This window comes from Aeromonas aquatica (genome assembly GCF_000764655.1).
GTDB lineage: Bacteria > Pseudomonadota > Gammaproteobacteria > Enterobacterales > Aeromonadaceae > Aeromonas > Aeromonas aquatica.
In genome coordinates this window covers 1-57,671 of the sequence record NZ_JRGL01000159.1, presented here as the reverse complement: position 1 = coordinate 57,671, position 57,671 = coordinate 1, and the positions used below count along the sequence as shown (strand labels likewise).

The 57,671-nt window shown below is 63.0% G+C and carries 47 protein-coding genes and 2 pseudogenes (1 of these 49 running past the window's edge); 23 read left to right on the top strand and 26 right to left on the bottom strand.

Going from position 1 to position 57,671, the window contains the following annotated elements; genetic code table 11:
* On the top strand, positions 1-665 hold the 3' portion of the coding sequence (gene proW / locus LG30_RS0119865) for a glycine betaine/L-proline ABC transporter permease ProW (RefSeq protein WP_033132426.1). Its footprint begins 505 nt before the window's first position; 665 of the gene's 1,170 nt are visible here — the last part of the coding sequence; the start codon falls outside the window, past its left edge; its stop codon occupies positions 663-665.
* Positions 662-1,663: a glycine betaine/L-proline ABC transporter substrate-binding protein ProX gene (gene proX, locus LG30_RS0119860; protein ID WP_033132425.1), complete on the top strand. Its 1,002-nt coding sequence runs from the start codon at positions 662-664 to the stop codon at positions 1,661-1,663. The genes proW and proX overlap by 4 nt, the downstream gene beginning before the upstream one ends.
* 139 nt (positions 1,664-1,802) lie before the next feature.
* Here the strand turns inward: proX and LG30_RS0119855 are convergent, their stop codons facing one another.
* Genes LG30_RS0119855 through LG30_RS0119845 form a run of 3 tightly spaced genes read right to left on the bottom strand, consistent with a single transcriptional unit; the run spans position 1,803 to position 6,113 of the window.
* Positions 1,803-2,609, bottom strand: coding sequence for a phosphoadenylyl-sulfate reductase (locus LG30_RS0119855; RefSeq protein WP_033132424.1), 807 nt, complete (start codon positions 2,607-2,609; stop codon positions 1,803-1,805).
* Positions 2,599-4,323 carry an assimilatory sulfite reductase (NADPH) hemoprotein subunit gene (gene cysI, locus LG30_RS0119850; protein ID WP_033132423.1) on the bottom strand — a complete coding sequence of 575 codons (1,725 nt, stop codon included), beginning with the start codon at positions 4,321-4,323 and terminating at the stop codon, positions 2,599-2,601. The genes LG30_RS0119855 and cysI overlap by 11 nt, the downstream gene beginning before the upstream one ends.
* Positions 4,323-6,113, bottom strand: a complete 1,791-nt coding sequence (locus tag LG30_RS0119845; protein WP_033132422.1) for an assimilatory sulfite reductase (NADPH) flavoprotein subunit — start codon at positions 6,111-6,113, stop codon at positions 4,323-4,325. The genes cysI and LG30_RS0119845 overlap by 1 nt, the downstream gene beginning before the upstream one ends.
* Before the next feature lie 185 nt (positions 6,114-6,298).
* On the opposite strand from LG30_RS0119845, the gene LG30_RS0119840 reads away from it, so the two are divergent.
* Positions 6,299-7,105: a PhzF family phenazine biosynthesis protein gene (locus LG30_RS0119840; RefSeq protein ID WP_033132421.1), complete on the top strand. Its 807-nt coding sequence runs from the start codon at positions 6,299-6,301 to the stop codon at positions 7,103-7,105.
* Positions 7,106-7,219: 114 nt separating this feature from the next.
* Here LG30_RS0119840 and lysS read toward each other — a convergent pair whose 3' ends face one another.
* Both lysS and prfB read right to left on the bottom strand, forming a co-directional pair.
* Entirely contained in the window at positions 7,220-8,758 is a 1,539-nt protein-coding gene (lysS, locus tag LG30_RS0119835; protein WP_033132420.1) for a lysine--tRNA ligase, read from the bottom strand.
* A 20-nt stretch (positions 8,759-8,778) separates the two neighbouring features.
* Positions 8,779-9,877 (bottom strand): peptide chain release factor 2 gene (gene prfB / locus LG30_RS0119830; protein WP_152599390.1). Its coding sequence is split into 2 segments (ribosomal slippage): positions 8,779-9,801 and positions 9,803-9,877, totalling 1,098 coding nucleotides; the frame shifts between segments, so codons are not numbered across the junction.
* A 250-nt stretch (positions 9,878-10,127) separates the two neighbouring features.
* Between prfB and LG30_RS0119825 the strand changes: the two genes are divergently transcribed.
* Positions 10,128-11,999, top strand: a complete 1,872-nt coding sequence (locus LG30_RS0119825; RefSeq protein ID WP_033132419.1) for a methyl-accepting chemotaxis protein — start codon at positions 10,128-10,130, stop codon at positions 11,997-11,999.
* 214 nt (positions 12,000-12,213) lie between these two features.
* On the opposite strand, the gene gltS is transcribed toward LG30_RS0119825, so the two are convergent.
* A complete protein-coding gene (gene gltS, locus LG30_RS0119820; protein ID WP_033132418.1) occupies positions 12,214-13,413 on the bottom strand; it encodes a sodium/glutamate symporter in 1,200 nt (399 codons plus the stop codon).
* Positions 13,414-13,980: 567 nt separating this feature from the next.
* Between gltS and ansA the strand changes: the two genes are divergently transcribed.
* Positions 13,981-14,988: an asparaginase gene (ansA, locus tag LG30_RS0119815; protein WP_033132417.1), complete on the top strand. Its 1,008-nt coding sequence runs from the start codon at positions 13,981-13,983 to the stop codon at positions 14,986-14,988.
* Between the two features lie 251 nt (positions 14,989-15,239).
* On the opposite strand, the gene LG30_RS0119810 is transcribed toward ansA, so the two are convergent.
* Together LG30_RS0119810 and LG30_RS0119805 are read right to left on the bottom strand one after the other, a co-directional pair.
* A complete protein-coding gene (locus tag LG30_RS0119810) occupies positions 15,240-15,518 on the bottom strand; it encodes a YeaC family protein (RefSeq protein WP_033132416.1) in 279 nt (92 codons plus the stop codon).
* Between the two features lie 36 nt (positions 15,519-15,554).
* The gene (locus LG30_RS0119805) at positions 15,555-16,988 is read right to left on the bottom strand and encodes a glyceraldehyde-3-phosphate dehydrogenase (RefSeq protein ID WP_033132415.1); all 1,434 of its coding nucleotides are present in this window, start codon (positions 16,986-16,988) and stop codon (positions 15,555-15,557) included.
* Between the two features lie 272 nt (positions 16,989-17,260).
* Between LG30_RS0119805 and LG30_RS0119800 the strand changes: the two genes are divergently transcribed.
* Entirely contained in the window at positions 17,261-17,815 is a 555-nt protein-coding gene (locus LG30_RS0119800; RefSeq protein WP_033132414.1) for an NUDIX domain-containing protein, read from the top strand.
* 62 nt (positions 17,816-17,877) lie between these two features.
* On the opposite strand, the gene sppA is transcribed toward LG30_RS0119800, so the two are convergent.
* A complete protein-coding gene (gene sppA / locus LG30_RS0119795; RefSeq protein ID WP_033132413.1) occupies positions 17,878-19,722 on the bottom strand; it encodes a signal peptide peptidase SppA in 1,845 nt (614 codons plus the stop codon).
* A 328-nt stretch (positions 19,723-20,050) separates the two neighbouring features.
* Between sppA and LG30_RS0119790 the strand changes: the two genes are divergently transcribed.
* Together LG30_RS0119790 and LG30_RS0119785 are read left to right on the top strand one after the other, a co-directional pair.
* Positions 20,051-22,078, top strand: coding sequence for an oxidoreductase (locus LG30_RS0119790; protein ID WP_033132412.1), 2,028 nt, complete (start codon positions 20,051-20,053; stop codon positions 22,076-22,078).
* A gap of 152 nt (positions 22,079-22,230) precedes the next feature.
* A complete protein-coding gene (locus tag LG30_RS0119785) occupies positions 22,231-22,779 on the top strand; it encodes an NAD(P)H nitroreductase (RefSeq protein ID WP_033132411.1) in 549 nt (182 codons plus the stop codon).
* A 413-nt stretch (positions 22,780-23,192) separates the two neighbouring features.
* Here LG30_RS0119785 and LG30_RS0119780 read toward each other — a convergent pair whose 3' ends face one another.
* The 3 genes from LG30_RS0119780 to LG30_RS0119770 form a co-directional block, all read right to left on the bottom strand.
* Positions 23,193-23,756, bottom strand: coding sequence for a sugar O-acetyltransferase (locus LG30_RS0119780; RefSeq protein ID WP_033132410.1), 564 nt, complete (start codon positions 23,754-23,756; stop codon positions 23,193-23,195).
* A gap of 282 nt (positions 23,757-24,038) precedes the next feature.
* Complete coding sequence (gene prmA / locus LG30_RS0119775) at positions 24,039-24,917, bottom strand: 50S ribosomal protein L11 methyltransferase (RefSeq protein ID WP_033132409.1); 879 nt, start codon at positions 24,915-24,917, stop codon at positions 24,039-24,041.
* 500 nt (positions 24,918-25,417) lie between these two features.
* On the bottom strand, positions 25,418-26,434 hold the full coding sequence (locus tag LG30_RS0119770; protein WP_033132408.1) for a zinc-binding alcohol dehydrogenase family protein: 1,017 nt from the start codon (positions 26,432-26,434) through the stop codon (positions 25,418-25,420).
* A 100-nt stretch (positions 26,435-26,534) separates the two neighbouring features.
* Here LG30_RS0119770 and LG30_RS0119765 point away from each other — a divergent pair, with 100 nt between their 5' ends.
* Complete coding sequence (locus LG30_RS0119765) at positions 26,535-27,407, top strand: LysR family transcriptional regulator (RefSeq protein ID WP_033132407.1); 873 nt, start codon at positions 26,535-26,537, stop codon at positions 27,405-27,407.
* A 4-nt stretch (positions 27,408-27,411) separates the two neighbouring features.
* Here the strand turns inward: LG30_RS0119765 and LG30_RS0119760 are convergent, their stop codons facing one another.
* The 11 genes and pseudogenes from LG30_RS0119760 to torC form a co-directional block, all read right to left on the bottom strand.
* Complete coding sequence (locus tag LG30_RS0119760) at positions 27,412-28,830, bottom strand: PTS transporter subunit EIIC (RefSeq protein WP_033132406.1); 1,419 nt, start codon at positions 28,828-28,830, stop codon at positions 27,412-27,414.
* A gap of 88 nt (positions 28,831-28,918) precedes the next feature.
* A complete protein-coding gene (panF, locus tag LG30_RS0119755; protein WP_033132405.1) occupies positions 28,919-30,385 on the bottom strand; it encodes a sodium/pantothenate symporter in 1,467 nt (488 codons plus the stop codon).
* 94 nt (positions 30,386-30,479) lie between these two features.
* Positions 30,480-30,707, bottom strand: a pseudogene (locus tag LG30_RS0119750) (DUF997 family protein); the annotation flags it as partial.
* A gap of 116 nt (positions 30,708-30,823) precedes the next feature.
* Positions 30,824-32,164, bottom strand: coding sequence for an acetyl-CoA carboxylase biotin carboxylase subunit (gene accC, locus LG30_RS0119745; protein WP_033132404.1), 1,341 nt, complete (start codon positions 32,162-32,164; stop codon positions 30,824-30,826).
* Positions 32,165-32,179: 15 nt separating this feature from the next.
* Positions 32,180-32,644 (bottom strand): acetyl-CoA carboxylase biotin carboxyl carrier protein, encoded by a 465-nt coding sequence (gene accB / locus LG30_RS0119740; RefSeq protein WP_033132403.1) that lies wholly within the window; start codon positions 32,642-32,644, stop codon positions 32,180-32,182.
* A gap of 36 nt (positions 32,645-32,680) precedes the next feature.
* Positions 32,681-33,130, bottom strand: coding sequence for a type II 3-dehydroquinate dehydratase (gene aroQ, locus LG30_RS0119735; RefSeq protein WP_033132428.1), 450 nt, complete (start codon positions 33,128-33,130; stop codon positions 32,681-32,683).
* A gap of 263 nt (positions 33,131-33,393) precedes the next feature.
* Positions 33,394-35,340 carry an acetate--CoA ligase gene (gene acs, locus LG30_RS0119730; RefSeq protein WP_033132402.1) on the bottom strand — a complete coding sequence of 649 codons (1,947 nt, stop codon included), beginning with the start codon at positions 35,338-35,340 and terminating at the stop codon, positions 33,394-33,396.
* A gap of 263 nt (positions 35,341-35,603) precedes the next feature.
* Positions 35,604-35,972: a hypothetical protein gene (locus LG30_RS0119725; protein WP_033132401.1), complete on the bottom strand. Its 369-nt coding sequence runs from the start codon at positions 35,970-35,972 to the stop codon at positions 35,604-35,606.
* Between the two features lie 224 nt (positions 35,973-36,196).
* Positions 36,197-36,865, bottom strand: a complete 669-nt coding sequence (torD, locus tag LG30_RS0119720; RefSeq protein ID WP_033132400.1) for a molecular chaperone TorD — start codon at positions 36,863-36,865, stop codon at positions 36,197-36,199.
* A gap of 98 nt (positions 36,866-36,963) precedes the next feature.
* Complete coding sequence (gene torA, locus LG30_RS0119715; protein ID WP_033132399.1) at positions 36,964-39,456, bottom strand: trimethylamine-N-oxide reductase TorA; 2,493 nt, start codon at positions 39,454-39,456, stop codon at positions 36,964-36,966.
* Positions 39,457-39,479: 23 nt separating this feature from the next.
* Positions 39,480-40,643, bottom strand: a complete 1,164-nt coding sequence (gene torC / locus LG30_RS0119710) for a pentaheme c-type cytochrome TorC (RefSeq protein ID WP_033132398.1) — start codon at positions 40,641-40,643, stop codon at positions 39,480-39,482.
* Positions 40,644-40,789: 146 nt separating this feature from the next.
* Here torC and torR point away from each other — a divergent pair, with 146 nt between their 5' ends.
* Positions 40,790-41,503 (top strand): two-component system response regulator TorR, encoded by a 714-nt coding sequence (gene torR / locus LG30_RS0119705; protein ID WP_033132397.1) that lies wholly within the window; start codon positions 40,790-40,792, stop codon positions 41,501-41,503.
* 81 nt (positions 41,504-41,584) lie between these two features.
* On the opposite strand, the gene LG30_RS0119700 is transcribed toward torR, so the two are convergent.
* The 3 genes from LG30_RS0119700 to torT form a co-directional block, all read right to left on the bottom strand.
* Entirely contained in the window at positions 41,585-41,989 is a 405-nt protein-coding gene (locus LG30_RS0119700) for a GFA family protein (RefSeq protein ID WP_033132396.1), read from the bottom strand.
* Positions 41,990-42,014: 25 nt separating this feature from the next.
* Entirely contained in the window at positions 42,015-42,305 is a 291-nt protein-coding gene (locus LG30_RS0119695) for a hypothetical protein (protein WP_081966260.1), read from the bottom strand.
* Between the two features lie 107 nt (positions 42,306-42,412).
* Positions 42,413-43,465 carry a TMAO reductase system periplasmic protein TorT gene (gene torT, locus LG30_RS0119690; RefSeq protein ID WP_033132394.1) on the bottom strand — a complete coding sequence of 351 codons (1,053 nt, stop codon included), beginning with the start codon at positions 43,463-43,465 and terminating at the stop codon, positions 42,413-42,415.
* A gap of 70 nt (positions 43,466-43,535) precedes the next feature.
* On the opposite strand from torT, the gene torS reads away from it, so the two are divergent.
* The 13 genes and pseudogenes from torS to LG30_RS0119625 form a co-directional block, all read left to right on the top strand.
* Positions 43,536-46,349: a TMAO reductase system sensor histidine kinase/response regulator TorS gene (gene torS / locus LG30_RS0119685; RefSeq protein WP_033132393.1), complete on the top strand. Its 2,814-nt coding sequence runs from the start codon at positions 43,536-43,538 to the stop codon at positions 46,347-46,349.
* 130 nt (positions 46,350-46,479) lie between these two features.
* The gene (gene glyA, locus LG30_RS0119680) at positions 46,480-47,733 is read left to right on the top strand and encodes a serine hydroxymethyltransferase (protein ID WP_033132392.1); all 1,254 of its coding nucleotides are present in this window, start codon (positions 46,480-46,482) and stop codon (positions 47,731-47,733) included.
* Positions 47,734-47,842: 109 nt separating this feature from the next.
* Positions 47,843-48,271 carry a ParB N-terminal domain-containing protein gene (locus tag LG30_RS0119675; protein WP_033132391.1) on the top strand — a complete coding sequence of 143 codons (429 nt, stop codon included), beginning with the start codon at positions 47,843-47,845 and terminating at the stop codon, positions 48,269-48,271.
* A gap of 158 nt (positions 48,272-48,429) precedes the next feature.
* Positions 48,430-48,879, top strand: a complete 450-nt coding sequence (gene nrdR / locus LG30_RS0119670; RefSeq protein WP_033132390.1) for a transcriptional regulator NrdR — start codon at positions 48,430-48,432, stop codon at positions 48,877-48,879.
* A 155-nt stretch (positions 48,880-49,034) separates the two neighbouring features.
* A complete protein-coding gene (gene ribD, locus LG30_RS0119665) occupies positions 49,035-50,144 on the top strand; it encodes a bifunctional diaminohydroxyphosphoribosylaminopyrimidine deaminase/5-amino-6-(5-phosphoribosylamino)uracil reductase RibD (RefSeq protein WP_033132389.1) in 1,110 nt (369 codons plus the stop codon).
* A 130-nt stretch (positions 50,145-50,274) separates the two neighbouring features.
* A complete protein-coding gene (locus tag LG30_RS0119660; RefSeq protein ID WP_033132388.1) occupies positions 50,275-50,928 on the top strand; it encodes a riboflavin synthase in 654 nt (217 codons plus the stop codon).
* Positions 50,929-51,219: 291 nt separating this feature from the next.
* A pseudogene (ribBA, locus tag LG30_RS21070) lies at positions 51,220-52,328 on the top strand (bifunctional 3,4-dihydroxy-2-butanone-4-phosphate synthase/GTP cyclohydrolase II).
* Between the two features lie 131 nt (positions 52,329-52,459).
* Complete coding sequence (gene ribH / locus LG30_RS0119650) at positions 52,460-52,930, top strand: 6,7-dimethyl-8-ribityllumazine synthase (protein ID WP_033132387.1); 471 nt, start codon at positions 52,460-52,462, stop codon at positions 52,928-52,930.
* Positions 52,931-52,934: 4 nt separating this feature from the next.
* A complete protein-coding gene (gene nusB, locus LG30_RS0119645; RefSeq protein ID WP_033132386.1) occupies positions 52,935-53,348 on the top strand; it encodes a transcription antitermination factor NusB in 414 nt (137 codons plus the stop codon).
* 56 nt (positions 53,349-53,404) lie between these two features.
* Positions 53,405-54,364, top strand: a complete 960-nt coding sequence (thiL, locus tag LG30_RS0119640) for a thiamine-phosphate kinase (RefSeq protein ID WP_033132385.1) — start codon at positions 53,405-53,407, stop codon at positions 54,362-54,364.
* Positions 54,361-54,855 (top strand): phosphatidylglycerophosphatase A family protein, encoded by a 495-nt coding sequence (locus LG30_RS0119635; protein WP_033132384.1) that lies wholly within the window; start codon positions 54,361-54,363, stop codon positions 54,853-54,855. The genes thiL and LG30_RS0119635 overlap by 4 nt, the downstream gene beginning before the upstream one ends.
* A 700-nt stretch (positions 54,856-55,555) precedes the next feature.
* The gene (locus LG30_RS0119630) at positions 55,556-57,280 is read left to right on the top strand and encodes a dipeptide ABC transporter ATP-binding protein (RefSeq protein WP_033132383.1); all 1,725 of its coding nucleotides are present in this window, start codon (positions 55,556-55,558) and stop codon (positions 57,278-57,280) included.
* Positions 57,281-57,351: 71 nt separating this feature from the next.
* A partial coding sequence (locus LG30_RS0119625; protein WP_238566463.1) for an ABC transporter substrate-binding protein occupies positions 57,352-57,671 on the top strand: 320 nt, incomplete at its 3' end.

The window sequence follows — 57,671 nt, the reverse complement described above, 5'->3', positions numbered from 1 at the left end:
ATGCCATGGTGACCCTGTCGCTGGTGCTGACATCCCTCTTCTTCTGTGTGTTGATAGGCTTGCCGGTCGGCATCCTGCTGGCCCGCAGCGAGCGGCTCTCCACCTGGACCCGGCCGCTGCTGGATGCCATGCAGACCACCCCGGCCTTCGTCTACCTCATCCCCATCGTCATGCTGTTTGGCATCGGCAACGTGCCCGGGGTGGTGGTGACCGTCATCTTCGCCCTGCCGCCCATGATCCGGTTGACCATGCTGGGGATCCGGCAGGTGCCCACGGATCTGGTGGAGGCGGCCCACTCGTTCGGTGCCAGCCCCTCCCAGCTGCTGTTCAAGGTGCAGTTGCCGCTCGCCATGCCCACCATCATGGCCGGGGTCAACCAGACCCTGATGCTGGCGCTCTCCATGGTGGTGATCGCCTCCATGATCGCGGTCGGCGGTCTGGGCCAGATGGTGCTGCGCGGCATAGGCCGGCTCGACATGGGGCTCGCCTCCATCGGCGGCCTCGGCATAGTGCTGCTGGCCATCGTCCTCGATCGCCTGACCCAGGCCATGGGTCAGCCGGATCGCAGCTGCACCGGTCGCTGGTATCAGCGCGGCCCTCTGGCCCTGCTGCTGCGACTCTGTGGTCGCAACCCATCCATCCAATGCAAAGGAGCAACCTCATGAGACCCATCACCACGCAACTGACCCTGGGCACCCTGCTGTTGAGCACCCTGTTGATGAGCGGGGCTGCCATGGCCAGCGCCACATTGCCGGGGGAGGGCATCAAGGTGCAACCCCTGCAGAGCTCCTTGCCGGAGGAGGCCTTCCAGAGCCTGCTGGTCAGCAAGCTGATGACGCGGCTGGGTTATGAGGTGCGGCCCGCGCAGGAGGTGGACTACAACGTGGCCTACGCCTCGGTGGCGCAGGGGGACGGCACCTTCCTGGCCTTTAACTGGATCCCGTTGCAGGACAACAAGTACGAGCAGGCGGGGGGGGACAAGGTGTTCTTCCGTCAGGGGACCTATGTGGCCGGTGCCGCCCAGGGTTATCTCATCGACAAGAAGACGGCCACTCAATACGGCATCACCAACCTGGGTCAGCTCAAGGATCCCAAGCTGGCGGCGCTGTTTGACGGCGACGGTGACGCCAAGGCGGATCTGGTGGGCTGCAACCCGGGCTGGGGCTGCGAGGGGGCGATCAACCGCCATCTCGACGAGTTCGGCCTGACCCCGACCGTCAGCCACAAGCAGGGCAACTACGCGGCCCTGGTCGCCGACACCCTGGCCCGCTACCAGAGTGGCAAGCCGGTGCTCTATTACACCTGGACGCCCTATTGGCTGAGCAGCGAGCTGGTGCCGGGGCGGGACGTGGTCTGGCTGGAGGTGCCGGCCGATGGCAAGGAGGCGGCCAAGACCCGGCTGCCGAACGGCAAGAACTACGGTTTCACCGTCAACACCATGCACATAGTCGCCAACAAGGCCTTCACCGATGCCAACCCGGCGGCCGCCAAGCTGTTCAGTATCGTCAAGCTGCCGCTGAACGACATCAACATCCAGAATGGGCTGATGAACAAGGGGCAGAACAAACCGGCGGATGTGGAGCGTCATGCGGATGCCTGGCTCAAGGGGCACCAGGCCCAGGTCGACGACTGGCTGGCCCAGGCTCGCGCCGCCGCGCACTGAGCCCGCTCCGCTGCACGATGAGGGAGTGCACAGGCGGCAGCGCCATCCCTGCGCACCGTCCTGCGGAACCTCAGGCATAAAAACGCCCGGCAGTTGCCAGGCGTTGTCTTATTCTCGGGCCGTGCGATGGCGGGCGGGATCAGCGATCGGAGCCGCCTTGTTCGTCGCTCTCCTCGTGCAGGCCGCACTCGCGCTTGAGGCCGAAGAAGCGGGTCTGCTCCTCGCTCATGCCCGGCTCCCACTTGGCGGTGGTGTGCACGTCGCCGACCGACAGATAGCCCTGCTCCCACAGGGGGTGGTAGGGCAGGTCGAACTCCTTGAAGTAGTAGAAGACGTCCTTGTTGCTCCAGTCGATGACCGGCAGGAACTTGAAGCGGCCGCGGGCGATGGCCAGCACCGGCAGCTGGCCCCGGCTGCCGGACTGCTCCCGGCGCAGGCCGGAGAACCAGGTCTGGGCGCCGAGCTCCCGCAGCGCCCTGTCCATGGGCTCCACCTTGTTGAGCTGGTTGTAGCGGGTGATCCCCTCCACGCCTTGCTCCCACAGCTTGCCGAAGCGCGCCTCCTGCCAGGCGGGGGAGTGCTCGGCCCGGTAGACCCGCAAGTTCAGTGCGAGGCGCTCGGTCAGCTCGTCGATGAAGCGATAGGTCTCGGGGAACAGATAACCGGTATCGGTCAGCACCACGGGCACATCGCCGCGCTCCCGGCTCACCAGGTGCAACATCAGCGCGGCCTGGATGCCAAAGCTGGACGACAGCACGTGTTCCCCCGGCAGGTTCGCCAGCGCCCAGCGCACCCGCTCGGGGGCGCTCATGGCTTCCAGCTCCCGATTGATGGGGGCCAGCGCCTCGGTCTGCTGCTCCCGGCCGAGGGCCAGGAGCGCCTGCAGATCGAGCCGCCCGTCGACGGTCAGCTCAGGCAGCCCGCCATCGGTCTGTTCAGGCTGCATAGAAGTCCCTCGCGGAGTCGATGACCGGGGCCACCACCCCTGCGCGGATCACGAAGTCACCGAAGCACTCGGCCCCGTTGCGCTCCTTGGCCCAGCGGCCGATCAAGGTGTCGAGCTCGGCCAGGATCTGCGGCTCTGTGATGTTCTCCTGATAGAGGCGCGGGATCCGGGTCCCCTCCAGGTTGCCACCCAGGTGCAGGTTGTAGCGACCGGGGGCCTTGCCCACCAGCCCCACCTCCGCCAGCATGGCGCGGCCACAGCCGTTGGGGCAGCCGGTGACCCGGAAGATGATGGCGTCCTGGGCCAGGGCGTGTTTGGCCAGCAAGGCTTCGATGTCGGTGACGAAGGCCGGCAGCATGCGCTCGGCTTCTGCCATCGCCAGCGGGCAGGTGGGCAGGGCCACGCAGGCCATGGATTGCTTGCGCTGCTCGCTCACGCCGTCATCCAGCAGGCCGTATTGGCGGGCCAGTTGCTCAATGCGTGCCTTCTCCTTGGAGGGGACGCCGGCGATGATGAGGTTCTGGTTCGCGGTCAGGCGGAAGTCCCCCTGATGCACCTTGGCAATTTCCAGCATGCCGGTCTTGAGGGGCTTGTCCGGGAAGTCCAGCAGGCGACCATTCTCGATGAACAGGGTCAGGTGGTGCTTGCCATCGATCCCCTCGACCCAACCGAAACGATCGCCGCGGCTGGTGAACTCATAGGGACGCACCGGTTCGAAAGCGATACCGGCGCGGCTCTCCACCTCGGCCTTGAAGGCCTCGACGCCGACCCGCTCCAGAGTGTATTTGGTCTTGGCGTTCTTGCGGCTGACCCGGTTGCCCCAGTCGCGCTGGGTACTGACCACGGCGGCTGCCACCTCCAGCACGTGGGAGAGCGGGATGAAACCGAAGTCACTCGCCTTGCGCGGGTAGGTGCTGGTGTCGCCGTGGGTCATGGCAAGACCCCCGCCCACCAGCACGTTGAAGCCCACCAGCTTGCCGTGATCGCTGATGGCCACGAAGTTCAGATCGTTGGCGTGGATGTCCACGTCGTTGTGGGGCGGGATCACCACGGTCGTCTTGAACTTGCGCGGCAGGTAGTTGGATCCCAGGATGGGCTCCTCATCCTCGCCGAGCTTCTCACCGTCCAGCCAGATCTCCACGTAGGCGCGGGTCTTGGGCAGCAGGTGCTCGGAGATCTTCTTGGCCCACTCGTAGGCCTCCTGGTGCAGTTCGGACTCCACCGGGTTGCTGGTGCAGAGCACGTTGCGGTTCACGTCGCCGGCGGTGGCGATGGAATCGATACCGGTGCTGTTCAGGGTCTGGTGCATCAGCTTGATGTCGCGCTTCAAGACACCGTGGAACTGGAAGGTCTGACGGGTGGTGAGGCGGATGCTGCCGTACAGGCTGTGCTCCTCGGCAAACTTGTCGATCACCTGCCACTGGGCCGGGGTGATGATGCCGCCGGGCAGGCGAGCCCGCAGCATGACGTTGTGCAGCGGCTCCAGCTTCTGGGCGGTGCGCTCGGCGCGGATGTCTCTGTCATCCTGCTGATACATGCCGTGGAAGCGGATCAGCTGGAAGTTGTCACCGTTGAAGCCGCCGGTGAGCGGGTCCTGAAGATCCTTCTCTATGGTGCCGCGCAGGAAGTTGCTTTCACGCTTGAGGCGCTCGTTGTCGGACAATGGCCCTTCAACCGGTCCTGCTTCTTGCTTCGAGATTGTTTGCTTGCTCATCAATAGACATCCCTTTGATAACGTTTGGCACGACGCAATTCGCTCAGATACTCTTCTGCTTCCTCATGGCTCTTGTGACCATGTTCGGCAATCACCTCCAGCAGGGCCTGCTGCACATCTTTCGCCATGTGGTTGGCATCGCCACAGACGTAGAAGTGGGCGCCGGCCTCCAGCCACTGGTAGAGCTCGAGGCCCGCCTCGCGCAGTCTGTCCTGCACATAGATCTTGTGGCCCTGATCCCGGCTGAAGGCCAGGGAAATTTTCGACAGCAGGCCGGATTTCACATAGCGCTGCCACTCCACCTGATAGAGGAAGTCCTGGGTGAAGTGGGGGTTGCCGAAGAACAGCCAGTTCTTGCCCTCTGCCCCTGTGGTTTCCCGCTCCTGCAGGAAGGCGCGGAACGGCGCTATGCCGGTGCCGGGGCCCACCATGATGACGGGGGTATCCGGGCTCGTCGGCAGGCGGAAGTTGTCGTTGTGCTCCACGAACACCCGCACTTCGGCCTCTTCCGGCAACCTGTCCGCCAGATAGGAGGAGGCGCCGCCCGAGCGCAGGGTGCCATCGGCCTGGGGATGGCGCACCACCCCCACGGTCAGGTGAACTTCCTCTTCCACCTCGCTCTGGGCGGAGGCGATGGAGTAGAGGCGGGGGGTCAACGGGCGCAGCAGGCTGACCAGCTGCTCGGCGCTGAGCTTGGCCGGGAAGCGTTTCAATACATCCACCACCTGGGCCGCAGCGACCAGGGCATTGACCTGGGCCTTGTCCCCCGCCAGGTCCTTCAGGGCGGCGTTGCCAGAGATGTCGGCCAGGCCTGTGATAAAGCCGCCGTGCAGTCGGGTCAGCTCGAAGTGACGGGTCAGGGCTTCGCGCAGGGGGCCCTTGGAGGTGACTTCATCACCGCGCAGCTCGGTCAGAGCCAGCACCTCGCCCACCAGACTGGCATCGTTGTCGAACCAGATGCCGAGGGCGTCGCCGGGTTGATACTGGATGCCGGATTCCTCAAGGTTGATCTCGATATGGCGGATGTCCTTGGTGGAATCGCGGCCGGTGATCTTCTGATTGACCGACAACCGCGCCGGGAAGGGATTCTCCTTGTGATACTGGCTGTGACCGACGGCACTTTGTACCGCACCGGCCACACTGGCGGTTGCCGTGCCGGCAGAGAGGGTCGTGGCGATGGCCTTGACCGCCTGCTCGCTCCAGGCCTTGGCAGCCGCCTGGTAGTCCACATCCAGGCTCGCGAGCTCATAAATGCGTTCGGCCCCTGCTTTGGCGAGGAAGCCGTCGAAGTCCTTGCCGGTCTGGCAGAAGAATTCATAGGAGCTGTCGCCAAGGCCCAGTACCGCGAATTTGAGACCCTCGAGTTTGCCTATCTTGCCCTTCTTGAGCTGCTCGAACAGATCGACCGCGCTCTCCGGCGGCTCACCCTCCCCGTAAGTGCTCACTACCACCAGCAGGTGGCTCTCTTTCTTGAGCTGCTTGGGTTTGTAATCGGCCATGGAGACCAGGGTCACCGGCAGGCCCTGAGCCTCGGCCTGTTTCTGGATAGCGGCGGCCGCGCCCTTGGCGTTGCCGGTCTGGGAGCCGTAGAGGATGGTCAGGCTGCCACCCGCCGCCGGGCTGGCCGCGGTGCCGGTGACCGGCTGGCTGCCGGACTGGGAGAGGCCGTAGAGATAACCGCTCACCCAGGCCAGTTGCTGGGTGTTGAGGGTCGAGAGGACCTGGTTCAGTTGGCGCTGCTGCTCATCGGAGAGCGGGCTCAGGTTGGGTAAAGGGGCTGTCAATTGCATCACACAGGTCTTCCATGGTCTGATTTTTAGTCAGGGTAAGGGGCCTGATGAATGACAACAAAGAATATAAACTTATTCTTTATGCTATTTATGAATTTAGAAAGTCATCAGACTGCCCGGTGCCGGGGCTCGGTGGTATAAAAGAGCTGTAATGAATCCCTTTATGCCGCCTCACAGGACACCCCATGTCGACGACCAAACTGTTTCATGTCAATGCCTTCAGTCAGCGCCCCTTTGGCGGAAACCCGGCCGTGGTGGTGTTGGGGCCGGAGCGGTCCGATGCCGAGCTGCAAGCCATGGCGGCCGAGTTCAACCTGTCGGAGACCGCCTTCCTCACGCCGATAGGAAAAGCGCACTATGGGCTGCGCTGGTTTACCCCGGCGCTGGAGGTGGATCTCTGTGGCCACGGCACCCTGGCGGCGGCCCACGCCCTCTGGGAGGCCGGGCTGGCGGCGGTTGACGAGGTACTGCGCTTCGAGACTCGCAGCGGCGTCTTGACCGCGGCGCGGGAGGGTGACTGGATCTGGCTCGACTTCCCCCGTCTCTCGCTTGCGCCCCTGACCCTGGATTCGGCCTACGCCGCCACGCTCGGCTGTCAGCCGCTGCAAACCCTGGCCGTCGGCGCCAAGTTCCTGCTGGAGCTGGCAAGCGAGGAGGAGGTGAGGGCGCTCAAACCGGACTTTCACGCCCTGCGGGCCCTGCCCGGTCGCGGCCTGATGGTGACAGCGCCCTCCAGCCGCACGGACGATGACTTCGTCTCCCGCTACTTCGCCCCCTGGGTCGGGGTGGAGGAGGATCCGGTCACTGGCTCCAATCACAGCGCTCTGGTGCCGTTCTGGGCCGAACGGCTCGACAAGACCCAACTGAAGGCTCGCCAGATCTCGGCGCGGGGCGGAGAGTTGCAACTGCGGCTGGAGGGGGACAGGGTGTTGATGGCGGGTCGGGCGCTGACCCTGTGGCAGGGGGAGTGGCTGCTGCCGCCCGCCCCATAAGCTGCCAGCCGGGTGTACCGGTTCGCCGGCAGTTTCTCTTGTCCATAAAAAACGCCCTGCAGATGCGGGGCGTTTCGTTGCCATCGAGGGGCAGGCGAGGCCTGCGCCTCGGGCTTATTTCTGTTGCGGGCGCAGGGCCGGGAACAGGATGACGTCGCGGATGGTGTGGCTGTTGGTGAACAGCATCACCAGGCGGTCGATACCGATGCCCTGACCGGCGGTCGGCGGCAGACCGTGTTCCAGCGCGGTCACGAAGTCGGCGTCGTAGAACATGGCTTCGTCGTCACCGGCTTCTTTCTGGTTCACCTGATCCTGGAAGCGCTTGGCCTGATCTTCCGCATCGTTCAGCTCGGAGAAGCCGTTGGCCAGCTCGCGGCCACCGATGAAGAACTCGAAGCGGTCGGTCACGTCCGGGTTCTGGTCGTTGCGACGGGCCAGCGGGGAAACGGCGGCCGGGTACTCGGTGATGAAGGTCGGTTGCAGCAGCATGTGCTCCACCGTCTCTTCGAAGATGGCGGTGATCACGTGACCCAGTTCCCAGCCTTTCATCAGATCGATGTGCAGACGCTTGGCGACGGCCTTGGCGCTCTCCAGGGTAGACAGATCTTCCAGCGTCACGCCCTCGGCGTACTTCAGGATGGAGTCCACCATGGTGAGGCGCTGGAACGGCTGACCGAAGTCGATGGTCAGGCCCTCTTCGCCCTCTTTGGCGTAATGGATCTTGGTGTCACCCAGGATGTCCTGGGCCAGGGTGCGCAGCAGCTCCTCGGTGAGATCCATCAGATCGATGTAATCGGCATAGGCCATGTAGAACTCGATCATGGTGAACTCGGGGTTGTGACGCACCGAGATGCCTTCGTTACGGAAGTTGCGGTTGATCTCGTACACGCGCTCGAAACCACCGACCACCAGCCGCTTCAGATAGAGCTCGGGGGCGATACGCAGGTACATGTCGATGTCCAGCGCATTGTGGTGAGTGACGAACGGACGCGCGGAGGCACCACCCGGGATGACCTGCATCATGGGGGTTTCCACTTCCATGAAGCGCTTCTCGTTGAAGAACTTGCGGATGCCGGAGACCACCTGGGTGCGGATCATGAAGGTCTTGCGGGACTCTTCGTTGGCGATCAGATCCAGGTAACGCTGGCGGCAGCGCGCTTCCTGATCGGTCAGGCCCTTGTGCTTCTCGGGCAGCGGACGCAGCGCCTTGGTCAGCAGACGGATGGTGGAGACGTGGACGGAGAGCTCGCCGGTGTTGGTGCGGAACAGGGTCCCTTCCACGCCGACGATGTCGCCCAGATCCCACTTCTTGAACTGCTCGTTGTAGAAGCCTTCCGGCAGATCGTCACGGGTCACGTAGATCTGGATCTTGCCAGCCATGTCCTGCAGGGTCGCAAAGGAAGCCTTACCCATGATCCGGCGGGTCATGATACGACCGGCAATCTTCACCCGTTTACCCAAGGCCGTCAGCTCGTCGGCGCTCTTGTCGCCAAACTCGGCGTGCAGATCGCCGGACAGGCTGTCACGACGGAAGTCGTTGGGGAAGGGATTGCCCTGGGCGCGCAGGGCAGCCAGCTTGGAGCGACGCTCGGTCATCTCGTTGTTCAGTTCGAGCTGATTCTCGACTGCCGGAGTGGTGGTTTGTTCAGACATGGTGATTCCTGCTGCTCTGTTTACAGGCCTGATTTCAGGCTGGCTTCGATAAACTTGTCCAAGTCGCCGTCGAGTACCGATTGGGTATTACGGGTCTCGACGCCGGTGCGCAGATCCTTGATACGGGCATCATCGAGCACGTAAGAGCGGATCTGACTGCCCCAGCCGATATCGGACTTGGTCTCTTCGAGGGCTTGCTTCTCAGCGTTCTGCTTCTGAATTTCCAGCTCGTAGAGCTTGGCCTTCAGCTGCTTCATACACTGATCTTTGTTCTTGTGCTGGGAACGGTCGTTCTGGCACTGCACCACCACCCCGGTCGGGATGTGGGTGATACGCACCGCGGACTCGGTCCGGTTGACGTGCTGACCACCGGCGCCGGAGGCACGGTAGACGTCGATGCGCAGATCCGCCGGGTTGATGTCGATCTCGATGTCGTCGTCGATCTCGGGGTAGACGAACACCGAGCAGAACGAGGTATGACGACGGCCACCCGAGTCGAACGGTGATTTACGGACCAGGCGGTGCACGCCGGTCTCGGTGCGCAGCCAGCCGAACGCATACTCGCCGGTGAACTTGACGGTGGCGGACTTGATGCCGGCCACGTCGCCGTCAGACAGCTCGATCAGCTCCGGCTTGTAGCCGTGGGCATCGCCCCAGCGCAGGTACATGCGCAGCACCATGTTGGCCCAGTCCTGGGCCTCGGTGCCACCGGAACCGGACTGGATGTCGATGTAGCAGTCGGAGCCATCGTGCTGGCCGGAGAACATGCGGCGGAATTCGAGATCCACCAGCTTGGCTTCCAGGCCATCGGCCTCGACCACGGCTTCGTTGAAGGTCTCTTCATCTTCCCCTTCGACAGCCAGGCTCACCAGCATCTCCACATCATCGACACCCTGGGTCAGGGTATCTATGGTGCTGACCACGTTTTCGAGCGACACGCGCTCTTTGCCCAGCGCCTGTGCGCGCTCTGGCTCATTCCAGACATCCGGCTGTTCCAGCTCGGCATTGACCTCTTCTAGACGCTCTTTCTTGGCGTCATAGTCAAAGGTACCCCCTAAGCAGCTCGGTCCTCTCAGACAGCTCCTTAAGCTTGTTTAATACAGGATTGACTTCAAACATCGTGAAAACTCTCGGGGTCGATGTGATTTAAAAACGGGATATTCTAGCCAATTGCGGAAGGAATAAACAGGGTTGGCTGGCTCGGGTCGCCTACTGTGATCAATTTCTGCCGTCATTTTCCCCTTTGCGAGGAAAATATCGTCGATTGCCCCACTCCCCGCTTCAGTTTGGCACCGCCCGGCCGTTAACAACGCACAGTGCCACGCACTTTCCGAGCAATCCTGTTCCTGACCCAAAAGAAGAACATACGATGAACAATCTATCACTCAAGCAGAAGATACTGTTGTCTGTGGTGATCGCCCTGTCGCTGGTGATCCTGCTGCTCTCCTGGCAGAGCTATACCAGTCAGAAGTCCCTGCTGCTGCAAGGCAGCCAGGAGCAGGTGCAACGCCTCGGCAGCCAGCAGGCGGAACGGATCAGCGACTGGCTCTCCGCCCGTCGTGACGTGATCCAGGCGCTGGGCAACAAGGCCAGCCCCGAGCCCCTCAACGCGCTGCAACAGGCCCAGGTGTCCGGCCGCTTCCAGCTCACCTATTTCGGTGAGGGCAGTGGCAAGATGAACGACTCCGATCCCTCCATCAACCGTGACGGTTACGATCCCCGCTCCCGCGGCTGGTATCAGGAGGCCATGGGCAAGGGCGGCCTGATCGTGACCAAGCCCTATCTGGACGTGGCCTACAACATCATGGTGGTGACCCTGGCCCAGCCCGCGCAGGGCGGGGTGGTCGGCGGCGATCTCTCCATCGCCTCCCTGGTGGAAGATGTCACCCGGATGAAACTGCCCGCCGACGGCATGGCCATCATGATGCACAAGGATGGCACCGTCATCGCGTACAAGGACGCGGCCAAGGCGATGAAGCCAGCCACCGAGATCGACAACGATCTGACCAACGGCCTGATCGAGCAGAGCAAGGCGAGCCAGAGCCTGGTGCCGGCCTACTTCGACAACGAGGGCCGCGACAAGCTGCTGTGGGCGGTGGACATCCCGGACACCGACTGGGAGCTGGTGCTGGTGCTGGACAAGGCCACCCTGGAGGCGCCGCTCTCCTCCCTGCTGATGACCCAGCTTGGCCTGGCCCTGCTGGTGCTGGTGGGCAGCATCCTCGCCATCTCTTGGCTGGTCAGCCTGCTGCTCGGCCCGCTCGGCAAGGTTTCCCAGGCTCTGGCCCGCATCGCCGACGGTAACGGCGATCTGACCCAGCGCATCAAGATCGACGCCAACGACGAGGTGGGTCAGCTGGCCAACAGCTTCAACCGCTTCGTCGGCAGCCAGCATCAGCTGATCGGCAACATCCGCCAGCTCGCGAACGAGCTGAACGCCGATGCGGAGCGCAGTCTGGTGACCAACCAGGCCGCGGTCGAAGAGTTGCAGCGCCAGCAACAGGAGGTGACCATGGTCGCCACCGCGGTCACCGAGATGGCGAGCGCCACCATGGAGATCGCCGGCAACGCCGAGAACACCGCCGCCGCCGCCCAGCAATCCGCCCAGAGCAGCGAGCAGGGCAAGATGTTGGTGAACCAGACCCGTCAGTCCATCAACAGCCTGGCGGAGGAAGTGGGTCAGGCCACCGGCGTCATCGGCGAGCTGAGCCGCCATGCCCAGGCCATCTCCGGCATCCTCTCCACCATCCAGGGCATCGCCGAGCAGACCAACCTGCTGGCGCTGAACGCGGCCATCGAGGCGGCCCGTGCCGGTGAACAGGGTCGTGGCTTCGCGGTGGTGGCGGACGAGGTGCGGGTACTGTCCCGTCGTACTCAGGACTCCACCCAGGAGATCCAGTCCACCATAGAGACGCTGCAGCAGACCACGGCCCGTGCGGTGAGCCTGATGCAGACCAGCCAGGGGCTGGCGGACAACAGCGTGAAGGACGCCGATGCCGCCGCCGCCGCGCTGGAGGAGATCACCCAGGCGGTCTCGCTCATCTCCGACATGGCGGGTCAGATCGCCACCGCCGCCGAGGAGCAGACCCAGGTGACCGGCGAGATCACCCAGAACACCACCGCCATCAAGGATGTGAGTGACGAGATCACCGCCGCCGCCATGCGGGACCTGGATCAGGCGCAGGGCCTCAAGGGCCGTGCCACCAATCTGAACCAGCAGGTCTCGACCTTTATCCTGTAAGGGAGGCTCAGGAAGCGGCGCCACCCCGGCGCCTCATGCAAAAGCCCCGTACCAGAGTGCGGGGTTTTTTGTTGTCCACCATCTGGCCAATGCCCCGGGCGCCCCCTGGCTGTCGCTGGCGTGGGCTGCATCATGGGGGCCGTGCCGGTGGGAGCCAGCAAGCAAAGAGCCCACCAAAAGGTGGGCTCTGTCATATGGGGTCTGGCGCGGCGCGTTACAGGAAGGGCATCGCCAGGAACAGCTTGATCACCATGGCGTTGATGATGTCGATGAAGAAGGCACCGACCATGGGCACCACCAGGAACGCCATGTGGGACGGGCCGAAGCGCTGGGTGATGGCCTGCATGTTGGCAATGGCGGTCGGGGTAGCCCCGAGACCGAAGCCGCAGTGGCCCGCCGCCAGCACGGCCGCATCGTAGTTGCTGCCCATGACCTTGAAGGTGACGAAGCTGGCATAGAGCGCCATCGCTATGGTCTGGACGGCCAGCAGGATGAAGATGGGCAGGGCCAGGCTCGCCAGATCCCACAGCTTCAGGCTCATCAGGGCCATGGCGAGGAACAGCGACAGGCTGACGTTGCCGAGCAAGGAGACTTCCCGATCGCTCACCTCGTGCCACTTGAGCAGGGCCAGCATGTTGCGCAGCAAGACGCCGGTGAACAGCACGCAGACGAAGACCGGCAGCTCGAAGACGCTGCCCTTGAGGTAAAGGGAGAGCAGCTCGCCTCCCTTCAGGCAGATGGCGATCAGCGCCACCGTCTCGATCAGGCTGTAGGTGGTGATGGGGCGTTCCATCTCCGGCATCTCGAAGCCCTGGGGAGCTTCGTCCTGGTTGTGCTCGGCGCCGGGCACCTGCACCTTCTTCACCAGGTGACGCGCGACGGGGCCGCCGATCAGGCCACCCAGCACCAGACCGAAGGTGGCACAGGCCATGGCCAGTTCGGTGGCGGATTGCAGGCCGTACTTTTCACTGAAGATGGCGCCCCAGGCCGCGCCTGTGCCGTGGCCGCCGGAGAGGGTAATGGAGCCGGCCAGCAGTCCCATCAGCGGATCCAGGCCGAGCAGGGTGGCCAGACCCACCCCCAGCACGTTCTGCATCAGCAGCAGGCCGGTCACCACCAGCAGGAAGGTGAATACCGCCTTGCCGCCCCGTTTGAGGCTTCCCAGATCGGCAGAAAGACCGATGGAGGCGAAGAAGGCCAGCATCAGCGGCGTCTGGAATGCGGTATCGAAGCGCAGTTCCACGTCCATGCTGGCACGTAGCAGCACCAGCACCAGGGCGACCAGCAGGCCCCCTGCCACCGGTTTGGGGATGCTGAAAGTGCGCAGTACGTTGATCCGGTTGACCAGGGATCGGCCGAGCAGCAGCACCAGAGTGGCGGCGACCAGAGTGGCGTAGGAATCAAGTTGTATCATTCGGTACTCCCATGTTGATTGGCTGTGTCTTCGCTGATGAAGACGCACAGATTCAGCCGGGATGAAAAACAGTGTGGCTAAGACGCCAATTTCAGGAGGGGCGACAGGCCCCACCCCATGTGGATATGGGGTTTATACGAGCCTGATTCCATCAGGCATCCAGAGGTGATTTAATCAAAATCCGCCGGATAGTAGCAAAAAATACCAACTCCATCCATATTTGTCAGATTAATGGTTGTTTTTTAACATTGTTGTGATATTTATCACTTTTTAAGAAAGCCGGATCCGGCCCTAAAAAACCTGCCGGCGACGCTCCTTTTTGGGCGTCGACTTTGATGGCCAGACGGCTTAGATGCCATCGACAAATGGGCGATGACGAGGTTGGTTGCTCACTGCCTCATTCGCCCGTTGCCGGCTCATAGCGAGGCGAGCGACATGATGCGAAACGGCCGCTTTGCCAGCGGGTGACGACTCGCCGCTTTCCCGTCTGGGAGAGGAATAGGAAGTGAAGAAATCGGGTGATCCCTATATGATTTGCCGGTTTCCAGCCCATAGAGAGGAGAGGGTGTGAAGAAGTCGATCTACATCGCCTACACAGGCGGTACCATAGGGATGCAGCGTTCCGATCACGGCTATGTGCCGATGGCGGGCTTCATGGAAGATTGCCTGGCGCGGATGCCCGAATTCCACCGGCCCGAGATGCCGTCCTACCACATTCACGAATATGCTCCCCTCATCGACTCCTCCGACATGACCCCGGCGGACTGGCAGCGCATCGCCGAGGACATTAAAGGCAACTACGAGAAATACGACGGCTTCGTGATCCTGCACGGCACCGACACCATGTCGTTCACCGCCTCGGCGCTCTCCTTCATGCTGGAGGACTTGCACAAGCCGGTCATCATCACCGGCTCCCAGATCCCCCTCGCCGAGCTGCGCTCCGACGGTCAGCAGAACCTGCTCAATGCCCTCTATATCGCGGCCAACTACCCGATCCATGAGGTGACGCTGTTCTTCAACAACCAGCTCTATCGCGGCAACCGCAGCAAGAAGGTGCACGCGGACGGCTTCCACGCCTTCGACTCGCCGAACTACCCGCCGCTGCTCAACGCCGGCATCGCCATCTCCCTGGAGGCGGGGGAGCTGGGACTGCCCTCCGATCGTGCCCTGGTGCTGCACGACATCACCCCCCAGCCCATCGGCGTGGTGACCCTCTATCCCGGCATCTCGGCGGAGGTGATCGCCAACATACTGCAGCAGCCGGTGCGGGCGCTGATCCTGCTCTCCTTCGGGGTGGGCAATGCGCCGCAGAACCCGGCCATGCTGGCGCTCTTGTCCGAGGCCTCGGCCCGGGGCGTCATCATAGTCAACCTGAGCCAGTGCCTGCACGGCAAGGTCAACATGGGGGGCTATGCCACCGGCAACGCCCTCTCCCGGGCCGGGGTCATCTCCGGCTTCGACATGACCGCCGAGGCGGCGCTGACCAAGCTGCACTTCCTGCTGAGCCAGGACTTGCCGGCGCCGCGCATCCGCGAGCTGATGCAGCAATCTCTGCGCGGCGAGCTGACGCCCTGAGAAACTGTCCACGATCTTACTGCGAAGCCGTGATCAAGGCTCATGTGCTGCTCGCGTGTTTGTGAACAAGAGGGCTCACGTATATCTATACGCTCCGGTTCCTGCGCTGCTCTTCACCTTGCTGACGCCTTCTCGCGACAGGTCGTGAACAGCTTCTGGCCTCCTCACCATGAGGGGGAGAGGAAAAGAGAGGGGAGCCATTATGGCTCCCCTCTTTGCTATGGCGTGCGAGCCAGGGCTCGCGGCAAGGCTCAGTGACTGATCTCGATACGGACTATCTCTTCCTCGTCACGATACTGACGCTTGAGCTCGCTCTTGCTCTTCATCACTATCTCGCCGTCGCGGCCTATGTTCATGTGCTCGGGATCTTCAAGGTGCATCGCCTGCCAGGCCATCACGGCCTGCAGCGAGGTGGCCTTCTGCTCCTCGGTGAGGGGTTGGCCATCGGGCCACTTGCCGAGCTCGACCGCGGTCTTGAGCCGCTCGTACACTTCCCTGGGCATCTGCCCTATGACTTGCTGAAATGACATCCGGCCTCTCCTTGAAAACGTTGAGCCATGAGGGGATCAGGCGGGCAGATCCTGGCGGACTACGCCGGCCATCTGCTCCATCACCCGCACTACCTGACAACTGTACCCGAATTCGTTGTCATACCACACGTACAGCACGCAGTGATCCCCCTCGGCGATGGTGGCCTGGGAGTCCACTATGCCCGCGAAGCGGGAGCCCACCATGTCGGAGGAAACCAGCTCTGTGCTGGCGCTGAAATCGATTTGACGGTGCAGGGCCGAGCTCAGCGACATCTGCTGCAGATAGGCGTTGAGGCTGTCTCTGTCGGTGGCCTGCTCCAGGGACAGATTGATGATGGCCAGGGACACATTGGGGGTTGGCACCCGGATGGCGTTGCCGGTCAGCTTACCCTTGAGCTCGGGCAGCGCCTTGGCCACCGCCTTGGCGGCGCCTGTGCTGGTCATCACCATGTTGAGGGCGGCGCTGCGACCGCGGCGCTCACCCTGGTGATAGTTGTCGATCAGGTTCTGATCGTTGGTGTAGGAGTGCACCGTCTCCACGTGACCGTGGCGGATGCCGTACCTGTCCTGCATCACCTTGAGCACGGGGGTGATGGCGTTGGTGGTGCAGGAGGCGGCAGAGATGATCTTGTCATCGGGACCTATCACCTCGTGGTTGACCCCGAACACCACGTTCTTCATCTCCCCCTTGCCGGGGGCGGTCAGCAGCACCCGGGCGGCGCCGCGCGCCTTGAGGTGCTCGGAAAGACCCGCCTCATCGCGCCAGACCCCGGTGTTGTCGACGATCAGCGCATTGTCGATGCCATAGGCGGTGTAGTCGATGTCGGCCGGGCTGTTTGCATAGATCACCTGGATGAAGGTGCCATTGGCGATGATGGCGCTGCGTTCCACATCCACCTCGATGGAGCCGTTGAAGGGGCCGTGCACCGAGTCGCGGCGCAGCAGGCTGGCGCGCTTCTCCAGATCCCCCTCGCGGCCGCCGCGCACAACGATGGCACGCAGGCGCAGGGAGTTGGCGGCGCCGGTGCGCTCGATCAGTAGGCGCGCCAGCAGGCGGCCGATGCGGCCGAAGCCGTACAGCACCACATCGGTGGGAGCAGGCACGGCGCCCTGGTTCAGGGCTGGCGCCAGCTTGGCGCTCAGGTAGTCCTCGATGCCCGCCTCGTCCTGATGGGCCTGCCAGTAGCCGACGGTCAGCTTGCCGAGATCCACTTCGGCGGCGGTCGGGTTCAGCGCGACTATGGCGCACAGCAGGGGGAAGCTTTGCTGGATGGGGAGCGGGGCGCCCTGGTGGCGGCGAACGACCCTGTGGGCCTTGAGGATGTCGATGGTGGAGGCGTTTTGCAGGGGGCGTCCGAAGAGGGTGATCTCTATCCCTTGCTGGCGGTAGAGGCGGCCGATCAAGGGTTGCATGGCTTCGGCGAGCGCCTGGCTCTCCTGCCACGCCTGCAAGTAGTGCTCGTGGGTCATTAACCAGATCCTTTATTTCACGTTGTTGGGCAAATTGCTGGAAAAATAGAAATTCGTCGAAAGCAGATCAGTGTAGGGCTGTATATTTCGTTATATTATTCTGCGATCGCGGCCTTATATGGCGCGCGCATTGTAATGGATATGTAGCCGATTTGCTAGTTGATGGTGGCCATGGCGGGCGAGGCTTGTTACCAGGCCGACGGGCACCATGACCAGGCTTTCACGGCGACCACCCTCATCATTCAACCCACGCGCGGGGCATACCTATCCTGATGATCCCTGTTCAGCCAGATACCCAATGGGCCCACCCCTTCGATATTCGCCTCCTCCACGGTCAGGTGATGTGCGACGGGCGGGTGCTCGAGCGCATCACAGTCAGGGCCGTGGTGCTGCGCGGTGACGAGTTGCTGATGGTGCATTCCCGCGTCAACGGGGATCTCATGTTCCCGGGCGGTGGCATAGAGGCGGGGGAGTGTCACGGCAAGGCGCTGGCCCGAGAGCTGCGGGAGGAGTGCGGTGCCGAGCTGCTGGCGGTGGGGGCCCTGCTTGGCGAGACGCGGGAGTTTCGCGCCGCCCGGGAGGCGGCCTACGACGCCTACTGCATTCACTCCTTCTACTACCTCTGCCAGCTGGGCGAGGCCTGGAGCGAGCCGCGGCCCCAGCCCTATGAGATACGGCTCGGCTTCACCCCCGGCTGGTTTGCACTGGACGAGGCGCTGCAGACCAACAAGACCCAGCTGGCCGGTCCTTGCCCGCAGTGGACGGTGCGCGAGACCCGGGTGCTGGCCGAGCTGCAACACTGGTTTGATGCCGGGTTGCTGGCCTGAGCCAGGAGCCGCCCCAATAAAAAAACCGCCGGATGGCGGTTTTTTTATTCTCCAGTGTCCTGTCAAGGGAGGCAGACCGGGCAGAAGGCGTAGGTGCCTTGCGGGTCGTTGAAGCGGATCAGCGGATCCAGCCCCTTGTTCACCTCGACCAGCGCCTTGCCAACGCCTGCGGGCAGCCAGCTCTGCAGATGGGGAGCCAGCGCGCGGGCGCTGCTGTCGAACAACTCGCGCAGGAACTTGTCCCTTGCCGACTCTTCCTGCTCGATGGGGGTGACCTGCCAGCTCTTGAGGTTGGCGAGATCGGCGGCTGCCTGAAGGGCGTCGTCCAGATTGCCGAACTCGTCAACCAGTCCCAGCGCCTTGGCGTCCTGGCCCGTCCAGACCCGGCCTTCGGCGGCTTTCTCCGCCTCTTCCGGGCTCAGGCCGCGGCCCTTGCTCACCAGACCGACGAAGCGCTGATAAGTGTCTTCCACGCTGAGCTGAATAGCCTGACCGACGTGCTCGGGCAGGGCCCGGGTCAGGCCGACCCCGACGAAGTCCGTGGTGCCGACCCCATCGGTATGGACCCCGTACTGGGACAGCGCCTTGTCGATGGTAGCGAACATGCCGAACACCCCGATGGAGCCGGTGAGGGTGGTGGGGGAGGCGAAGATCTTGTCCGCATCGGCGGAGATCCAGTAACCCCCGGAGGCGGCGTAGCTGCCCATGGAGATGACCACCGGCTTGCCCGCCTGTTTCAGGGCCAGCAACTCGGCGCGGATCTGCTCGGCGGCGAAGGCGCTGCCACCCGGGCTGTCGACCCGCAGCACCAGGGCCTTGACCTGGTCGTCGCGGCGAGCCTCGGCCAGCAGATCGGCGAGGCTGTCACCGCCTATAGTGCCAGCCGGCTGGATGCCGTCCATGATGGCACCACTGGCGACGATGAGGCCCACCTCATCCTTGCCGTTCTGGGGATATTGCTCGGGAATGGCGGCCAGATACTCCTTCAGGCCCACCCCTTTCCAGCCGTTATCCTTGTCTTCTCCGACCTCCTTGATGACCGCCTGGGTCATCTCGTCGCGGGTGGCCAGCTCGTCCACCAGGCCGTTGTCGAGGGCGTAGCTGGCGGCATTGCCACCGGCCTTGCGCAGCAGCTCGAGGAAGCGATCCTTGGTCGGTGCGACGGCATCGGGCTCGATTTCCCGCTCTTCGGCCACGTCATTCACATAGGACTGCCACAGCTGATCCAGCCAGCGCTGGTTCGCCTCCTTGCTCTCCGGCGACATCTCATCCCGGGTATAGGGCTCGACGAAGGACTTGTAGGTGCCGACCTTGAACACGTGGGGGGTGACGTTGAGTTTCTCCAGCGCCGACTTGAAGTAGGTCTGGTAGACACCGAGCCCCTCGATCAGCACGGCGCCGCTCTGGTTGAGCAGCACGTGATCGGCGTGGGCGGCGAGCAGATAGGGGCCTTGCGCGTAGTAGTCGGCCATGGCGATGACCGGCTTGCCGCTCTCCTTGAACTGGTCGATGGCGGCCGCCACCTCCTGCAGCTTGGAGAGGCTGGTGCCTTGCAGCCCCTGGGGCTTGAGCACCAGCGCCTTGATGCGATCGTCATCCTTGGCGCTCTTGATGGCCCACAGCAGATCGGACATCAGGATCTCGCTCGGCTGATCGTCGCTGCTGTCCACCTGCCGCAGCAGTTGCACGCCGGGATCGGTTTGGGTGCGCTGTTCCACCAGTGCGCCGGAGAGGTTGAGGGTGAGGGCCCCTTCGATGGGGGTGCTTGGCGCCTCTTTCTGGCCGAAGGTGAAGACGATGGCCAGCACTATGATGAGAAACAGCAGATTGACCAGCATCAGCCGGGTGAAGTTGAGCAGACGCCAGAGGCTGCGAAACAGCCACCCCAGACCTTTGAAAATAGACATAGCCGCGTTATCGCCCTGTTAATGGGTAGAGAAACGCCATTATTAACCAGATGGAGTGTCAATTGCCATTTCCGCCTGGGTTCGATCGCCAGTGCGATCCGCTACCCTCTCTTCGGAACACGGCTGTTCGCCGAAAAAATGTCCAAACATTTGTTTGAAAAAGAAATTTCGATTCTTTACTCTAGCCTCAGTTTGATAACAAAAAATTAACTGGAGGCCCTGTGAGCCGCTACCCGACGTTGCCGATCCCCCTTGAGCCAGCTTGTGCCCCCTCGCGTCGCAGCGTGCTCGCGATCCCCTGCGCCCCTGTCTTGCAAGGAGCCGCATCATGAGCCGCTACCCAACCCTGCTGACCCCCCTCGATCTCGGTTTTACCCAGCTAAAGAACCGCGTGCTGATGGGCTCCATGCATACCGGTCTCGAAGAGGAGAAGGGGGGCTTCGACAAGCTGGCCGCCTTCTATGCCGAGCGCGCCCGGGGCGGCGTCGGCCTCATCGTCACCGGCGGCATCGCCCCGAACCTGCGCGGGCGTCTGGTGCCTCACGGCTCGCAGCTTAGCTTCCCCTGGCAGGTCGCCAAGCACAAGAAGGTGACCGGTGCCGTGCATCAGGAGGGGGGCAAGATAGCGCTGCAGATCCTTCACGCCGGCCGCTACGCCTATCATCCGTTCAGCCTGGCGCCGAGCGCCCTCAAGGCTCCCATCTCCCCGTTCAAGCCGCGCGCCATGAGCGAGCGCCAGATCCGCGGCACCATCCGCGACTTCGCCACCACGGCCGCGCTGGCCAAGGCCGCCGGCTATGACGGGGTCGAGGTGATGGGCTCGGAAGGCTATCTCATCAACCAGTTCATCTGCGAGCGCACCAACCAGCGCACCGATGGCTGGGGCGGCAGTGCCGACAATCGGATGCGCTTCCCGCTCGAGATAGTGCGCGCCATCCGTGAGCGGGTCGGCACCGATTTCATCATCATCTTCCGTCTCTCCATGCTGGATCTGGTGGAGAAGGGATCCTCTCTGGAGGAGGTCATCGCTCTTGGCAAGGCGCTGGAGCTGGCCGGCGTCAGTCTCATCAACACCGGCATCGGCTGGCACGAGGCGCGCATCCCCACCATAGCCACCAGCGTGCCGCGCGGCGCCTTCAGCTGGGTCACGGCCGAGCTGAAAAAACACCTCACCGTGCCGCTCATCACCACCAACCGCATCAATACCCCCGAGGTGGCCGAGCGCATATTGGCACAGGGGGAAGCGGATATGGTCTCCATGGCGCGGCCCTTCCTGGCCGACCCCGAGTTCGTCATCAAGGCGGCCGAGGACAGGGCGGACGAGATCAACACCTGCATCGCCTGCAACCAGGCCTGCCTCGATCACGTGTTCAAGCAAAAACGCGCCTCCTGTTTGGTCAACCCCCGCGCCTGCTTCGAGACCGAGCTCACCTTCGGCCGGGTGCCCCAGCCCAAGAAGCTGGCGGTGGTGGGGGCCGGCCCGGCGGGTCTGGCATTCGCCTGCTACGCCGCCGAGCGCGGCCATCAGGTGAGCCTGTTCGATCAGGCGCCGACCATAGGCGGCCAGTTCAACTTCGCCAAGCAGATCCCGGGCAAGGAGGAGTTCCACGAGACCCTGCGCTACTTCGCCAGACGGCTGGAGAAGTGTGGCGTCGAGCTCTACCTCGGCCAGCGCCAGAGCGCCGAGAGCCTGCTCGGCGGCGGCTTCGACGAGGTGATCCTCGCCACCGGTATCCGCCCGCGTACCCCCAATATTCCGGGCATCGAGCATCCCAAGGTGTTGAACTACCTCGATGTGCTGCGGGATCACAAGCCGGTGGGCCAGAAGGTGGCGGTGATCGGCGCCGGTGGCATCGGTTTCGACGTGGCGGAGTATCTGGTGGACAAGACAGTAGAGGGCGATGCCGATCAGCACCGTGACCACTGGCTCAAGGAGTGGGGCATCGACAAGCACCTCGGCGAGCGCGGCGGCCTGATCAAGCCCGAGATAGACGCCCCCGAGCGCCAGATCTGGCTGCTGCAACGCAAGGAGAGCAAGGTGGGGGACGGGCTGGGCAAGACCACCGGCTGGATCCACCGCACCGTGCTCAAGAACCGCAAGGTGCAGATGCTCAGCGGTGTGCAATACCTGCGCATCGACGACGAAGGGCTGCACATCATGGTGGGAGAGACCCAGCAATGTTTGCCGGTGGATCAGGTGATCATCTGCGCCGGCCAGGAGCCCCTGCGGGAGCTGCAAGCCGGGCTGCAGGCGGCGGGCAAGCCGGTGCACATCATCGGCGGCGCCGACGTGGCCGCCGAGCTGGACGCGAAACGGGCCATCCGCCAGGGGGCAGAGCTGGCTGCTGTCATTTGACCAAAAATGCAACGGATATAGCGATAAACCCCTGCCAGCCAGGGGTTTATTCTTTCTAACCGGCTCAGCCGGGGCGCCTTTGCGACGTCTCCTGGCTGTGCTAGGGTAGCGCCTCATAGCCCCGCTTTCTTGCCTCATACACGGAGTCGCCCATGGATGCCCTCAACCTGTTACTGAACCGCCACTCCTGTGGCCGCCTGACCACCCCGGCCCCGAGCGGCGAGGTGCTCGACAACATCCTCAAGGCGGGGCTGCGGGCACCGGATCACGGCACCCTGACGCCCTGGCAGTTCATCCTGTTTGAGGGGGAGGGACGGGAGCGCCTTGGGGATTTGCTGGCCGAGGCGGCCCGTGCCCGTGGCGAAGACGAGGAGAGCATCGAGAAGAGCCGTGCCGCGCCGCTGCGGGCTCCGCTGCTGGTGGCCGTGGCGACCCGCTATCAGGCCCACTTCAAGGTGCCCAAGCTGGAGCAGGAGCTCTCCGCCGGTTGCGCCCTGATGGCGATGCAGATGGCGGCCCAGGCCCAGGGCTTCAACGGCATCTGGCGCTCCGGCTGGTTTATCTTCGACGAGCATATCAACGCCGGGCTGGGGCTGGCCGAGGAGGATCAGCTGGTGGGCTTCCTCTACCTGGGCACCCCCATGCTGGAGGCGCGCAAGTTGCGTGAATTGCCCCTGAACGAATTTATCCGGCGCTTCTAAAATACCCGATTTATGACAAAAAGCCCTGATTTATCAGGGCTTTTTGTCTTTGGTGATATTCTCATCAGGCTGTACTGAAAAATGCGAACTTGCCAAGGGGGAGAAAGGGGCTGGTGGGGAATTTTTTGAATAGTGAGAGGCTGTTCTCAATCCTGGTCGATTACGCTACGTAAAACGTTTGCGCCCCGTTATTATTCCTTTGCCAGTTTAGAAGGTGACCCCTTCTAATATTCTGCGATGAGAGTCGCAATTCCGTAGCACCTTTTTACAGCCCAACGTCTTGATGACATTGGGCTTTATTTTTATGGACGTTTTTTGACCTGTGTCCCTGGCATCCGGCAGCCCCTTTTTACAGTCCAATGTGGCTCATGACATTGGGCTTTATTTTTATGGGCGGCTTTTGGCCTGTTCATCTAGGTCACTGGCGTTGTTGCCTTGGCGGGCAGGATGCGGGCCGGATTGCCCACCACCCGGGCGCCGGCCGGTACGTCCTTGGTCACGACCGAGCCTGCGCCGACGATGGCGTCCCGCCCTATGGTGACGCCGGGCAGCAGGATGGCGCCGCCCCCTATCCAGACCCTGTCCTCTATGGTGACCGGCAGCGCCGTCTCCACCCCTTGGATGCGTGCGTCGGCCTCCAGGGCGTGGGCGGCGGTATAGATCTGCACGTTCGGCCCTATCATGACGTTGGCCCCGATGCGGATCGGCGCGTTATCCAGGAAGGTCGCCCCCATGTTGACGTAGGTGCCGGTGCCTAGGCTGACATGGCGACCATAGGTGCAGTAGAACGGCGGGCAGATGAAGGCCCCTTCCGCCAGCTCGCCCACCAGCGCTTGCAGCAGGATCTGCTGTTCTTCCTCCTCATCGGCCTTGTTGAAACGGCGATAGAGGCGGGCCGTCTCCCGGCGTATCTCATCCAGTTCGGGGGCCATGCAGTTGTAGGGCTGGCTGCTGATCATCTTCTGATAGTTGCTCATGGTGATCTCTATGGTCGTGGTCGTGGTGGTTGGTGGATGCGCCCTCGCAGGCCCATCGGGGGGAGAGCCATTTTACCCCCAGACGGCAGCAAGAAGAGTGAAGCTGCGCCCAGTGCTGGCATGTCGGTGAAGGAGATAGGGGACGGTTCGGAAAGGAGTGAAAAACAGTGTGAGAAACAACAAGGGCACCCTGGGGTGCCCTTGTTGTTCGATATGGCGCTTGGCCGCGCTGATGACCAGTCGTGTTTACGACCGCTGTGCCGGCAACTGCCGTGCCGATGATCAGCCGTGTTTGCGACCTGACAGGCGGCACCACTCCTCTTTGACGGCAGTCGGGTCCATGTCGAACCACTGACCATAGATGGTCTCCAGCTCGGGGGCCTGGCTCTCCAGCACGCCGGACAGGGCCATCAGGCTGCCGGGCTTGCCGTGGCCGGCGATGAGCGGCGCCAGCTCCCGCAGCGGGCCGGCCAGGATGTTGGCCACAACGACGTCCGCCTCCACTCCTTGAGGCTGATCCGCCGGCAGGTAGAGCTCGATCTGGCCGGCGACGCCGTTGCGCTCGGCGTTGTCATGGCTGGCCTGGATGGCTTGGGGATCGATGTCGATGCCGATGACCCGGGCCGCGCCCAGTTTCAGGGCGGCGATGCCGAGGATGCCGGAGCCGCAACCGAAGTCGACCACCGTCTTGCCGGCCAGATCCAGCCCGTCCAGCCACTGCAGGCAGAGCGCCGTGGTGGGGTGGGTGCCGGTGCCGAACGCCAGGCCCGGATCCAGCATGACGTTGACCGCGTCCGGGTTGGGCACATCGCGCCAGCTCGGGCAGATCCAGAGCCGTTCGCCGAACTGCATGGGGTGGAAGTGATCCATCCACTCGCGCACCCAGTCCTTGTCTTCCAGCTGCTCGACCTTGTAGCCCACGTCTTCGCCGAAGATCTGCTGGAAGAAGGCGATGGTGGGCGCCGGATCGGTTTCGGCGTCGAACAGCCCCATCACCTCGGTCTCGCCCCAGAGCGGCGTCTCACCGGGCAGGGGCTCGTAGACGGGCACATCCTGGGCATCCATAAAGGTCACGGCCTGGGCTCCACGCCCCAGCAGCATGTTGCTCACCTTGTCCGCGGTCTTGGCGGTGGCGTTGATTCGAATTTGTATCCAGGGCATGGGGTCGACTCTTCATAAATGTGAAACCGCGGGAGTCTATCATCATGGGCCTGTGCTGTCGTGGTTTGCCCATGGCACAGGTCGGAGGAAGGTGATTCTGCCAAGTTGGCACGATTCATGTATTTCTCCTTGGGTGACGGGAAGCAACCTGTTCCCGCTGAATGCTTTGCTCTATGAAAGTTCCGTCATCTTTTCAGCCACCTTAGGGTGGCTTTTTTTATGGGCGAGAAAAAATAGTGGGGTGCGTGGAGAATTTTTAGGGGAAAAGCGGAGTCTGGCACGCAAGCTGCAAAAGCAACTCTGTCCTGCATAAGGATATGTGTGTGATTGTTATCCCAACGTTCAGGTATTCAGGGCCATCCCGGCGGGATGGCCTCTTTTTATCGGTTTTCCGGGATGATGCCGGCTGATGGCCACTTATTCCCGATGACGCTGTGCACTCTTGGGGCCTGCCGCTGGTGAGTTCACCCCATGATGGTGCATTTTTTACCCCTAAGGTATTAGTCCGCAAAGCCACTCATGTCGATCACCAGCTTGCCGACCATGTTGCCGGCCTCTACCTCGCGATGGGCCTGCGCCAGGCTCATCGGTGTCAGCGCGGGGAGCGTCCTGGTGAGCGTGGTCTTGAGCGTGCCGTCATCCAGCAGCGCGGCGACCCGGCCGAGCAGATGGTGCTGCTCTATCATGTCCGGGGTCTGGAACAGGGAGCGGGTGAACATGAACTCCTGGCTGAAGGTGGCGCTCTTGGGCTTAAGCAGGCCGAGATCCCAGGGCTCGTTGGACTCGGCGATGGTGCAGATGTGGCCGAACGGACGAATGAGGTTCGCCATGGCGCTCCAGTGCTGCTCGGTGGCGTTGGTGCAGAAGATGGCGTCGAGCTGGCTGATGCCAAGCCCCGCCAGCTCCGCCTGCAGGTTGTGATGACTCACCACCTGGTGGGCGCCCATGGCCAGGCACCAGTCACGGGTCTCCGGCCGTGAGGCGGTGGCGATCACCTCCATCCTGGTGAGTTGGCGAGCCAGCTGGATGGCGATGGAGCCGACGCCGCCGGCGCCGCCGATGATGAGCAGTCGGCCCTCGCTCTCAGGGTGAAGGCCGATGCGATCGAACAGCGCCTCCCAGGCGGTGATGGCGGTGAGGGGCAGGGCGGCGGCCTCGAGATCGCTTAAGTTGGTGGGGGCCAGGGCGGTGATGCGTTCGTCCACCAGCTGCAGGGCGCTGTTGCTGCCGGGACGGCTGATGTCACCGGCATACCAGACTCTGTCGCCGGCCTTGAACAGGGTCACCTCGCTGCCCACGGCGACGACCTCCCCCACCGCATCCCACCCCAACACGCGGGGGCTCGGCTCCACCTTGGCCTTGGGGGCGCGCACCTTGGTGTCGACCGGGTTGATGGAGGTGGCATTGACCCGCACCAGCAGATCCCGCGGGCCCGGGGTCGGGGTGGGGATCTCGGCCTCGATGAAGCAGTGGGGGTGATCGCTGGGCAGATAATGGGTGAGGGCGATGGCTTTCATGGCAATTCCTTTCAAATCGGGATGAGTGGGATTGCCAGAGAGTCTAGTCTGGTTAATTATTCCGATTAAGATGGGTAATTGGTAAAGACTGTTTGCATATATGAACAATGTCGAACTGGAGTTGATGGGGCTGTTCGCCACCGTAGTGGAGCAGGGCAGCTTCACCGGGGCTGCCGAGGTGCTCGGCATGCCCAAGTCCTCGGTGAGCCAAAAGATCTCGCGCCTCGAATCCCAGCTGGGGGTGCGCCTGTTGCAGCGCACCACCCGCCGGCTCAGCCTGACCCCGCAGGGGGAGCTCTATGTGGAGCATTGTCGGGGGTTGCTGACCCTGGCCCGCAGCGCCAACCTGGCCATGGCCAGGCTGCGCACAGCCCCGGCCGGCCGGGTGAGGGTCACCGCCCCCGAGGCCACCGGCACCCTGCTGCTCGGCAAGATCTTGGCTGAGTTTCGTGCCCTCTATCCCGAGGTGGTGCTGGAGCTGACCCTGAGTGACGAGCAGCTGGATCTGGTGGGGGAGGGTTACGATCTGGCGCTGCGGGCGGCGCCGCTGAAAGACTCCAGCCTCATCTGCCGGCGCATCGGCCAGGTGGCGCGCCATCTGGTGGCGGCGCCGGATTATCTGGGCCGGCATGGCGAGCCTCAGCAACTGAGCGAGCTGGGACGGCACGCCTGTCTGGTACATTCGGCGCTGCCGGTGTGGCCACTGCAGGAGGGGGGCTGGCGCCCACGGGGAGCCTGCATCAGCAACAGCCTGCTGGCGCTGCGGGAGCTGGCCCTCAACGGTGGCGGCATAGCGCTGTTGCCGGATCATGTCTGTCAGGAGGATCTGATCGGGGGGGGGCTGCAGAAGGTGCTGCCGAACCACCCCATACCGCCCAATCCGTTTTACCTCATCTACCCGAGCCGGGAGCACCTGGCCCCCGCCCTGCGTTCGCTGATGGACTTTGTCGCCGACCGCCTGCCCTTCGCCTGAGTCGTCAGAAGCTGAGGGTGGCCTTGTTGGGCTCGAAGCCGAGCGGGACCGACTGGCGATCGGCCAGCATGCGCAGCTGCCCCTCGACCAAGCCGGCATTGGGGCCCAGCACCAGCACCAGCTGATGCTCGTTCAGGGCTATCCAGGAGAGGCAACCCAGGCTCGTCAGACGAAGTTGATCCACCAGCGCCATGTCACGCACCCGCAGGCTGAGGCGGGTCAGGCAGACGCTCATTGCCTGCAGATTGTCCATGCCCCCCAGCACCTTGAGGTACTGGATCGCCAGCATCTGCGGATCGGTGGGGGCCACGCTCGCCAGCCGTGGCAGCACCTCGGCGAGGGGCCTGCTCGGCAGGCTGAGGGGCGCGTGTTCCAGCAGTTGGGAGAACAGCAGGGCGTAGGCGACGAAGAACAGGATGCCGAGGGGGATGAGCCAGAAGCTGTGCTCGCCGGTGGAGTAGCTCAGCACCAGATCCAGCAGCCCGGCGGAGAAGTAGGTGCCCACCTTGATCCCCAGCCCGCTGCAGATGGCGAGCGACAGCCCGGTCAGCAGGGCGTGGGCCAGAAACAGCCAGGGGGCGGTGAAGGCAAACAGGAACTCGATGGGTTCGGTGATCCCCACCAGCGCCGAGGTGAGGGCCAAGGTGAGCAGCAGGCCCCCTTGTGGCAGTCGGTGCATGCGCTGACGATGGAGCCAGATGGCGAAGCAGGCCCCCGGCAGACCGAACATGATGACGGGATAGAGTCCCGCCACATAGCCTTCGTGCAGCGGCTGGGCGGCGGCCAGCGCCTGCAGGTTGCTCTCGCCCAGGCCGACGAGGCTGCCCAGCACCTGGTGCAAACCGAGAGGGATCAGCAGTCGGTTCAGTACGCCGTAGCAGAAGGCGCCGAAGGGGGTGGTGAGCAGGTCGGAGGCGATCAGGCTGATGCCCTGCTCCAGCAGTGGCCAGATCAGCGCCAGCGGGATGACCAGCAGCATGCAGGCCAGGGCCGAGAGCAGCAGGGCGGGGATCTCTTCCGGCAGCGCCCTCAGCCAGCCGGGGAGGGACAGGCTGCGCGCCCAGGAGCAGACCAGCGCCGTGGTCAGCCCCGCCAGCAGACCGCAGATCATGTCCGCATGCAGGCCGGGACAGAGGGTGCCCAGCGCCGAGCTCAGCAACAGAAAGTTGACCGCCCCGGCCAGGGCCTGTGCCCCTTGTCCCTGCCGGCTCAGCCCGAAGGCGATGGCCACCGCGTAGATGAGCGGCATCTGGCTGAACAGGGCCTGCCCGGCGAGGGAGAGCACCGCCAGATCCAGCACATCCGGCTGGCCGAGCCGATAGAGCAGGGCGGCCAGCGGCAGGATGGAGACCGGCAGCAGCAGGGCATAGCCGAGCCGTTGCAGGGACTGGGTCAGGATCTTTCTGGCGTTCTGAACGGGCATGATCGCGGAACTTTTTGTGACGTGGCGCACAGTTTAACCGCAAGGCACCCATTTTGGGATAGGGAAGATCCCTTTATTGCGCTCTTTATTATTTCTGATCAAATAATCGGCGAACGGCCTGATCCGGAGGCGGGGTCAGCAGGCTCACCAGCACGAAGGCCACCAGCCCCAGCCCCAGGCTCGGCACTATGGCGTGCAGGCCGGCCAGCTGGATCCCCCACTGACTCAGGACCCCGTAGCAGACAATGCCCGAGACCATGCTGGCCAGTGCCCCGGGGCCGTTGGCCCGCGACCAGTAGAGGCCGAGTACCAGCGGCCAGAGGAACACTGCCTGCAGGCCCCCGAAGGCGAGCAAGTTGAGCCAGATGATCATCTCGGGGGGCTGCAACGCCGCCAGCAGCACCAGGGTGCCCAGGATCAGGGTGCAGAGCAGGGAGAGGCGCGGCACCCGCACCTCCAGCTTCTCCTGCTGCTCCTGTTTAGGACTGAGATAGTTGAGGTAGAGATCCTTCACCAGGGTCGCCGAGGCCTGGATCAGCTGGGAGTCGATGGTGGACATGATGGCCGCCATGGGCGCCGCCAGGAAGACCCCCGCCAGCCAGGGTGGTAGCACCTCCATCATCAGGGACGGCATGATCTTGTCCGGGCTGTCCATGCCGGGCAGGATGGCGCGCCCCAGGGCGCCGGCCAAATGCATGCCGAACATCAGCAGGGCGCTGACCACGGTGCCGATGAGGATGCCTCTGTGCAACGCCTTGCTGTCCCGGTAGCCGAAGCAGCGCAGGGCCGAGTGGGGCAGCCCCACCACCCCGACACAGACCAGGATCCAGAAGCTCAGCATGAAGGGCTGGGTCAGCATGTCGCCGGCCCCCTGCGGGCTGACCAGCTTGGGGTCGATCACCTTGAGCTGATGGATGAGGTTCGGCAGGCCGTCGCCGGCCACCAGGATCCCGGCCAGCAGGGCGCCGGTACCGATCAGCATGATGATCCCCTGCAGCGCATCGGTCATGACCACGGCGCGAAAGCCGCCGATGACGGTATAAAGTAGTACGCAGCTGGCAAATAGCAGCAGGCCCTGCTGATAACTGAGGCCAGTGGCGGTCTCTAGCAGGCGGGCCCCGCCGATGAACTGCACCACCATGGTCGCGATGAAGGCGAGGATGATGGTCACGGATCCCAGCACCACCACCCACTTGCTGCGATAGCGGGCCCACAGCATGTCGTTGATGGTCACCGCGTTGACCCGGCGGGCGATGATGGCGAACTTCTTGCCAAGCACCCCCAGGGTGAGCCAGACGGTGGGCAGCTGGATCATCGCCAGCAGCACCCAGCCGAGGCCAATCTTGTAGGCTGCGCCCGGCCCACCGATGAAGGAGGAGGCCGAGGTGTAGGTGGCCACCAGCGTCATGGCCAGCACCAGGCCACCCATGCTGCGGTTGCCGATGAAGTACTCCTGCACGAAGTCCCCGTTGCTGCGATGGCGGCTGGCCCAGAAGCCGACCCCCAGCACCAGCACCAGGTAGACGATAAGCGGTAGCATCAACTCAAGATTCATGGCGGCGAGACTCCTCGCTATGGGATGAGGACTCGTGGAAAGCGTGAACAGATCCCTGGGTGCCGTTGGCCTGAATTGGCTCGACGAAGGGCTCCTCGGTATCGAGGGGGATGTCGACAAAGAGGCGATCCACCATGAGCGCGCAGAGGCCGATAAACAGCAGTGGCATCAGGATGCAGCTGAGCAGGAACCAGAGCGGCATGTCCCAGAGTTCCAGCTCTTCCGGGATGAAATAAGCGGTGCCATACCAGGCAACGAAATAGAGCAGGGTCAGCAGCAGGCAGAGGGCTGCTTCCCGACGGGCGAGTGCGAAACGGTTCACCTTGGCCTCCAACCATTTTTGAGGGGCGCAAGGATAACAAAAAAGGGCCATGTCGCCATGGCCCTTTTTCAATTGCAGATCCTGTCTGGACCCGAGATTCTCTTGCTGAGAGCCTCTTACAGACCCAACTTCTTGTGCAGATAGTGGATGTTGGTGCCACCGTGCTGGAAGTTTTCGTCCTTCATGATCTCTTTTTGCAGGGCGATGTTGGTCTTGATCCCTTCTACCACCAGCTCGTCGAGGGAGTGACGCATGCGGGCGATGGCGATGTCGCGGTTCTCACCGTAACAGATCAGCTTGCCGATCATGGAGTCGTAGTATGGCGGCACTTTATAGCCGGCATAGATGTGGGACTCCCAACGCACCCCCAGACCACCCGGCGCATGGAAGCGCTGGATGAGGCCGGGAGAGGGCATGAAGGTGGCCGGATCCTCGGCATTGATCCGGCATTCGATGGCATGGCCACGGATGCGGATGTCCTGCTGGGTGATCGACAGGGGCTGGCCGGCGGCGATGCGCAGCTGCTCCTTGATCAGATCCACACCAGTGACCATCTCGGTGACCGGGTGCTCGACCTGGATCCGGGTGTTCATCTCGATGAAGTAGAACTCGCCGTTCTCGTACAGGAACTCGAAGGTGCCCGCACCGCGGTAGCCGATCTCGAGACAGGCACGCACGCAGCGCTCACCGATGAACTTGCGCATCTCTTCGGTGATGCCGGGTGCCGGCGCTTCTTCTACGACCTTCTGGTGGCGACGCTGCATGGAGCAGTCCCGCTCACCCAGATAGAGGGCGGTACCCTGACCGTCTGCCAGCACCTGGATCTCGATGTGGCGCGGGTTCTCGAGGTACTTCTCCATGTAGACCATGTCGTTCTTGAAGAACTGGCCTGCTTCGGATTTGGTCAGGGCGATGGCGGCGGCCAGCTCGGCCTCGTTGCGCACCACGCGCATGCCACGACCACCACCGCCACCGGCGGCCTTGATGATCACGGGGTAGCCGATCCGCTTGGCGATGGTGGCGTTGCGCTTGGCATCGCTGTCCACCGGACCGTCGGAGCCGGGCACGCAGGGTACGCCTGCCTTCTTCATCGCCTCGATGGCGGAGACCTTGTCACCCATCAGGCGAATGGTCTCGGCGCGCGGGCCTATGAAGATGAAGCCGGATTTCTCGACCACTTCGGCAAAGTCGGCGTTCTCGGAGAGGAAGCCGTAACCCGGGTGGATGGCGACGGCACCCGTCACCTCGGCGGCGGCGATGATGGCCGGCACGTTGAGGTAGGACTCACCGCTGGCGGGTTTGCCGATGCAGATGGTTTCGTCGGCCAGGAGCACATGCTTGAGCTCCCGATCGGCGGTGGAGTGAACGGCCACTGTCTTGATCCCGAGCTCTTTGCAGGCGCGCAGGATCCGCAGGGCAATTTCACCTCGGTTGGCGATGACTACTTTGTCCAACATGGGTGGCGTTTTCCCTTATTCGATGATGAACAGCGGCTCGTCGAATTCGACGGCCTGACCATTTTCAACCAGGATCGCTTTGATCACACCGGCCTTGTCAGACTCGATTTGGTTCATCATTTTCATGGCTTCGACGATGCACAGGGTATCGCCGACATTGACGTGCTGACCGACTTCCACGAAGGCCTTGGCTTCCGGGCTGGAGGAGCGGTAGAAGGAGCCGACCATGGGGGAGCGCATCAGATGGCCGCTCGGAGTGGTGTCGGCAGCCGCAGGGGCGGCGGCAGGGGCAGCACCGGCAACCGGGGCGGCAACCTGCTGAACCGGAGCCTGCTGCATCATCATCTGCGGTGCAACGCTAACCTGGCCGGAGAAATTGCGGCTGATGCGAACGGACTCTTCCCCTTCGGAGATTTCCAGCTCGGCGATGCCGGACTCTTCAACCAGTTCAATCAGCTTCTTGATTTTGCGGATATCCATTAGCATTCTCTTTCTTCTTTATCTGATCAGTGATTATCAAGCCGCGCGCAATTGATGCACGGCTGCGGTTAAAGCGAATTGGTAGCCATCGGCACCCAGCCCGCAGATCACCCCCTTGGCGACATCAGACAGATAGGAGTGATGGCGGAAGGGTTCCCTGGCATGGACGTTTGACAGGTGAACCTCGATGAAGGGGATGGCCACACCCAGCAGTGCATCGCGCAGGGCGACGCTGGTATGGGTGAAGGCTGCCGGGTTGATGATGATAAAATCCACCTGGCCCATGGCCTGATGAATACGGCCGACCAACTCATGTTCGGCGTTGGATTGCAGGTGTTCCAGGGTGGCGCCAAGTTCGCCGGCACTTTGCTGCAGATCGGCGACGATCTCATCGAGTGTCTTGCTGCCGTAGATTCCCGGCTCCCGCTTGCCCAGCAGATTCAGGTTGGGACCGTTGAGCAGGAGAATTCGGTGATGTTGCGACATATTGAGTGCATCCTCGATGATAATGCTGCTATCTATCAGCAATCTGTGGACTACCAGAAATCTAGCCATTTTCTGCGCAATTCGGTGTGCCCTGGCACACAGATTTCGCAATTATATTGATTTCGTGAAAATTAGCAGCATTTTACTGGTCTAATCTCTACATCTGGTCGTTTATTGAGCTTTTTAGGCCGGTAGCTGAAACGCGGACGGCGAAGACGACAAAGCCGGCGCAAGGCCGGCTTTGTGGGGCGTCGGGACGGGGATCAAGCCGCCTCTGACTTCTCGCGGATGAGCTTGTCCACGACGCCCGGATCCGCCAGGGTGGAGATATCCCCCAGGCTGTCGGTCTCGCCGGTGGCAATCTTGCGCAAGATCCGGCGCATGATCTTGCCGGAGCGGGTCTTGGGCAGCCCCTCGGCCCAGTGGATCACGTCCGGGGTGGCGATGGCGCCTATCTCCTTGCGCACCCACTCCTTCACCTCTTTGTGCAGCTCGCGGCTCGGTTCTTCCCCGGCGATCAGGGTGACATAGGCGTAAATGCCCTGACCCTTGATCTCGTGGGGCACGCCCACCACCGCCGCCTCGGCGATCTTGGGATGGGCGACCAGGGCCGATTCGATCTCGGCGGTGCCCATGCGATGGCCGGAGACGTTCAGTACATCATCGACTCGGCCGGTGATCCAGTAGTCACCGTCCTGGTCGCGACGAGCACCGTCGCCGGTGAAGTAGCGGCCCGGGAAGGTGGAGAAGTAGGTCTGCTCGAAGCGCTCGTGATCGCCGAACACGGTGCGCATCTGGCCCGGCCAGGAGTCGGTGATCACCAGGTTGCCCTCGGTGGCGCCCTCCAGCGGCTCGCCCAGATTGTCCACCAGCGCCGGCTGCACCCCGAAGAAGGGACGGGTAGCCGAACCCGGTTTCAGTGCGGTGACGCCGGGCAGGGGGCTGATGAGGATGCCGCCGGTCTCGGTCTGCCACCAGGTGTCGACGATGGGGCAGCGTTCGTCACCTATGGTGCGGTAGTACCACTCCCAGGCTTCCGGGTTGATGGGTTCACCCACGGATCCCATGATGCGCAGGCTTTGGCGAGAGGTGCCTTCGATGGCGTCGCGGCCCTTGGCCATCAGGGCGCGGATCGCGGTCGGCGCCGTGTAGAGGATGCTGACCTGGTGTTTGTCCACCACCTGGCTCATGCGGTTGGTGGCCGGGTAGTTCGGCACCCCTTCGAACATGAGTGTGGTAGCACCGTTGGCGAGCGGCCCGTAGACCAGATAGGAGTGGCCGGTGACCCAACCCACGTCGGCGGTACACCAGTAGATGTCCTCCTCGTGGTAGTCGAACACGTACTTGAAGGTGAGGGCGGCGTAGACCAGGTAGCCGCCGGTGGTGTGCAACACGCCTTTGGGCTTGCCGGTGGAGCCGGAGGTGTAGAGCACGAACAGCGGATCCTCGGCGCCCATGGCCTCGGCCGGGCAATCCGGACTGGCGGCGGCGACGGCGTCGTGCCACCAGATATCGCGATGGTTGTGCCAGGCTACCTGACCACCGGTGCGCTTGAGCACTATCACCTTGCTGACCCGGGTCTCCGGGTTGGTGAGCGCTTCGTCCACGTTCTTCTTGAGGGGGATGGGGCGACCGCCGCGCAGCCCTTCATCGGCGGTGATGACGACCGAGGAGCCCGAGTCTATGATGCGCCCGGCCAGGGCTTCCGGTGAGAAACCACCGAAGACGATGCTGTGCACGGCACCGATGCGGGTACAGGCCAGCATGGCAACGGCGGCTTCCGGCACCATGGGCATGTAGAGGCAGACCATGTCGCCGCGTTTGACCCCTTGCGCCTTGAGCACGTTGGCAAACTTGCACACCTCGGTATGCAGCTCGCGATAGGTCAGCTTGCGATCCTCGGCGGGGTTGTCCCCTTCCCAGATGATGGCGACCTTGTCACCGCGCTCGTGCAGATGGCGATCCAGACAGTTGGCCGAGACGTTGAGCAGGCCGTCCTCATACCATTTGATGGAGACGTGGCCCGGATCGTAGGAGGTGTTCTTGACCTTGGTGTAGGGCTTCATCCAGTCGAGGATCTTGCCCTGCTCACCCCAGAAGGCGTCCGGATCCTGTACCGATGCCTGGTACATGGCCTCATAACCTTCCTTGTCCAGCAGGGCGCCGCTGCCGATGTGGGCCTTGACCGGGTAGACCTTGTGCTCGCTCATCTCTCACTCCTGTGAATACATTTCTGTCATGTTTGAGTAACAACTTATACCTTTGGTGCCCGAGGGCAATTAGACTTTTGGATAGCGACGAAGGGAATGATGGCAGCAGATGGGGGCAAGGTCGCTGACAAGTGAGAGGGAGCCATAGGCTCCCTTTTTCGCGCCATGGCGGCGGCTCAATTGCGGTCGTTGTCATCTGGACGTGACACTGAACCATAAGTGGGAGCTAGCCAGAGAGTGGCGCGAGATCGGGATGAAGGGGGTCAGCCTTTCTGGCGACCGAAGGCCTGCAGGCCGCGCACCAGTACCAGCATGGCCAGCACGAGAAAAGGCAGGGCGAAGGCCATCAGCAGCAGCCAGTGGGCATCGCTGCCGCTGCTGTGGATGAAATCTATCCATGCCACCAGCAAGGCCAGCATGCCGGCTATCTGGAAGCGGCGGCGCAGCACCACCTCCACCACGAGGTTGGCGAGGTAGAGAGTCAGCAAGATGCCGGCGAAACCGGTGAGCTGAGCTGCACCGTAGAGTTCCCTGTCCGGGTTGAACAACAGGGCCGCCAGGGGGAGCAGGCCCTGTTCCATCGGAATAAAGGTGAGCAGCCAGCAGACGATCAACAGCAAGGCTGTCTTCATGGCATCGACAGCCGGCAGATGATGAGCAACAAGGCTGTCTTCATGGCATCGACAGCCGGTAGTTGATGAGCAACAAGGCTGTCTTCATGGCATCGACAGCCGGTAGTTGATGAGCAACAAGGCTGTCTTCATGGCATCGACAGCCGACAAGTGATGAGCTGCAAGGCTGTTTTCATGGCATCGACAGCTGGCGGTTGATAAACAGCAGGGCCGTTTTCATCGGATCAGTCGGCGGCTTGCGCCGGTTTGACCAGGCTGAGGTAGTTGGCATCCATGTGCAGGAAGACCCCCAGCAGACGGGCGCTGGCGCCGTAGAAACCGAACTTGTCGGCCTGGCGGCACGCCTGCTCGAAGCGCTCGAACCAACCCAGCAGATGCTGGTGCAGCAATTCTTCCTGCTCCTGCAGCCATTGCGCCCGCTCATCCGCGGTGGTGGCCTCGGCGGCGCGGATGATGAGATTGCCCATCAGATCCAGCTCGATGGCCAGGTGATCGGCGGGCTCCTTGAACTTGTCGCTCACATCGATGCCAAGGCGCTTGAGACGTTCCTGCATCTCGGCCATGGGGGCCTGCATCAGCAGCTTGGCCTCCCCGCGATAGAGGGATTCGTAAGGCAGGGCGCCCTGCTTGGGATCGACCAGGAACAGGCCGGCGAAATCGGCAGCCAGCTCCAGTTGGCGATCCGGACGCACCAGCAGGCGAGCGATGGCGTCGTTGAGCTCGGCTACTGCCTCACGCATGGGATCCAGCGTGGAGAGACTTTTCAGGAAGCTGCGCACATCGTAGCTGTCATACTCGGCGATCTGCGCATCGCTGAGTTCGGTGGCAAACAGGGTGGAAAACCACCAGTAAAGTTCGGCCCTGCGTTCGCTGGTAGCCATAAATTCCTGCATTTTTCCTCCGTGGATGACAATCGGGAGCCTGGATGGCCCCCGATTCTAACGACTTTAAAAATAAAGGAAACTCAAGGGGCTGTTTTGGCCAGCCCCGCTCACAGTGCCGGGAACATGGGGTCGATGCCGACCGCCGATCCCGGCGTGCCAAAGGCGGTGACCGCCGGTACCTGGCCCTGGAATCTCTCGATCTCCACCAGGGTGGTGTGGGCCGTGGTGGCCTGGGCCAGACTGGAGGAGCCGATGTCCGCGGTCAGCACATTGGGGTCACCATAGGTGCAGAGGGTACCCACCTTGCCCCCTTCCAGCGGACCGTACCAGGCCCCCTCCTGGATCCGTACCACGCCGGGGGCATAGTCATCAGAGATCACCAGCCCCGCCAGCACCTGACCGCGACCGTTGAACACCCGCACTAGCTCCCCGTCCTTGAGGCCCCGCGCCTTGGCATCCTGGGGGCTCATGTAGACGGGCTCACGCCCCTGCACCGTGTAGGTGGCGCGGTAAGCATCCGAGGAGCAGAGCTGGCTGTGCAGCCGCTTGTCCGGGTGGCAGGACTGCAGGTGCAGCGGGTACTGCTGGCTGCCCGGGCCGCCGTGGGAGCGCTCGAATGGTTCGATCCAGACCGGATGGCCGGGGCAATCCGCATAGCCGTAGTTCGCGATGGTCTGGGAGAAGATCTCGATGAGGCCGGACGGGGTGCCCAGCGGCTCCAGATCCGGCTCCTGACGGAACGACTCGTGGCGCACCCAGGGCTGGCCGGCGGGGAAGGTGACGAAGCCCTCACCCTGCCAGAACTGGCTGAAGCGGGGCAGACGGATGCCGATGCCACGGCCCTGCAGGCGGGCGTCGTCATAGATGCTCTGGATCCACTCCAGCTTGCTCTTGCCACCGGTGAACTCGGCCTCGCGGTCGAAGCGGCGGCAGAGGTCGGCGAAGATGTCGTAGTCATCGCGCGCCTCGAACAGCGGCTCCACCACCTTGCGCATGGCCAGGATGCCGGCGTTGGAGTGGGAGCCCCACTGCTCTATATCGTCTCTCTCATAGGTCGTCGTGGCCGGCAGCACTATGTCCGCGAAGCGGCAGCTCGCGGTCCACTGGTGATCCACGCTCACCACGGTTTCCAGCTTGCGCCAGGCCGCCACCATCTTGTTGCGATCCTGCTGATGGTGGAAGGGGTTGTTGCCGCAGAACACCGCCATCTTCATCTCTGGATAGATGATGGTCTGGCCGTTGAAGGCGATGGTCTTGCCTGGATTGAGGATACAGTCGACGAAGCGGGCCACCGGGATGAACTTGGAGTAGCCCTTCCAGTCGCCGTCATGAATGGGTTTGACGCCGGGGATGACGGAGCTGAAACCGGACATGATGGGGCCGCTGGAGGTGATGGTGCCGGCGCCATTGTAGTGCCAGCCAAAGCCATAGCCGCCGCCGGGCAGGCCGATCTGGCCCAGCATGGAGGCCAGCACTACCAGCATCCAGGCGTATTGCTCGCCGTGGTGCATGCGTTGCACGCACCAGCCGCCGATGAGTTGGGTACGGCCGCTGGCCATGGTACGGGCCAGCTCGCGAATGGTATCGGCGGGCACGCCACACAGCCTGGCCGCCCAGTCGGCGTCCTTCACCTGACCGTCGCTCTCGCCGAGCAGGTAGGGCAGGAACTTGTCAAAGCCGGTGGTGTAGTTCTTCAGGAACTTGGCGTCGTGCAGCTGCTCGCTGTAGAGGGTGTGGGCGATGGCCAGCATCAGGGGCACGTCGGTCTGCGGGTTCAGGGTGACCTGCTCGCAGCCCAGGTATTTCTGGGTCTTGGACTTGACCGGATCGACGCTGATGACCCGGATCTCCCCCTTGGCCACCTTCTCTTTGAGCTGTGCCCAGTAGTCATAGACGCTGTGATCCGGCACCAGCCAGCCCACCTGCAGGTTCTTGATGGGATCGGAGCCCCAGATGACGATGGTCTTGCTGTGCTCCAGCAGCAGCGGCCAGGAGGTCTGCTGCTCGTACACCTCCATGGCCCCCGCCACGTGGGGCAGGATCACCTGGGCGGCGCCGGTGGAGTAGTCACCGGCCTTGGCGAGATAAGTGCCATGCAGGTTCATGGCGCGGCCCAGCATGGCGCCGGCGGAGTGCAGCTTGCCCACCGACTGCCAGCCGGAGTGACCCGCGTAGAGGGCGCTCGGGCCATGGGTCTTCTGCACCCGCTCCAGCTCGTGATAGAAGAAGTCCAGGGCCTGGGACCAGCTCACCCGCACGAAGCGGTTCTGGCCGCGCTCGCTGGTGTCGGACTGGTGCCCCTTGCGCAGCCAGTCCAGGCGCACCATGGGGTAGCGGATGCGGGAGGGGTTGTAGACCACCTCGGCCAGCCCCTTGAGCATCTCGGTCGGGTGCTTGTCGTGCTCGAACGGCAGGGTCTCGACCCAGCGGCCGTCCACCACCCGGGCGCGGAAGGCGCCCCAGTGGGAGCCCGATTGCACCAGCTTGTTGCCGGACTCGGCGGCCATGACGGCGCGGCCGAGCAGGGAGGGGCCGATCAGAGCAGAGGCACCGCTGGCCAGCAGGCCACCCAGGAAACCACGGCGGGAAATGTTGATCATGATGTTATTCCTCTTTCGAATCCTTAGTGGCTACCCTGGCCGCCGGTATCGGCGGCGTGGTTCTGCAGGTATTTGAGCAGGGTGCGCTCCTCTTCCTTGCTCAGGCGGTAGTAGGCGGACATCGCCTTGAGCCCGGAGATCCAGCCGTTGGCGGTGAAGTGCGCCGGGTTCGGCGCCGCGTGGCAGGAGTTGCAGGTGGACTTGTACATCTCGCCGGCATAGTCCCAGATGGGCTGTAACGAGGACTCAAGTCCCTTGCCATCGACCCAGGCCTGGACCCGTACCTGCTCCCAGGGGATCTGGGTGGCTTCATCCATCTGTTGCTTGAGCACTTGCTCGCCGGCCTTGAGCTCATCGCGCAGGGTGGCCACGAAGACCCGCTTGCCCATGTATTCGCTCAGCACCCGGCCCTTGCCGTCCCGCTCGCGCCAGCCCTCAACGACCACTTGCAGGCGATCGCCGCTGCGGGCCAGCACCTGAATGCGGGAGGCGGGCAGCAGCTTGCCGACGGCCTCGGTGCTCTGCTCATCGGCGTAGAGATCCTTCTCGGCCAGGGTGTAGAGGGTCTCGGCGGCGGGGGCTTCCTGGGCTGCCTCTTTGAGGCTGGCGAAGGTGGCGCGAAAGCCCCCTGCCATGTTCGGCAGCTCGTGGGCTATGCCCTTGTGGCACTCGATGCAGTTCATGTTCTTGGCGGCGGCGTCCTGCATGGCCAGGGCGGCGGCGGGGGACTGCCTGGCGTGATCCATGTTGTCGTAGCTGTGGCAGGACTTGCAGGTCTTGGAGTTCTGGCTGCTCATGCGGGCCCAGACCTTCTCCGCCAGGTGCAGGCGCCTGTCCTCAAACTTCTCCTGGGTGTCGATGCTGTGGCCTATGTACTCCTGATAGAGGTCGTTGGCGGCCTCCATCTTGCGGGCCACCTTGCCGACGAAGTCCTTGGGCTGGTGGCAGTCGGTACAGACCGCCTGCACCCCGGAGGCGTTCTTGTAGTGAATGGACTCCTTGTACTCCTGGTAGACGGTGCTCTCCATGGAGTGGCAGGAGACACAGAATTCCAGGGAGCTGGTCTTCTCGAAGCCGTAATGCAGGCCGACGGAGCCGGCCAGGGTCACGCCGACCCCGACCAGGATCAGCGCCAGCACCGACCAGCGGCGGCTGGGTGTGCGCAGGAAGTGCCACAGTTTTTTCATGGAAGGTCTCTCAGATCGCTTTTTTGATGTGAGCCATGATAGGGAGCGGCTGTGAACAGGGTTGCCGGTAAAAATTAATGAATTAGGGGTATTTATGAAAAAATGTGAATAGAATACTCCCCTCTTTCCCTGCTGCGAGCCCTGCCATGCGCCACCACATACTGGTCGTCGAAGATGACGTCGTGACCCGCGAGAAGCTGACCGGCTATTTCGAGCGGGAAGGGTATCGGGTGACGGCGGTGGAAGACGGGCAGGGGATGCGGGCCGCCCTGGCGGAGCAGGACATCGCCCTGGTGATGCTGGACATCAACCTGCCCGGGGAAGACGGCCTGCTGCTGACCCGCGAGCTGCGGGCTCGCAGCACGGTCGGCATCATTCTGGTCACCGGCCGCAGCGATGCGGTGGACAAAATAGTGGGGCTGGAGATGGGGGCCGATGACTATGTCACCAAGCCGTTTGAGCTCAGGGAATTGCTGGTGCGGGTCAAGAACCTGCTGTGGCGCATCTCCCTGGCGGCCCCGGTTTCGGAGGTGCGCGAGCCCGATGACGATGCGGTCTGCTTCGGCCCCTGGCGCTTCGACATTCCCCGCCGTCAGCTCAGCAAGGACGGGGTGCCGGTGCGCCTCACCAAGGCGGAATACGAGGTGCTGGTGGTGTTCGTCGCCCATGCGGGCCGGGTGCTCAGCCGGGAGCGGATCCTCTCACTGGTGACCCATCGCGGGGACGGGCCGAGCGATCGCACCATAGACGTGCTGATCCGCCGGTTAAGGGGCAAGCTGGAGGAGGAGCCGCGGGATCCCCAGCTGTTTGTCACCGTCCACGGCGAGGGTTACCTGTTCGCCGGTCAGATCGCCCCGTAGGCAGTGAATCTGGCTGCTTTTAGTGCGTTTTGTGAATTATTTAATAAGTAATTTTGCAGTAAGTGGTGGGTTGTTCTGCCATCAGGCCGGTGGTCGGGTCTCAAACTGCGGGCAGTCGTCCCCTATCCGGTGCCAGGGCGCCTTGGAGCCGACGAAGATGTGAAAGCCGGGCTGCTGGCTCGGCGCCTCGTCCAGCACCCCGAGGCGCAGGTTGATCTTGCCGCTGCTGCGCTTCTGGCTGAACAGACTGGAGCCGCAGTGGCGGCAGAAGGCGAGGCTGGTCTCCTCCGATTTCTGGAAGCGGGCGATGGCGTCGCTGCCCTTCACCACTTCGACCTTGTCCCCGTCCAGCCCACCCACCGAGGCGTAATCCGAGCCGGAAAATTTGCGGCACTCGCCGCAATGGCAGTTGCCCATGTAGTCGAAGCTGTCCGGCAGGCGTAGCTTGACGGCGCCGCACAGGCAGCTCGCGTGTAACATCTTCATCTCTCTTCCTCGCGGGTGTTTGGGTCTAGTGGTCATCCTCGGCACGAAACAGTACCCGCTTGCACTTGGCACAGGCCCATTCGCGCCGAAAGTCTGCCAGATGCACCAGACCGACCTCCAGCAGTTTGTGGTGACCGCAGTGGCGGCAGAACACTATCTTGCCGTCCACCGCCTCCGGGTGGGCACTCAGGTACTGGGCCCGGGTGGGCACCTCCTCCCAGGGGGTAGCGGGGACGCACTTGCGCTGATGGCTGTAGTAGATCCAGTAAAACAGAAAGAAGACCACCAGAATGATAAAGGTCAGCAGATGCTCCATCACGACTCTCCCCGTTTGCCCTGTGCGGTTCCAGACTTAAATGCTATTCGAATGAATATGTTACAAGAACCGCCAAGGGGGGATTGTGATCCGCTTCGGGTTTTGGTCTAGGGGCTTGCCTGGTCCAGGCCGACCCGGTAGACGGGACGAAAATTCCCATCCGACAGCGAGTGTTCCGGCGCGCTCAGGGGGGCTGTCAGGGTCAGGATGGGAGGCCCCATGACCCGTGGGCACTGCGCCTCGCTGGCATCCGGCTGCCTGAGCAGACAGACCGCCTGAGCCACCGAGAGACGTCCCTGCTCGCGCATCTGATCGCTGTTGGCGGTGAGGATCTTGCCGCGCAGCAGGCCGCGCTGGACCCCGTGACTGAAGTAGATGGAGAGCACCCTGGGATGCCCGGCATGATGCTGGGCCAGCTCGTTGACCGCCACTTCGGCGGCGATGGCGCCCCCCACCAGATAGTCGAGGTCGGGATGGCGGCTCAGGGTCTGCTGCACCAGGGTGCGCTGGATCTCGCGGCTGTTGTCGCCGCGCATCGTGGTGACGAGCCGGATGGCGCTGCCACGGATGGCATCAAGGAAGCCGGACTCGACGAAGGGGGTGCCGCCGCCGGAGTCGGGGCCCGGAAAGAGGGCGACCGAGACGGGCGGGCTGCCCGCCGGATGGCGCTCAGCCAGCCAGTGGCCGATGCGCCAGCCCATCTGTTGCCAGGGCACGCCAACCTGGGCGATGGCAAGCCCCGGGGCGAGATCGTTGACCAGACCGAACACCGGCAGGGGGCTCTGCCTGATGGCCTCGGCCAGGCCCTCATAGCTGACCGCGCCGAGCAGTATGGCGTCACTCCCCTCGTCGGCGCATTGGCGCAGCTGCTTGCGCTGCTCGGCCAGGGCTCCGTAGCCCCCCGCCTCGTGGATCCGCACCCGGGCGCCCAGCCGCCTGGCCTCCTCCACCATGCCCTGATTGACCGACAGCCAGTAGGCATCCCGCAGATGGGGGTAGAGTGCACACAGGGTCAAGGGCTTGGCGAGGGGCGCAGGCTCCGCCCAGGCCAGCCGCGTGGGCTGGCCGGTGAAGGCCCCGTCCGGCCAGTGCTCCACCTCGAAGGCGAAGGCGGGACGGGCGAGCAGCGCGAGCAGAATGCACAGAGAGAGGCTTCGCATGGCAGAGGGTTTTGTTAAAGTGTGAGGCCCTATTATCCGGACAAAACCGATCACAACCAAGGGATCCCCCGTGCGAATGTTTTCCGGCCTTGGCGGCAAGTTGCTGTTGGCCTTCTCCCTGATGGCACTGCTGACCCTGAGCGCCTCCCTGCTGGGCTGGGTCGGGCTCAACCGCCTGCGCCAGCTGGAGCAGGGAGTGCAGCAGACCCTGGCGAGCCAGGAGAGCGCCCGCACCCTTGCGCGCCTTGGCGGCGAGATCCAGAACTCGTCCCACCTGCTGGCCATGGCGAGCAGCGAGGCCGAGCGTGCGCATCAGGGACGCCTGCTGACCCTGCAGGGGCAGCAGATGCAACAGGTGCTGGACAGGCTCGGCACCGAGGGGGATCTGGCACAGCTCCATCGACTCAGCCAGACCATCATCGGCAACCTGGGGCAGCAGGGCTGGCTGGTGGGGGAGCGGCTGGGGCTGATGGCCGAAGGCAGTGCGCTGCGCACTAGGCTGGTGGGCGCCGCCGGCCAGGTGGCGGAGCTGGCCCGCAGCCAGATGGAAAACGCCGAGACCGTGATGGTGGCGGGCATGGGATCCCTCTATGGGTTGCAGGGAGTCCCCGCCCATGGGGTGCTCGATCGCCTGCTGGAGCAGGATCTCGACTGGCTTGAGCAGATGACGGAACTGCGTCACCGCACCCTGATGCAGCAGCAACGCATCGAGGAGATCTGGCGCAGCGAGCAACAACCCGCCTTGCAGCGGTTGCAACAGGAGAGCCGCAAGGCCCTGGCCATCTTGCAACTGCGGGCTGGCGCCGTGACGGATCCCGGTCGCCGGGCGTCGGTGGAGCAGGCGCTGGCGCTGCTCGGGCAGAGCGACAAGCTGGTGCAACTGCGCAGTGACTGGCTCGGCAAGGGGGAGGCGCTGCGGGTGTTGGCCTCGGCCAACGAGGTCATGATGGCGAGCCTCAACCAGCAGGTCGACAGCCTGGTGACGGGGGCGCGCGACGCCCTCGGCCAGAGCCAGCAGGCGCTGCGGGAGCGGCTGCAACTGGTGGAGCGGGCCCTGGTGCTGATCGGCCTGCTCACCCTTGGCCTATTGATCCTGCTGATGTGGCGCATTGTCTACGGTCGTATCGTCTGGCCGCTGCAACACGCGGTGGAGGGGATGAGCCGGCTGGCGCGGGGGGATCTGGCGCCCTTGCCCTCAAGGGCACAGGGGCAGGACGAGCTGGCCGAGCTCGGCCGGGCCCTGCAGGTGTTTCGCGACAACGCCATCGAGCTCGGTCGCTATCAGCGGGAGCTGGAGTCCAGGGTGGAGGAGCGCACCGGCCAGCTCAGCCATGCGAACCTGCGCCTCAACGAAGAGGTGGAGAAGCAGCGACTGGCCCGCGCCGAGGCGGAGCAGGCCAACCGGGCCAAGTCGGTCTTCCTCGCCACCATGAGCCACGAGATCCGTACCCCCATGAACGGCATCCTCGGGGGACTCAGTCTGCTGGAAGATACCCGGCTCAATGGGGAGCAGCAGCGCTATCTGGCCGCCATCGGCCACAGCGGTGAATCCCTGCTCGAGATCCTCAACGACATTCTCGACTACTCCAAGATAGAGGCAGGCCACGTGGAGGCTCGCCGCGAGCCCTTCCCGCTGCACCAGCTGGCGGACGAGCTCTGCACCCTGTTTCGGCCAAGGGCCGAGGCCAAGGGGCTGCGCCTCGAGCTGGCCTGTGCCGACACCCTGCCCCCCGTGGTGGAGGGGGACATGGGCAAGCTGCGCCAGGTGCTCGCCAACCTGCTCGGCAACGCCGTCAAGTTCACCCGGCAGGGGCGCATCAGCCTGTCGCTGATGCCGCTGGCGTGCGATGGCCCCTGCGCCGAGCCCTGCATCGAGTTCGTGGTGCAGGATACCGGCCCCGGCATCCCGGACGATGAGCAGCAACTGGTGTTCGAGGCGTTTCGCCAGCGCAAGCGGGATCTCGGCCATCAGGGTGGCACCGGGCTTGGCCTTGCCATCAGCCAGAAGCTGGTGAGCGCCATGGGGGGCGAGTTGCTACTGTCCAGCGAGCCGGGGGAGGGATGCCGCTTCAGCTTCAGCCTGCCCCTGCAACGTTCGGCCGCGCTCCTGCCAACGGAGCCGCAGCCCTTCCACCTCTGCCGGCCACGGGAGATCCTGCTGGTGGAGGACAACGAGATCAACCGGCTGGTGGCGCAAGGCATGCTGGCGCGCCTCGGCCACGGCGTTACCCTGGCGGAGGACGGTCGCAGCGCGCTGGCGCTGGTGACCGAACGGGCATTCGATCTGGCGCTGCTCGACATCAACCTGCCGGACATGGACGGCATCAGCCTGCGGGAAGATCTCGCCGCCATCAGCGAGGAGGTCCATGGCCGGGCGCTGCCCGCCATCGCCGTCTCGGCCCAGATGTACCCCGAGGATATCCGCCACTGCCTGGCGGCCGGCTTCGCCGATTTTGTCGGCAAGCCGGTGCGGCTGGCGGCCCTGGCCGGCGCCATCGCGCGTCAGTGCAAGGAGGAAGACGCCTCGATCGCTCAGGCTGGCACTGAGGCGACGGCGTCACGACCGGCTGCGGGCAATGCGATGCTGGAGGCGGATCTGCCCATGCTGGGCCTGCCGCGCATCCGCCAGCTGGTCGCGCTGTTCGAGTCGCAGGGCGCCGAGCTGGTGGCGGCACTGGTAGCGAGCGAGCCCGGAGAGGCGCGGCGACAATGGGCCCACAAGCTCAAGGGCAGCGCCCTGGCGCTGGGCTTGAGCGAGCTTGCGACGCACTGCGCCGAGCTGGAGGCGGGGGGTGGTGATCCGGCGACCCTGACCGCGGTGTTCGAGGAGACCATGGAGGCGTTGCGGCGCTGGCTGGCGACGAAAAGCGTGGCTGCCGACTGAATAAATGTGCATTTTGCAACATAGATTCAACATTTTTTTAGGTGGTTGGACTGTCTCTTTGATCTCGCTCACGTTACAATGCGCGGGCCCACTTCACCTATCGCGCAAACGATTTTCAGGAGATAAACGGATGTTGAAACGTGACATGACCATCGCCGGCTACGATCCCGAGCTGTGGCAGGCCATTACCGACGAGACCCGTCGTCAGGAAGAGCATATTGAGCTGATCGCGTCTGAGAACTACACCAGCCCCCGTGTCATGGAAGCCCAGGGCTCCCAGCTGACCAACAAGTACGCTGAAGGCTACCCGGCCAAGCGTTACTACGGAGGTTGCGAGTATGTGGACGTGGTTGAGACCCTGGCCATCGAGCGCGCCAAGGAACTGTTTGGTGCCACTTACGCCAACGTGCAGCCGCACTCCGGCTCCCAGGCCAACAGCGCCGTCTACATGGCCCTGCTGCAGCCGGGCGACACCGTGCTGGGCATGAACCTGGCCCACGGCGGTCACCTGACCCACGGCTCCCCGGTCAACTTCTCCGGCAAGCTGTACAACATCATCCCCTACGGCATCGATGAATCCGGCAAGATCGACTACGACGAGATGGAACGTCTGGCCGTCGAGCACAAGCCGAAGATGATGATCGGTGGCTTCTCCGCCTACTCCGGTATCGTTGACTGGGCCCGCATGCGCGAGATCGCCGACAAGATCGGTGCCTGGCTGTTCGTCGACATGGCTCACGTTGCCGGTCTGATTGCCGCTGGCGTCTACCCGAACCCGGTGCCCCACGCTCACGTGGTCACCTCCACCACCCACAAGACCCTGGCCGGTCCGCGCGGTGGTCTGATCCTCTCCGCCGCCGATGACGAAGAGCTCTACAAGAAGCTGAACTCCGCCGTCTTCCCGGGTGGCCAGGGCGGCCCGCTGATGCACGTCATCGCCGGCAAGGCCGTGGCCTTCAAGGAAGCCCTTGAGCCCGAGTTCAAGACCTACCAGGCCCAGGTCGTCAAGAACGCCAAGGCCATGGTCGAGGTGTTCCTGAGCCGTGGTTACAAGATCGTCTCCGGCGGTACCGACAACCACCTCATGCTGGTGGATCTGATCGGCCGCGAGCTGACCGGTAAAGAAGCCGATGCCGCCCTCGGCAAGGCCAACATCACCGTCAACAAGAACTCGGTGCCGAACGACCCACGTTCCCCCTTCGTCACCTCTGGTGTGCGTCTGGGTACCCCGGCCATCACTCGCCGCGGCTTCAAGGAAGCCGAGAGCAAGCAGCTGGCTGGCTGGATCTGTGACGTGCTGGATAACCACGACAACGACGAAGTGCTGGCCACCGTGCGTGAGAAAGTGCTGGATATCTGCCATCGTCTGCCGGTTTATGCCTGATACGCCAGAAACTCTGGTATAAAAACAATGCCACCCTCGGGTGGCATTGTTGTTTATATGGCGGCGCCACTTGGGCGCCGTGCACCGCCGATCATAGAGAGGAGATCTCATGCCCGATCAGACAAGACTCAACGATAACGACCTCATCTCGTCCATCCGCCCCCAGTATCACTTTCGCCCCGCGCCCGAGGGCCTGCTGGCGTGGGACGTGCGCAGGCTGGTGAGGCTCAGCCGTGAGCTGCCAGTGCGCCCTGTCCCCCTCTCGCAGATTGCTGAGCTGGACAGCGTGCACTGGTACGGACATGGGAGCGTGAGGCCCACGGTGCGCAGCATAGTCGAGCACTGCCAGCTGATGCTGGCCGCGGATCTCGCCTATCCCATCATCCTGGACAGCGAAGGCCGGGTGATGGATGGCATGCACAGGGTGAGCAAGGCGCTGATGCAAGGGGCGACCCACATCGATGCGGTGCAGTTTGAACAAGATCCGGCTCCCGACTATGTGGACTGCGATCCCGACACCTTGCCCTATGACGATTGAGCGGCTGTGCCCCCTGTCGTCTCGATGCCACCCACGGGTGGCATTGTTTTTTCTGGGCTTTTACCGGTTTTGGGTGGCCGTGTTACACTGGCAGGCCAAGATCCTGACCCCAATGGCAGGTGACCCTTTACTTGCCCTGAGTTTGCGCCGGAGGTCCGATGCATTGCCCTTTCTGTAGTGCTGTTGATACCAAGGTGATCGATTCCCGTCTGGTGGCAGAAGGCCATCAGGTGCGCCGACGCCGCGAGTGCCTGCTCTGCCACGAGCGCTTCACCACCTTCGAGATGGCCGAGCTGGTGATGCCCCGCATCATCAAGTCCAACGGCTCTCGCGAGCCCTTCAACGAAGACAAGCTGCGCGGCGGCATACTGCGGGCGCTGGAGAAGCGGCCGGTGAGCATGGAAGCCATCGAGAAGGGGATCAATCACATCAAGTCCCGCCTGCGCGCCACCGGCGAGCGCGAGGTTGCCTCCCAACTGCTGGGCAACCTGGTGATGGATGAACTCAAGACCCTCGACAAGGTGGCCTATATTCGCTTCGCCTCCGTCTATCGCAGCTTCGAAGACATCCGCGAGTTCGGCGAAGAGATCGCCAAGCTGGAGAAGTAACGAGGGTGAGCAAGGCAATATCCGCTTCGCCCCTCTCTACCTCAGGACTCGAGGATATCCGCCTTGTTCTGACAAGAAGCGGTGAAGAGATCGCCAAGCTGGAAAAATAGGCCGGCGCCATATAACCCATTTTCTCGCCTGTAACGGGAGCCCAGATGTTTAGTCAAGACGATTATCAATGGATGAACCGGGCCCTCGAGCTGGCCCGCCGCGGCCGCTACACCACGGCCCCGAACCCCTGTGTCGGCGCCGTGCTGGTCAAGGCCGGCGTGGTGGTGGGGGAGGGCTGGCACCAGCGTGCCGGCGAACCCCATGCGGAAGTTTATGCCCTGCACGCCGCCGGGGAAGAGGCCCGTGGTGCCACCGCCTACGTGACCCTGGAGCCTTGCTCCCACCATGGTCGCACGCCCCCCTGCGCCGAGGCGCTGATCAAGGCCGGGGTGACCCGGGTGGTCGCCGCCATGGTGGATCCCAATCCCCAGGTGGGCGGGCGCGGTCTGCGCATGCTGTCCGAGGCGGGCATCAAGGCGGACTTCGGCCTGCTCAGTGCCGAGGCCGAGGCGCTCAATCCCGGCTTCTTCAAGCGGATGCGCACCGCCTTCCCCCAGGTGACGGTCAAGCTCGGCGCGAGTCTCGATGGCCGCACCGCCATGGCGAGCGGTGAGAGCCAGTGGATCACCGGTCCCCTTGCCCGTGCCGACGTGCAGCGCCTGCGTGCCCGTCACGATGCCGTGCTCTCCAGCGCCGAGACGGTGCTGACCGACGGCGCCTCCCTGAACGTGCGGTGGGACGAGCTGCCCCCCTCGGTCAAGGCGGTCTATCCCAAGGAGGCCCTGCGCCAGCCGCTGCGGGTCATCGTCGACTCGCAGAACCGGCTGACCCCTGACTTGCCGCTGTTCCAGACCACGGGACCCGTGCTGCTGGCCCGTCACAAGGTGGCCGGGGACTGGCCCGAGTGGGTGCAGCAGCTGGAGTTGCCGCTGCTGGACGGCAAGCTGGATCTGGTGAGCCTGTTCATGCTGCTGGCCAAGCGGAACATCAACTCCGTGCTGGTGGAGGCGGGGCCAACGCTGTGCGGCGCCCTGTTGACCAAGGGGCTGGTGGATGAGCTGGTGCTCTATCAGGCGCCCAAGCTCCTGGGGGACGAGGGCCGCGGCCTGTTCCACCTGCCCGAGTTGACCCGCCTGTTCCAGGCGCCCAAGCTCAACCTCAAGGATGTGCGGCTGGTGGGGCAGGACATTCGCATCACGGCCAAGATCGTTTAGCCCCGAAGCGCTAGGGTGGGTGGCCGAACACAGGCCATTCCCATCACGGCCAAAGGGGCTGATCCTTCAGTTCTCCATATTCAACACAGGCCGGGGCTGAGCGGGCCCCGTCATCAGCAAGGTGATCTGCATGTTTACCGGAATTATCGAAGCCATGGGTACCCTGGCCGAGCTGCGTCGTCAGGGGGAGGACATGGCCCTGACGGTGCACGCGCCGACCCTCGACTTTAGCGACGTCAAGCTCGGCGACTCCATCGCCACCAACGGCGTCTGCCTGACGGTGGTGGCCCTGGGTGATCAGCGTTACACCGCCGACGTGTCGCTGGAGACCCTGTCTCGCACCGGCTTTGCCAGCGCCAAGGTCGGCGATCCCGTCAACCTGGAAAAAGCCTTGATGCCGACCTCGCGCCTCGGCGGCCACCTGGTCTCCGGCCACGTGGACGGCATCGGCGAGGTGAAGAGCAAGTCCAGCAGTGGCCGCGCCATCGAATACTGGATTGAAGCGCCTAGCGAGCTCGCCCGCTACATCGCCGAGAAGGGCTCCATCGCGGTGGATGGCATCAGCCTCACGGTCAACGCCGTGCAGGGCTCGCTGTTTCGCCTCACCATAGTGCCCCACACCGCCCAGGAGACCACCATAGCCCGCTGGAAGCCGGGCCATCGGGTCAACCTCGAGGTGGATCAGATAGCCCGCTATCTGGAGCGGCTGATGCAGGGCAAGGGACAGGAGAGCGCGGGCTCGTCTCTGACCCTGGAGAAACTGGCGCAATCCGGTTTCCTGTGATGGTGAATAATTCCATCATTCATTGATGTGGTGGTTTAATTATCCGTTTAATATTTATTTTTTGGTATAAACAGCTAGTGAAATGCGGTTGTTTGCCTTGTTGATGAGCGCTCGCGACGGATCCCGGCCCGCCGCTCAGCCCGATAGCCTGGCTGAGTGGTCCGCCAAACCGGTTTTCTGTGATCCCGCCCGGGTTGAAACGGGGGCCAGCGCCCCCATCTAGGACGGAATGACGCAGTATCAAGTCGAGCCCACGGGCTCAATCCCCGAAGCATGTTGATGGAGTAGCCCATGGCGCTGAGCACAACCCAGGAAATCATTGCCGATATCAAGGCTGGCAAGATGGTGATCCTGATGGATGACGAAGACAGGGAGAATGAAGGGGACCTCATCATGGCCGCCTCCTGTGTCCGGCCGGAAGACATCAATTTCATGGCCCGTTACGGCCGTGGGTTGATCTGCCTGACCCTGACCCGGGATCGCTGCAAGCAGCTGGCGCTGCCGCTGATGGTAGACCGTAACAACGCCCAGTTCTCCACCGCCTTCACCGTCACCATAGAGGCGGCCGAAGGGGTGACCACCGGCATCTCCGCCGCCGATCGCGCCGTCACCGTGCAGGCCGCCGTGGCGCCGAACGCCAAGGCTGCGGATCTGGTGCAGCCCGGCCACATCTTCCCGCTGATGGCGCAGGACGGCGGCGTGCTGACCCGTGCCGGTCACACCGAGGCGGGCTGCGATCTGGCCCGGTTGGCTGGCTATGAGGCGGCCTCCGTCATTGTCGAGATCCTCAACGAAGACGGCTCCATGGCGCGCCGCCCGGATCTGGAGATCTTCGCGGAGCAGCACGGCATCAAGCTCGGCACCATCGCGGATCTCATCGAGTACCGCAATCAGCACGAGACCACGGTGGAGAAGGTGGCCGAGTGCAAGCTGCCCACCGAGTACGGCGAATTCGACCTCATCACCTTCCGCGACACCATCGACAATCAGGTGCACTTCGCCCTGAGGAAGGGTGAGTCCAGGCCGACAAGCCGGCCCTGGTGCGAGTGCATCTGCACGACGTGCTGAGCGATCTGCTGCACACCGACCGTCACAGCGCCCGTAGCTGGCCGCTGCCGAAGTCCATGGCGCGCATCGCGCAAGAGGGTGGCGTGCTGGTGATCCTGGGGGCGGAAGCCAGCGGCAGCGAGCTGCTGGCCCGAGTCAAGGCGTTCGAAGCCGCCGACAAGGGGCTGCAACCGGAAGGGGCCAAGTGGCAGGGTACCTCGCGCCGGGTCGGCGTGGGCTCCCAGATCCTCAAGACCCTGGGAGTCGGCAAGATGCGACTCTTGAGCTCCCCCAAGAAATATCACGCCCTGGGTGGCTTCGGTCTCGAGGTCGTGGAATACGTCGGCGAATAAACCCTGCGGATGAATGAACAAGCCACCATGCTCGCCCTGTGCGGGCATGGTTTTTGTCGTGGGTCTGTTGTGCTAGAATGTGCGCACTTTTGACCCCGGCCCTTTTTGATTGCACAGAGACAGGATTTCCAATGAAGATTATCGAAGGAAATATCGCGGCTCCCGAGGCGCGTGTTGCTATTGTCGTTGCCCGTTTCAACAGCTTCATCAATGACAGCCTGGTGAACGGTGCGCTGGACGTGCTCAAGCGTCAAGGCCAGGTGCAGGACAGCAATCTGACCCTGGTGCGCGTGCCGGGTGCCGTCGAAATCCCCCTGGCGGCCAAGAAGCTGGCCAAGAGTGGTCAATACGATGCCATCGTCGCCCTCGGCACCGTCATCCGTGGTGGTACCTACCACTTCGAACTGGTGGCGAGCGAGAACGGCAAGGGTCTGGCCCAGGTAATGATGGAATATGAAATTCCCGTTGCCTTCGGCGTGCTGACCACCGAAAACATCGAACAAGCCATCGAGCGCGCCGGTACCAAGGCGGGTAACAAGGGTGCAGAGGCTGCACTGAGTGCGCTCGAAATGATCAACGTACTGAAACTGCTTGAGGAATAATACATTGAAACCGTCTGAGCGCCGTAAGGCCCGTCATTGCGCCACCCAGGCCATCTACCAGTGGCAGATGACCAAGGCTAACGTGGGCGACATCGAAGAGCAGTTCAAGATCGATCAGGACACCAAGGGTGTGGACCTGAGCTATTTCCGCGATCTGCTGTTCGGGGTAGCCCTCCACTGCAGCGAGCTGGACAAGGTGTTTTCTCCTTTCCTCTCCCGTCCGCTGGACGAAGTGGACATGGTGGACAAGGCGATCCTGCGTCTGGCGACCTACGAGCTGACCCGTCGTGATGATGTGCCGCCGCGCGTGGTGATCAACGAAGCGATCGAGCTGGCCAAAGCCTTCGCCGCCGATGACAGCCACAAGTTTGTCAACGGTGTACTGGACAAGGTGATCAAGACGCTGCCGAAGCGTTGATCCCGTCGTCCATCCGCATTAAGAGAGGAGCCAGCTTATTGCTGGCTTTTTACTGTATGGGTGAATTTGAGCTGATTGAGAAGTACTTCAAGGTCCCCCACGCCCGCAAGGACGTGGTGATGGGCCCTGGAGATGACTGCGCCCTGCTGACCCTGCCTGCCGATACCCAGCTGGCGGTGAGCACCGATACCCTGGTGAGCGGCGTGCATTTCTTTCCCGACATGGATCCGGTGGATCTCGGCTACAAGGCGCTGGCGGTCAATCTGTCCGATCTCGCTGCCATGGGGGCAGAGCCGCGCTGGGTCTCGATGGCGCTGACCCTGCCGGCCATCAACGAGGCCTGGGTCGCCGGCTTTGCCGAGGGCTTCCTCGAGCTTGCCGAGTACTACAACGTGGCCCTGGTGGGGGGGGACATGACCCGCGGCCCGCTCTCCATCACCGTCTCGGTGAAGGGCTCGGTGCCGACCGGGCGCGCCCTGCTGCGCAGCGGCGCCAAGGCCGGCGACGGCATCTATGTGACCGGCACCCTGGGGGACGCCGCCCTGGCGCTCTCCCATCTGCTGGGCAAGCGCAGCCTCAACGAGAACCAACTGGCCGCGGTGCTGCCGCGCCTCGATCACCCCCATCCCCGCATCCTGGCTGGCCAGGCCCTGCGCGGGCTGGCGGGCAGTGCGCTGGATCTCTCCGATGGTCTGGCCTCGGATCTTGGCCACATCCTCAAGGCCTCCGGCGTGCGGGCGCAGATCGATCTCGGTCTGCTGCCGCTCTCCCCCGTGTTGCAGGATGCGGTGCCCGAACGGGATGCCTGGCAGCTGGCGCTGGCGGGGGGCGATGACTACGAGCTCTGCTTCACCGTGCCACAGGAGCATCACGGCGCGCTGGACACGGCGCTGGCGAACTGCGGCGTCAAGTTCACCCGCATCGGCCGGATCCTGGCTGGCGAGCCCGGCATCGACTATGTGCGGGGCGAGCAAGCGGTGGAGCTTGAACTCAAGGGATGGGATCACTTCGCATGAGCTTGTTTATGATAAAGCCCGAGTTGAAACGGCTGAACCTGAGGAACCCGCGCCACCTGCTGGCGGTGGGCTTTGGTGCCGGCCTCTCTCCCAAGGCGCCGGGCACCATGGGGACCTTAGTCGCCATTCCGCTCTACCTGCTGGTGAGCGGCCTTTCTACCCCCTGGTTTGTCGCCTTGCTGGCGCTGGGCTTCGTGGCGGGGATCTGGATCTGCCAGGGTGCCACCGATGCCATCGGCATGCCGGATCACGGCGCCATCGTCTGGGACGAGGTGATTGGCTTCGGGGTGACCATGATTGCGGCCCCCGCCGGCTGGGAGTGGGTGCTGGCCGGTTTCGTGCTGTTCCGGCTGTTCGATGTGCTCAAGCCCTGGCCCATCTCCTGGTTCGATCGCCGCATCCACGGCGGCCTGGGCATCATGCTCGACGATCTGATCGCGGGTCTGTTCGCCCTCTTGTGCATGCAGTTGCTGGCCGGCTGGATAGGCTAAGTCCTGCCGTCTTCGGGCAGGCTGGACATCCTGCTCGACGAGCTGTCTGATCGCCGGGTTATTCACCCCGTCCTGCATGCAGCGACTGGCCGGCGGGATAAAATAATTCCCTCGGATGGAGTGCAGGTCCGACCTTTTGGCGGACCTGCACTGTTTTGTATGCAATTTTACCCCTGCCTCCCCCCCATGGCCGCCCCCGTCACTGGCGGATCATTCTGATTTATCCCTATTTACCTCTGCTTATTTTTCCTTCATCCAGATATGCTGCCGTTAAAAAATCATTTTACATAAATATTCACTACTCATTCGAAGCTCGACAGGCGAAATGGAATAGTTGATCTGATTGCTTGTTAAGCTATTGTTGAAATTTAAATGTGGTAACCACTCGCGTTGCCGTCACAACATCTGCTAATGTGATTTTAGTCGACATTTTACGCCATTGAAGTGTGCGTTATCTGCGCAAAACATTGCGAAATTGTATAACTGGATCATTTACACCCGCGGGCAAACCGACTAACTTACTCGCGGGTTATTCCAAAAAAATGCAAAAAACCCGCCCGGATTGCTGGTTTCGCTGCCTCATGGATTGAGCGTTTCTTACTCGCTAAACACTCAATATCAACGACTCAAGGCACACCCAGCATCTGCGGCTGATTTACGGACGAATTATTTGGGACGGATGTCCCCCGCAGAGGTAACCATGTCCTTGCTCGAAGTGAAAAACTTGCGGATCGAGTACCCCTCCCGCTATGGGGTGCTGGCCGCGGTGAAGGATCTCTCTTTTTCTGTTGAAAAGGGGGAGATCGTCGGGGTGGTCGGCGAATCAGGTGCCGGCAAATCCACCATCGGCAATGCCGTCATCGATCTGTTGAGCCCGCCCGGTCGCATCGCCCGTGGCGACATCTACCTCAATGGTGAGCTGATCTCCGGCAAGAGCCAGAACGAGATGCGGGCCATCCGCGGCTCCCGTATCGGCTTCATCTTCCAGGATCCCATGACCTCCCTGAACCCGCTGTTCACCGTTGAGCGGCAGCTGGTGGAGACCATCCTGGCCAATACCGACCTCAATCGCGAGGCCGCCTTCGCCAAGGCGCTCGAGCTGATGAGCGCGGTCGGCATTCCGCAACCGGAATTGCGCATCAAGCAATATCCCTATCAATTCTCCGGCGGCATGCGCCAGCGGGTGGTCATCGCCATCGCCCTGTCGGGGGATCCCGAGCTCATCATCGCCGATGAGCCGACCACGGCGCTGGACGTCTCCATTCAGGACCAGATCCTGCAACTCATCCGCAACCTGTGCAAGGAGCGTCAGGTGGGTTGCATGCTGGTGACCCACGACATGGGGGTCGTCTCCAACGTCACCGACAAGGTGGCGGTGATGTATCGCGGCGATCTGGTGGAGTTCGGTACCACCGAACAGGTGCTGGGTCGCCCCAGTCACCCCTATACCCGCAGCCTCATCTCGGCGGTGCCCCGCTCGGACGTCAAGCTGGTGCGTTTCCCGCTGGTTTCCTATATCGAAGACGCGAGCGCGCCGGACACCAGTATCGACCTCAAGACCCACTGGCTCGGCCAGAGTCAGGATCAGCGCAGCTATGAAGGGGCGCTGCTGCGGGTGGAGAACGTGGATCTGAAGTTTGTCACCAAGAACTCCCTGTTCCCGAGCCGTCGCCAGTACGTGCGTGCCTGCAACAACGTCAGCTTCGAGATCTTCGAAGGGGAGACCTTCGGTCTGGTGGGGGAGTCGGGTTCCGGCAAATCCACCATAGCCCGCGCCATCACCGGCCTCTATCCGCCCGATACCGGCAAAATCGTGTTCGAGGGGATCGATCTGACTGCCCTGAAAGGGGAACACGAGCGTCGCCCGCTGCGCCGCCAGATGCAGATGGTGTTCCAGAACCCTTACTCCTCGATGAACCCGCGCATGAAGGTGCGTGACATCATCGCAGAGCCCATTCGCTTCCATAAACTCGCCAGCAGCGAGAGCCAGATCCAGGGGATAGTGAGCGACTTGCTCGATCACGTCGGCCTCGGCCGCGGTGCCGGAGTCAAGTATCCCCACGAGTTCTCCGGTGGTCAGCGCCAGCGCATCTCCATTGCCCGTGCCCTGGCGACCCGGCCGCGTTTCCTCATCTGCGACGAGCCGACCTCGGCGCTGGATGTCTCGGTACAGGCCCAGATCCTCAACCTGCTCAAGGATTTGCAGCAGGAGCTTGGGCTCACCATGCTGTTCATCAGCCACGACTTGCCGGTCATTCGCCAGATGTGCGATCGCATCGGGGTGATGCATCACGGTCATCTGGTGGAAGTGGCCGAGACCGAGAAACTCTTTACCAATGCCGAGCATGAGTACAGCCGCAAGCTGATCTCGCTGATGCCGGAGTTTAAGGGAATGTCCCGCGAGGGGCTGGAAATCGCAAGTTAGGAAAGCGCCGGCTCGCCGGTCTGTTTGTCATCAATAGTATCAATAAAAAAGCCAAAAGCATGGAGAAAGACATGAAGAAAGGATTATCAAAGATTGCCATGGCGCTGTTCGCCGCTGGTTTCGCATTTAACGTCTCTGCCGCCGACATCAAGGTGGCCGTCGCCTCCGATGCCACCTCGCTGGACCCGCAGGAGCAGCTCTCCGGTCAGACCCTGGAGATGTCTCACCTGGTGTTCGATCCCCTGATGCGTTACACCCAGGATCTGCAATTCGAGCCGCGTCTGGCCGAGAAGTTTGAGCGCATCGACGACAAGACCGTCCGCTTCCACCTGCGCAAGGGCGTCAAGTTCCATTCCGGTAACGCGTTCACCGCCGACGACGTGGTCTGGAC

Bases quoted from the DNA above. Each gene is read 5' to 3' on its own strand.
- proX (WP_033132425.1), top strand. From the start codon at position 662: ATGAGACCCATCACCACGCAACTGACCCTGGGCACCCTGCTGTTGAGC.
- LG30_RS0119855 (WP_033132424.1), bottom strand. From the start codon at position 2,609: ATGCAGCCTGAACAGACCGATGGCGGGCTGCCTGAGCTGACCGTCGAC.
- cysI (WP_033132423.1), bottom strand. From the start codon at position 4,323: ATGAGCAAGCAAACAATCTCGAAGCAAGAAGCAGGACCGGTTGAAGGG.
- LG30_RS0119845 (WP_033132422.1), bottom strand. From the start codon at position 6,113: ATGCAATTGACAGCCCCTTTACCCAACCTGAGCCCGCTCTCCGATGAG.
- LG30_RS0119840 (WP_033132421.1), top strand. From the start codon at position 6,299: ATGTCGACGACCAAACTGTTTCATGTCAATGCCTTCAGTCAGCGCCCC.
- lysS (WP_033132420.1), bottom strand. From the start codon at position 8,758: ATGTCTGAACAAACCACCACTCCGGCAGTCGAGAATCAGCTCGAACTG.
- LG30_RS0119825 (WP_033132419.1), top strand. From the start codon at position 10,128: ATGAACAATCTATCACTCAAGCAGAAGATACTGTTGTCTGTGGTGATC.
- gltS (WP_033132418.1), bottom strand. From the start codon at position 13,413: ATGATACAACTTGATTCCTACGCCACTCTGGTCGCCGCCACTCTGGTG.
- LG30_RS0119810 (WP_033132416.1), bottom strand. From the start codon at position 15,518: ATGTCATTTCAGCAAGTCATAGGGCAGATGCCCAGGGAAGTGTACGAG.
- LG30_RS0119805 (WP_033132415.1), bottom strand. From the start codon at position 16,988: ATGACCCACGAGCACTACTTGCAGGCGTGGCAGGAGAGCCAGGCGCTC.
- LG30_RS0119800 (WP_033132414.1), top strand. From the start codon at position 17,261: ATGATCCCTGTTCAGCCAGATACCCAATGGGCCCACCCCTTCGATATT.
- sppA (WP_033132413.1), bottom strand. From the start codon at position 19,722: ATGTCTATTTTCAAAGGTCTGGGGTGGCTGTTTCGCAGCCTCTGGCGT.
- LG30_RS0119790 (WP_033132412.1), top strand. From the start codon at position 20,051: ATGAGCCGCTACCCAACCCTGCTGACCCCCCTCGATCTCGGTTTTACC.
- LG30_RS0119785 (WP_033132411.1), top strand. From the start codon at position 22,231: ATGGATGCCCTCAACCTGTTACTGAACCGCCACTCCTGTGGCCGCCTG.
- LG30_RS0119780 (WP_033132410.1), bottom strand. From the start codon at position 23,756: ATGAGCAACTATCAGAAGATGATCAGCAGCCAGCCCTACAACTGCATG.
- prmA (WP_033132409.1), bottom strand. From the start codon at position 24,917: ATGCCCTGGATACAAATTCGAATCAACGCCACCGCCAAGACCGCGGAC.
- LG30_RS0119770 (WP_033132408.1), bottom strand. From the start codon at position 26,434: ATGAAAGCCATCGCCCTCACCCATTATCTGCCCAGCGATCACCCCCAC.
- LG30_RS0119765 (WP_033132407.1), top strand. From the start codon at position 26,535: ATGAACAATGTCGAACTGGAGTTGATGGGGCTGTTCGCCACCGTAGTG.
- LG30_RS0119760 (WP_033132406.1), bottom strand. From the start codon at position 28,830: ATGCCCGTTCAGAACGCCAGAAAGATCCTGACCCAGTCCCTGCAACGG.
- panF (WP_033132405.1), bottom strand. From the start codon at position 30,385: ATGAATCTTGAGTTGATGCTACCGCTTATCGTCTACCTGGTGCTGGTG.
- accC (WP_033132404.1), bottom strand. From the start codon at position 32,164: ATGTTGGACAAAGTAGTCATCGCCAACCGAGGTGAAATTGCCCTGCGG.
- accB (WP_033132403.1), bottom strand. From the start codon at position 32,644: ATGGATATCCGCAAAATCAAGAAGCTGATTGAACTGGTTGAAGAGTCC.
- aroQ (WP_033132428.1), bottom strand. From the start codon at position 33,130: ATGTCGCAACATCACCGAATTCTCCTGCTCAACGGTCCCAACCTGAAT.
- acs (WP_033132402.1), bottom strand. From the start codon at position 35,340: ATGAGCGAGCACAAGGTCTACCCGGTCAAGGCCCACATCGGCAGCGGC.
- LG30_RS0119725 (WP_033132401.1), bottom strand. From the start codon at position 35,972: ATGAAGACAGCCTTGCTGTTGATCGTCTGCTGGCTGCTCACCTTTATT.
- torD (WP_033132400.1), bottom strand. From the start codon at position 36,865: ATGCAGGAATTTATGGCTACCAGCGAACGCAGGGCCGAACTTTACTGG.
- torA (WP_033132399.1), bottom strand. From the start codon at position 39,456: ATGATCAACATTTCCCGCCGTGGTTTCCTGGGTGGCCTGCTGGCCAGC.
- torC (WP_033132398.1), bottom strand. From the start codon at position 40,643: ATGAAAAAACTGTGGCACTTCCTGCGCACACCCAGCCGCCGCTGGTCG.
- torR (WP_033132397.1), top strand. From the start codon at position 40,790: ATGCGCCACCACATACTGGTCGTCGAAGATGACGTCGTGACCCGCGAG.
- LG30_RS0119700 (WP_033132396.1), bottom strand. From the start codon at position 41,989: ATGAAGATGTTACACGCGAGCTGCCTGTGCGGCGCCGTCAAGCTACGC.
- LG30_RS0119695 (WP_081966260.1), bottom strand. From the start codon at position 42,305: ATGGAGCATCTGCTGACCTTTATCATTCTGGTGGTCTTCTTTCTGTTT.
- torT (WP_033132394.1), bottom strand. From the start codon at position 43,465: ATGCGAAGCCTCTCTCTGTGCATTCTGCTCGCGCTGCTCGCCCGTCCC.
- glyA (WP_033132392.1), top strand. From the start codon at position 46,480: ATGTTGAAACGTGACATGACCATCGCCGGCTACGATCCCGAGCTGTGG.
- LG30_RS0119675 (WP_033132391.1), top strand. From the start codon at position 47,843: ATGCCCGATCAGACAAGACTCAACGATAACGACCTCATCTCGTCCATC.
- nrdR (WP_033132390.1), top strand. From the start codon at position 48,430: ATGCATTGCCCTTTCTGTAGTGCTGTTGATACCAAGGTGATCGATTCC.
- ribD (WP_033132389.1), top strand. From the start codon at position 49,035: ATGTTTAGTCAAGACGATTATCAATGGATGAACCGGGCCCTCGAGCTG.
- LG30_RS0119660 (WP_033132388.1), top strand. From the start codon at position 50,275: ATGTTTACCGGAATTATCGAAGCCATGGGTACCCTGGCCGAGCTGCGT.
- ribH (WP_033132387.1), top strand. From the start codon at position 52,460: ATGAAGATTATCGAAGGAAATATCGCGGCTCCCGAGGCGCGTGTTGCT.
- thiL (WP_033132385.1), top strand. From the start codon at position 53,405: ATGGGTGAATTTGAGCTGATTGAGAAGTACTTCAAGGTCCCCCACGCC.
- LG30_RS0119635 (WP_033132384.1), top strand. From the start codon at position 54,361: ATGAGCTTGTTTATGATAAAGCCCGAGTTGAAACGGCTGAACCTGAGG.
- LG30_RS0119630 (WP_033132383.1), top strand. From the start codon at position 55,556: ATGTCCTTGCTCGAAGTGAAAAACTTGCGGATCGAGTACCCCTCCCGC.